Source organism: Streptomyces sp. NPDC102467 (assembly GCF_044765445.1).
In the GTDB taxonomy this organism is placed as follows: Bacteria; Actinomycetota; Actinomycetes; order Streptomycetales; family Streptomycetaceae; genus Streptomyces.
On record NZ_JBIWKA010000002.1, the window covers coordinates 497,127 to 554,515 of the forward strand.

General features: G+C 71.0%; 46 protein-coding genes (1 of these 46 only partly in view). 16 read left to right on the top strand and 30 right to left on the bottom strand.

Translation table 11 applies throughout. The annotated features are described in order from the left end of the window. The 3 genes from ACIREE_RS05465 to ACIREE_RS05475 all read right to left on the bottom strand — a co-directional run. On the bottom strand, positions 1-1,171 hold the 5' portion of the coding sequence (locus ACIREE_RS05465) for a cation acetate symporter (protein WP_404146571.1). The gene continues 419 nt to the left of window position 1, outside the view; only the first 1,171 of its 1,590 coding nucleotides appear in the window; its start codon is at positions 1,169-1,171; its stop codon lies off the left edge, out of view. Then, complete coding sequence (locus ACIREE_RS05470; RefSeq protein ID WP_404146849.1) at positions 1,168-1,512, bottom strand: hypothetical protein; 345 nt, start codon at positions 1,510-1,512, stop codon at positions 1,168-1,170. The genes ACIREE_RS05465 and ACIREE_RS05470 overlap by 4 nt, the downstream gene beginning before the upstream one ends. 72 nt (positions 1,513-1,584) lie before the next feature. Next, positions 1,585-2,343 carry a LytR/AlgR family response regulator transcription factor gene (locus tag ACIREE_RS05475; protein ID WP_404146573.1) on the bottom strand — a complete coding sequence of 253 codons (759 nt, stop codon included), beginning with the start codon at positions 2,341-2,343 and terminating at the stop codon, positions 1,585-1,587. 79 nt (positions 2,344-2,422) lie between these two features. Here ACIREE_RS05475 and ACIREE_RS05480 point away from each other — a divergent pair, with 79 nt between their 5' ends. Beyond that, the gene (locus tag ACIREE_RS05480; RefSeq protein WP_404146576.1) at positions 2,423-3,112 is read left to right on the top strand and encodes a zf-HC2 domain-containing protein; all 690 of its coding nucleotides are present in this window, start codon (positions 2,423-2,425) and stop codon (positions 3,110-3,112) included. Between the two features lie 35 nt (positions 3,113-3,147). Here the strand turns inward: ACIREE_RS05480 and ACIREE_RS05485 are convergent, their stop codons facing one another. Together ACIREE_RS05485 and ACIREE_RS05490 are read right to left on the bottom strand one after the other, a co-directional pair. Beyond that, a complete protein-coding gene (locus ACIREE_RS05485) occupies positions 3,148-4,032 on the bottom strand; it encodes an Fpg/Nei family DNA glycosylase (RefSeq protein WP_404146578.1) in 885 nt (294 codons plus the stop codon). 88 nt (positions 4,033-4,120) lie between these two features. Beyond that, the gene (locus ACIREE_RS05490; RefSeq protein ID WP_404146581.1) at positions 4,121-5,023 is read right to left on the bottom strand and encodes a DUF2382 domain-containing protein; all 903 of its coding nucleotides are present in this window, start codon (positions 5,021-5,023) and stop codon (positions 4,121-4,123) included. Positions 5,024-5,295: 272 nt separating this feature from the next. Between ACIREE_RS05490 and ACIREE_RS05495 the strand changes: the two genes are divergently transcribed. Beyond that, on the top strand, positions 5,296-5,508 hold the full coding sequence (locus ACIREE_RS05495) for a hypothetical protein (RefSeq protein ID WP_404146583.1): 213 nt from the start codon (positions 5,296-5,298) through the stop codon (positions 5,506-5,508). A gap of 7 nt (positions 5,509-5,515) precedes the next feature. Here ACIREE_RS05495 and ACIREE_RS05500 read toward each other — a convergent pair whose 3' ends face one another. Beyond that, positions 5,516-7,633, bottom strand: a complete 2,118-nt coding sequence (locus ACIREE_RS05500) for a SpoIIE family protein phosphatase (protein WP_404146586.1) — start codon at positions 7,631-7,633, stop codon at positions 5,516-5,518. 9 nt (positions 7,634-7,642) lie between these two features. Further along, entirely contained in the window at positions 7,643-8,563 is a 921-nt protein-coding gene (locus tag ACIREE_RS05505) for a LysR family transcriptional regulator (protein ID WP_404146589.1), read from the bottom strand. 71 nt (positions 8,564-8,634) lie between these two features. Between ACIREE_RS05505 and ACIREE_RS05510 the strand changes: the two genes are divergently transcribed. After that, positions 8,635-9,243 (top strand): maleylpyruvate isomerase family mycothiol-dependent enzyme, encoded by a 609-nt coding sequence (locus ACIREE_RS05510; protein ID WP_404146591.1) that lies wholly within the window; start codon positions 8,635-8,637, stop codon positions 9,241-9,243. Positions 9,244-9,319: 76 nt separating this feature from the next. Beyond that, the gene (locus ACIREE_RS05515) at positions 9,320-10,726 is read left to right on the top strand and encodes a lipase maturation factor family protein (protein ID WP_404146594.1); all 1,407 of its coding nucleotides are present in this window, start codon (positions 9,320-9,322) and stop codon (positions 10,724-10,726) included. Here ACIREE_RS05515 and ACIREE_RS05520 read toward each other — a convergent pair. The 8 genes from ACIREE_RS05520 to ACIREE_RS05555 all read right to left on the bottom strand — a co-directional run bounded on the left by ACIREE_RS05520 (position 10,687) and on the right by ACIREE_RS05555 (position 18,813). Beyond that, positions 10,687-11,580: an amidohydrolase family protein gene (locus tag ACIREE_RS05520; protein WP_404146596.1), complete on the bottom strand. Its 894-nt coding sequence runs from the start codon at positions 11,578-11,580 to the stop codon at positions 10,687-10,689. The genes ACIREE_RS05515 and ACIREE_RS05520 overlap by 40 nt on opposite strands. After that, positions 11,577-11,891: an L-rhamnose mutarotase gene (locus tag ACIREE_RS05525; RefSeq protein ID WP_404146599.1), complete on the bottom strand. Its 315-nt coding sequence runs from the start codon at positions 11,889-11,891 to the stop codon at positions 11,577-11,579. The genes ACIREE_RS05520 and ACIREE_RS05525 overlap by 4 nt, the downstream gene beginning before the upstream one ends. After that, entirely contained in the window at positions 11,888-12,883 is a 996-nt protein-coding gene (locus ACIREE_RS05530; protein ID WP_404146602.1) for an aldo/keto reductase, read from the bottom strand. The genes ACIREE_RS05525 and ACIREE_RS05530 overlap by 4 nt, the downstream gene beginning before the upstream one ends. Positions 12,884-12,888: 5 nt before the next feature. Further along, complete coding sequence (locus ACIREE_RS05535) at positions 12,889-13,680, bottom strand: SDR family NAD(P)-dependent oxidoreductase (protein WP_404146604.1); 792 nt, start codon at positions 13,678-13,680, stop codon at positions 12,889-12,891. Next, positions 13,677-15,032, bottom strand: a complete 1,356-nt coding sequence (locus ACIREE_RS05540; RefSeq protein WP_404146607.1) for an L-fuconate dehydratase — start codon at positions 15,030-15,032, stop codon at positions 13,677-13,679. Before ACIREE_RS05540 ends, ACIREE_RS05535 begins: the two co-directional genes overlap by 4 nt. A 36-nt stretch (positions 15,033-15,068) precedes the next feature. Then, complete coding sequence (locus tag ACIREE_RS05545; RefSeq protein WP_404146610.1) at positions 15,069-16,106, bottom strand: ABC transporter permease; 1,038 nt, start codon at positions 16,104-16,106, stop codon at positions 15,069-15,071. A 98-nt stretch (positions 16,107-16,204) separates the two neighbouring features. After that, entirely contained in the window at positions 16,205-17,734 is a 1,530-nt protein-coding gene (locus tag ACIREE_RS05550) for a sugar ABC transporter ATP-binding protein (RefSeq protein WP_404146613.1), read from the bottom strand. Then, positions 17,731-18,813 carry a sugar ABC transporter substrate-binding protein gene (locus tag ACIREE_RS05555; RefSeq protein WP_404146615.1) on the bottom strand — a complete coding sequence of 361 codons (1,083 nt, stop codon included), beginning with the start codon at positions 18,811-18,813 and terminating at the stop codon, positions 17,731-17,733. The genes ACIREE_RS05550 and ACIREE_RS05555 overlap by 4 nt, the downstream gene beginning before the upstream one ends. A 254-nt stretch (positions 18,814-19,067) precedes the next feature. Between ACIREE_RS05555 and ACIREE_RS05560 the strand changes: the two genes are divergently transcribed. Next, complete coding sequence (locus ACIREE_RS05560; protein WP_404146618.1) at positions 19,068-19,769, top strand: FadR/GntR family transcriptional regulator; 702 nt, start codon at positions 19,068-19,070, stop codon at positions 19,767-19,769. A gap of 358 nt (positions 19,770-20,127) precedes the next feature. Here ACIREE_RS05560 and ACIREE_RS05565 read toward each other — a convergent pair whose 3' ends face one another. After that, positions 20,128-20,832, bottom strand: coding sequence for a TetR/AcrR family transcriptional regulator (locus ACIREE_RS05565; RefSeq protein ID WP_404146620.1), 705 nt, complete (start codon positions 20,830-20,832; stop codon positions 20,128-20,130). A gap of 125 nt (positions 20,833-20,957) precedes the next feature. Here ACIREE_RS05565 and ACIREE_RS05570 point away from each other — a divergent pair, with 125 nt between their 5' ends. Continuing rightward, positions 20,958-22,439: an APC family permease gene (locus ACIREE_RS05570; RefSeq protein ID WP_404146623.1), complete on the top strand. Its 1,482-nt coding sequence runs from the start codon at positions 20,958-20,960 to the stop codon at positions 22,437-22,439. A 37-nt stretch (positions 22,440-22,476) separates the two neighbouring features. Next, positions 22,477-24,126 (top strand): amidohydrolase, encoded by a 1,650-nt coding sequence (locus ACIREE_RS05575; protein WP_404146625.1) that lies wholly within the window; start codon positions 22,477-22,479, stop codon positions 24,124-24,126. Positions 24,127-24,201: 75 nt separating this feature from the next. Here ACIREE_RS05575 and ACIREE_RS05580 read toward each other — a convergent pair whose 3' ends face one another. The 5 genes from ACIREE_RS05580 to ACIREE_RS05600 form a co-directional block, all read right to left on the bottom strand. Beyond that, positions 24,202-25,158, bottom strand: a complete 957-nt coding sequence (locus ACIREE_RS05580) for a formylglycine-generating enzyme family protein (RefSeq protein ID WP_404146628.1) — start codon at positions 25,156-25,158, stop codon at positions 24,202-24,204. Positions 25,159-25,273: 115 nt separating this feature from the next. Then, positions 25,274-27,178, bottom strand: coding sequence for a family 20 glycosylhydrolase (locus ACIREE_RS05585; RefSeq protein ID WP_404146631.1), 1,905 nt, complete (start codon positions 27,176-27,178; stop codon positions 25,274-25,276). A gap of 110 nt (positions 27,179-27,288) precedes the next feature. Further along, positions 27,289-29,637, bottom strand: coding sequence for an alpha-L-fucosidase (locus ACIREE_RS05590; protein ID WP_404146634.1), 2,349 nt, complete (start codon positions 29,635-29,637; stop codon positions 27,289-27,291). Positions 29,638-29,875: 238 nt separating this feature from the next. Further along, positions 29,876-30,049 carry a hypothetical protein gene (locus ACIREE_RS05595; protein ID WP_255978286.1) on the bottom strand — a complete coding sequence of 58 codons (174 nt, stop codon included), beginning with the start codon at positions 30,047-30,049 and terminating at the stop codon, positions 29,876-29,878. A 354-nt stretch (positions 30,050-30,403) separates the two neighbouring features. Further along, positions 30,404-31,183, bottom strand: a complete 780-nt coding sequence (locus ACIREE_RS05600) for a DUF4142 domain-containing protein (protein WP_404146637.1) — start codon at positions 31,181-31,183, stop codon at positions 30,404-30,406. Positions 31,184-31,440: 257 nt separating this feature from the next. Here ACIREE_RS05600 and ACIREE_RS05605 point away from each other — a divergent pair, with 257 nt between their 5' ends. Both ACIREE_RS05605 and ACIREE_RS05610 read left to right on the top strand, forming a co-directional pair. After that, positions 31,441-32,013, top strand: a complete 573-nt coding sequence (locus ACIREE_RS05605; RefSeq protein WP_404146640.1) for an HD domain-containing protein — start codon at positions 31,441-31,443, stop codon at positions 32,011-32,013. 98 nt (positions 32,014-32,111) lie between these two features. Next, the gene (locus ACIREE_RS05610) at positions 32,112-32,945 is read left to right on the top strand and encodes an SDR family oxidoreductase (RefSeq protein ID WP_404146643.1); all 834 of its coding nucleotides are present in this window, start codon (positions 32,112-32,114) and stop codon (positions 32,943-32,945) included. Here ACIREE_RS05610 and ACIREE_RS05615 read toward each other — a convergent pair. The 5 genes from ACIREE_RS05615 to ACIREE_RS05635 all read right to left on the bottom strand — a co-directional run bounded on the left by ACIREE_RS05615 (position 32,924) and on the right by ACIREE_RS05635 (position 43,620). Continuing rightward, complete coding sequence (locus ACIREE_RS05615) at positions 32,924-34,429, bottom strand: SDR family NAD(P)-dependent oxidoreductase (protein ID WP_404146646.1); 1,506 nt, start codon at positions 34,427-34,429, stop codon at positions 32,924-32,926. The genes ACIREE_RS05610 and ACIREE_RS05615 overlap by 22 nt on opposite strands. Before the next feature lie 104 nt (positions 34,430-34,533). Then, a complete protein-coding gene (locus ACIREE_RS05620; RefSeq protein WP_404146649.1) occupies positions 34,534-35,913 on the bottom strand; it encodes a wax ester/triacylglycerol synthase family O-acyltransferase in 1,380 nt (459 codons plus the stop codon). A 156-nt stretch (positions 35,914-36,069) separates the two neighbouring features. Further along, positions 36,070-38,406, bottom strand: a complete 2,337-nt coding sequence (locus ACIREE_RS05625) for a GH92 family glycosyl hydrolase (protein ID WP_404146652.1) — start codon at positions 38,404-38,406, stop codon at positions 36,070-36,072. A gap of 107 nt (positions 38,407-38,513) precedes the next feature. Beyond that, positions 38,514-40,919, bottom strand: a complete 2,406-nt coding sequence (locus ACIREE_RS05630; RefSeq protein WP_404146654.1) for an RICIN domain-containing protein — start codon at positions 40,917-40,919, stop codon at positions 38,514-38,516. 88 nt (positions 40,920-41,007) lie between these two features. After that, positions 41,008-43,620 (bottom strand): PA14 domain-containing protein, encoded by a 2,613-nt coding sequence (locus ACIREE_RS05635; RefSeq protein WP_404146657.1) that lies wholly within the window; start codon positions 43,618-43,620, stop codon positions 41,008-41,010. Between the two features lie 194 nt (positions 43,621-43,814). Here ACIREE_RS05635 and ACIREE_RS05640 point away from each other — a divergent pair, with 194 nt between their 5' ends. The 5 genes from ACIREE_RS05640 (at position 43,815) to ACIREE_RS05660 (ending at position 49,620) form a co-directional block, all read left to right on the top strand. Further along, the gene (locus tag ACIREE_RS05640) at positions 43,815-44,828 is read left to right on the top strand and encodes a LacI family DNA-binding transcriptional regulator (protein WP_404146660.1); all 1,014 of its coding nucleotides are present in this window, start codon (positions 43,815-43,817) and stop codon (positions 44,826-44,828) included. A 171-nt stretch (positions 44,829-44,999) separates the two neighbouring features. Further along, complete coding sequence (locus tag ACIREE_RS05645) at positions 45,000-46,106, top strand: ABC transporter substrate-binding protein (protein ID WP_404146663.1); 1,107 nt, start codon at positions 45,000-45,002, stop codon at positions 46,104-46,106. A gap of 1 nt (position 46,107) precedes the next feature. Continuing rightward, positions 46,108-47,646 carry a sugar ABC transporter ATP-binding protein gene (locus ACIREE_RS05650; protein ID WP_404146666.1) on the top strand — a complete coding sequence of 513 codons (1,539 nt, stop codon included), beginning with the start codon at positions 46,108-46,110 and terminating at the stop codon, positions 47,644-47,646. Continuing rightward, a complete protein-coding gene (locus tag ACIREE_RS05655) occupies positions 47,639-48,601 on the top strand; it encodes an ABC transporter permease (protein WP_404146669.1) in 963 nt (320 codons plus the stop codon). Before ACIREE_RS05650 ends, ACIREE_RS05655 begins: the two co-directional genes overlap by 8 nt. Then, entirely contained in the window at positions 48,598-49,620 is a 1,023-nt protein-coding gene (locus ACIREE_RS05660) for an ABC transporter permease (protein WP_404146671.1), read from the top strand. The genes ACIREE_RS05655 and ACIREE_RS05660 overlap by 4 nt, the downstream gene beginning before the upstream one ends. A 51-nt stretch (positions 49,621-49,671) precedes the next feature. On the opposite strand, the gene glgC is transcribed toward ACIREE_RS05660, so the two are convergent. Beyond that, entirely contained in the window at positions 49,672-50,889 is a 1,218-nt protein-coding gene (gene glgC / locus ACIREE_RS05665) for a glucose-1-phosphate adenylyltransferase (protein WP_404146673.1), read from the bottom strand. A gap of 26 nt (positions 50,890-50,915) precedes the next feature. After that, positions 50,916-52,073 (bottom strand): glycogen synthase, encoded by a 1,158-nt coding sequence (glgA, locus tag ACIREE_RS05670; RefSeq protein WP_404146852.1) that lies wholly within the window; start codon positions 52,071-52,073, stop codon positions 50,916-50,918. A gap of 284 nt (positions 52,074-52,357) precedes the next feature. Between glgA and ACIREE_RS05675 the strand changes: the two genes are divergently transcribed. Continuing rightward, a complete protein-coding gene (locus tag ACIREE_RS05675; protein WP_404146676.1) occupies positions 52,358-53,341 on the top strand; it encodes a DMT family transporter in 984 nt (327 codons plus the stop codon). Here ACIREE_RS05675 and ACIREE_RS05680 read toward each other — a convergent pair. Continuing rightward, a complete protein-coding gene (locus tag ACIREE_RS05680) occupies positions 53,331-54,575 on the bottom strand; it encodes a transglycosylase family protein (RefSeq protein ID WP_404146679.1) in 1,245 nt (414 codons plus the stop codon). The two genes, ACIREE_RS05675 and ACIREE_RS05680, sit on opposite strands and share 11 nt — an antisense overlap. A gap of 116 nt (positions 54,576-54,691) precedes the next feature. Further along, complete coding sequence (locus tag ACIREE_RS05685; RefSeq protein ID WP_404146682.1) at positions 54,692-55,663, bottom strand: acetylxylan esterase; 972 nt, start codon at positions 55,661-55,663, stop codon at positions 54,692-54,694. A gap of 122 nt (positions 55,664-55,785) precedes the next feature. Between ACIREE_RS05685 and gndA the strand changes: the two genes are divergently transcribed. Beyond that, entirely contained in the window at positions 55,786-57,225 is a 1,440-nt protein-coding gene (gene gndA / locus ACIREE_RS05690; protein WP_404146685.1) for an NADP-dependent phosphogluconate dehydrogenase, read from the top strand. Positions 57,226-57,389 lie beyond the last annotated feature (164 nt).

The window sequence follows — 57,389 nt, forward strand, 5'->3', positions numbered from 1 at the left end:
CCGCCACCGGGACGCCGTCCACCAGGAGCGCGGCGGCCAGCGGCACCGCCATCGCCAGCGCGACGCCGAGCCGGAAGTGGCGTACCCCGCGCGCCGGAAGGACGTCCTGGCTGACCACCCCGGCCACCGCCATCGTCACTCCGGACGCCGTCGAGAGGAACGCCGCGAACGCGCCGCCCGCCACCAGGGCGCCGAGCAGATCGCCCGCCACGCCGTGCACGACGAGGCCGGGCAGCAGCAGGACCGTGGCGTCGGCGTCGTGGGTGGCGGTGAGCCCGGGGGCGTACAGGCGGCCCAGCCAGCCGTAGAGCGGCGGCAGCAGGTAGAACGTGCCGATCAGGGCCAGGACCACCACCGTGGTGCGGCGGGCCGTGCGGCCGTTCGGGCTCGTGTAGAAGCGGACGACGACGTGCGGCAGGCCCATCGTGCCGAGGAACGTCGCCACGATCAGACCGTACGTGGCGTAGAGCGGGTGGTCGGCGCGGCTGGTGGCCAGGGGCCGGCCGGCTCCGGCGCCCACCGAGGGCAGGTCGCCCGGTGGCATGGAGTCCGCCGGGCCGCTGCCCCGCCACGCCAGCAGCAGGAAGAACGCGGGGACCAGGAGGGCCGTCAGCTTCAGCCAGTACTGGAAGGCCTGCACGAAGGTGATCGAGCGCATGCCGCCCGCCGCCACCGCGAGCACCACCACCGTGGCGACCAGCGCGCCGCCGAACCAGCGCGGCGCCCCGGTGAGGATCTGCAACGTCAGGCCCGCGCCCTGGAGTTGGGGCACCAGATACAGCCAGCCCGCGCCGACGACGAACAGACTGACCACGCGGCGGACCTGGCGGGACTCCAGGCGGCCCTCGGCGAAGTCGGGCAGCGTGTACGCGCCCGAGCGGCGCAGCGGCGCCGCGACGAAGACCAGCAGGACCAGGTAGCCCGCGGTGTAGCCGACCGGGTACCAGAGCATGTCGGGGCCGTGCACCAGGACGAGACCCGCGATGCCGAGGAAGGACGCGGCCGAGAGGTACTCGCCACTGATCGCCGCCGCGTTGAGGCGGGGCCCGACCGTGCGCGAAGCGACGTAGAAGTCGGAGGTCGTCCGGGAGATGCGCAGGCCGAACCCGCCGATGAGGACGGTGGCGAGGACGACGACGGCCACCGCGGGGATCGCGTACGCCTCGTTCACGGCGCTCCGCTGTCGCGGCCGCGGACCAGGTCGGCGAAGTCGCGCTCGTTGCGCTCGGCGCGCCGCACGTACCACCATGCGACGAGGACGAGGAACGGGTAGCAGCCGACGCCGAGGACGAGCCATTCGACGGTCGTGTTGCGCAGGGCGCCGAAGAACAGCGGCAGGACGGCGACGGGCAGCGCGAGGACCGCGAACGCGGCTGCTGCCGCCCGGAGTTGGCTGCGCATGAGCGAGCGGACGTAGGCGGCTCCGAGCGGCGTCTGTTCGTCGATCTCGCCCTGGGTGCGCAGGCCGGGCAGACCGGGCGCGCCGTGCACGGTGCGCGGCTCGCCGGTCACCACCTGCCGCCGTGGTTCGGACACGGGCGGAGTGTAGGCAGGCGCGCGCCGCCAGTGGAAGGGGGGGGCTGGTCAGCCGCCTGCCCGCCGCATCAGCAGCTCCCGTACGCGGCTGGCGTGCCGACGGCTCACCGCGATCTCGGCGCGGCCGACCCGCACGGTCATCCCTCCCCCGTCCAGCCGGAGTTCGTCGATGCGGTGCAGGGAGACCAGGTGGCTGCGGTGGACGCGGACGAAGCCGAGCGGCTGCCAGCGTTCCTCGAGGGTGGTCAGCGGGATGCGGACCAGGTGGCCGGCGCCGTCCACCGTGTGCAGCCGGGCGTAGTCGCCCTGCGCCTCCGCGTACGTAATGTCGGAGACGGCCACGAGCCGGGTCACGCCGCCGAGTTCGACGGGGATGCGGTCGGCGACGGTGGCCGGCGGCGGGGCGCTGGCCGCGCGTTCGGCGACGCGGCGGACGGCCTCGGCGAGCCGTTCGCGACGGACCGGCTTGAGCAGGTAGTCGACGGCCTTGAGGTCGAAGGCCTGCACGGCGAAGTCCTCGTGGGCGGTGACGAAGACGACCAGGGGCGGGCGGGCGAAGCCGCCGAGCAGGCGTGCCACGTCGAGCCCGGTCAGGCCCGCCATCTGGATGTCGAGGAAGAGCACGTCGATCGCGCCGTCACCGTTGGGGCCGCCGGGGCCGTCCTCCAGGGCGCGGCCGATGCGGCGCAGGGCGTCGGTGGCGTCGGTGGCGCCCTCCGCGCTGCGGACACGCGGGTCCGCGCGCAGCAGATAGAGGAGTTCGGCGAGGGCGGGTTCCTCGTCGTCGACGGCCAGTACACGCAGCATGCGGCGGAGTGTAATCGGCTGGTCGCTTGAGTGAATCGGGCGCCGGGTGCGTACCGGTGGGCGAGAGCGGGAGGAACGCATGAGGTCCCTGGAACGGCATCGCGACGCCGGCGCCTACGCGCTGGGGGTCCTGGACGCGACGGAACGGTCTCGCTTCGAGGACCATCTCCTGAGGTGTCCGGTGTGTGCGGAGCGTTTGAGTGAACTCGGCCCCGCCGCAGGTGTGTTGGGTGTGTACGCGCGGGTGACGCCTCGTCGCGTCGAGCTGTTCGCGCGGCCCGCGCCGACCTTGGTGGAGCGCGCCGTCGACCGCCTCGCGGCGCTGCACCGCGCGGCCCGTCGGCGGCAGTGGGGCACGGCTGTCGCGGCGGTGCTGCTGCTCGGCGCGGCCGGACAGGGCGCCACGCTGCTCGCGGCGGACGGGAGCGCGGGCGGGGACGGGGGCGGCCACCCTGCGGCGCTCACGCTGCGCGGCCGGGACCCGGCGACCGGGGTGGTCGCGACGCTCTCCGCGGACGGCCGGGAGTGGGGTACGCAGGTAGGTCTCGACGTACGTGTGCCGGGTGGGCCGCGGGTGTGCGAACTGGTCGCGGTGGGCCGGGACGGCGGCGAGCAGACGGTGGCGAGCTGGGCGGTGCGGAGCGACCGGACCGAAGTGCAGGGCGGCGCCGCGGACCGGCCCGAGGAGATCCGGCGGTTCGAGGTGCGGGCGACGGGCGGCGAACGGCTGCTGGCCCTGCCGGTGTCCGGACGCGACGACCGGCGGTGAAGCGGTGGCGGCTGTTCCAGGAGCCGCGGTCTCCGCTATTTCAGGAGCCGTGACATCCGCCGGTCCGCGAGCGGCTTACCGCCCGTCTGGCACGTCGGGCAGTACTGCAGGGAGCTGTCGCTGAAGCTGACCTCGCGGATCGTGTCGCCGCACACAGGGCAGGCCTCGCCGGTCCGCCCGTGGACGCGCAGGCCGCTCTTCTTCTCGGACTTCAACCGCCCGGCGGCGACCCCGCGCGAGCGCTCCACGGCGGCCGTGAGCGTGCCGCGCAGCGCCTCGTAGAGCACCTGGACGTCCTCGGGCGTCAGCGACGCCGCCAGCTTGAACGGGGACATCCGGGCGACGTGCAGGATCTCGTCGCTGTAGGCGTTGCCGACACCCGCGATCAGCGACTGGTCGCGCAGCGCGCCCTTGATGCGGCGCCGCTCCCCGCCGAGCAGCTTCGCGAACGCCGCCTCGTCGAAGCCGTCGGCGAGCGGGTCGGGGCCGAGGCGGGCGATGCCGGGTACGTCATGGGGATCCTGGGCCACGTAGACGGCCAGCTTCTTCGTCGTGCCGGCCTCCGTGAGGTCGAAGCCCGCGCCGGTCTCCAGCGCGACGCGCAACGCGAGCGGCCCCTTGCCGGGCTTCGGCGGGCCGTCGGGCAGCCGGTCCTTCCAGTGCAGCCAGCCCGCGCGGGCCAGGTGGGTGACGAGGTGCGGGCCGCCCGTGTCTCCGTCGCCGGCGGTGCCCGTACCGATGTCGAGGAACTTGCCGTGCCGCGCCACGGACGTCACCGTGCGGCCCTCCAGGGCGGTGAGCGGCGGGTCGTACGTCTTCAGGACGCTGATCGCGACCGGCAGGACGCGGATGATGTCGTGCCCCACCAGGTGCTCGGTGAGGAAGTCCTTCAGCGCTTCGACCTCGGGCAGTTCCGGCATACGTCCAGGGTGCCATCACAGCGGCCGCCCCACAGATCGGCGGGCCCGGCTGCGCAGCCGGGCCCGCCGATATCTCCGAGAACAGGCGCTAGTGGCGCGGCCCGTTCTTGCCGTCACCGGGCATCTGCTTCCGGTCGGCCTCGGGGGTGTCGTACTCGATCTTCTCCTTGCGGACCGTGTCGGAGATCTCGTCGGTCTCGGTGACCTTCTCGGTCTCCAGCCGGACCCGCTCGACCGGGACGGTCTCCTTGCGGACCACCGCCCGCTCCGCGTGCAGCGTCACTTCGGCCTCGGCCTCGCCGATGTTGGCGCGCGCGGTCTTGTCGCCCTCACGGATCGGCTCGCGCACCACGCGGACCTCCTCGTGCGAGACGGGGACGGAGGTCGTGACGTTCTCCGTCTCGACCACCTTGCGCAGGTGGGCCTGGCCGACCTCCTGCTCTTCCGTGCCGACGCGCAGCCGCTCCTCGGAGCGGATCATCTCGTCCTTGCGGTCGGTTCCGGCGCCGGAACGCATGGCGGGCTCGCGCGACCCGGCAGCGGCGTGCCGCCCCTGCTGCGCGTCGCCGCCCATGCCCATGCCCGCCGCGGCGGCCGTACCGGTGGCGGCGGTGCCACGCGTACCGGCCGTGCCCTGGCGTCCGGCGTTGCCGCCGGGAGCCGCGGACGGCCCGGACATGCCGTAGTGCGCGTAGAGCTCCTGCTTCTCGGTCTGGTCGAGGTGCTGGTCGGCATCGACGCGGGGCGCGTCCTTGACCGCCTCCTTGGTGTACGCCACCTTCAGCGTGTCGTCCTCGCGGCTGGCTCCGGCCAGCGGCACGAAGCTCTCCTTCATGCCGAAGAGGCCTGTCTTCACCGTCACCCAGTCGGCACGACCCGTCGTGTCGTCGAGGTAGACCCGCTCAACGCTGCCGATCTTCTCTCCGGTGCGGTCATACGCCGTGAGTCCCACGAGGGCATCGGGGGTGTTGAAGGTTTCGCCCTGCGTCATGCGTGATCACTCCCTCCGGAACATGGGGGCGAACGGGGGTCGCCGCTTCGACCATGTGCCACGTACCCATCGCGCCGCCTGACGCGACTCCGTGCAACAAGGGGCTTCACTGCCTGTAGCCACAGCGCCCGGAGTGACCTGCGTTACCCGTGCGGCAGAGCGGGTGTGGCCGTCCTGGAGGCGTTGACGAGGCATGGGCCGTACGGGTGAATGGTTGTGGTCTACTACTCGTCCGCTGCCGGCCCGCCGCCGCGTGGGAGATCCTGATGTACGTGACCGAACCGCCCGGCAGATATCACCTCAGCCTCACCATCGACGGCGAGCACGTCCTCGACGGCTGGTGGGACGACCCCGACACGGCCGACCGGAAGTTCGACGGCATGGAGAAGGAGCACGAGGCGAACGCCGGCGCGCGCCTGCTCCTGACCGAGTGGGACGACGGCCGGGAGTGGCCACTGCGCGCATGGCCGCTCCCGGCCGGGTGAGTCCGGCTCACGCCGCCGTGCGGGCGGGGACGACGAACTCGCACCACACGCACTTGCCGCCGCCGCGCGCCTCCACGCCCCAGACGTCGGCGAGCCGGTCGACGAGGAGCAGGCCGCGCCCCGAGACGCCGGACTCACCGGCCTCCCGGCGGCGCGGCAGTGCGCTGGAGGAGTCCTCCACGTCGACCCTCAGCCGCCGGTCGGGGCCGGTCAGCACCCGCAGCGTGACGATGGCCGGGCCGTCGGTGTGCATCAGGGCGTTGGTGATCATTTCGTCGGCGACGAGTTCGATCTCGTCGGCGCGTTCGCGGGCGCCCCAGGCGCGGACGGCCGCGCGGATCATGTGCCGGGCGGCGCTGAGCGCTTCCGGATCGCCGGGCGGCACGTGCTCGGTGAGGCGGCCACCGCTCTGCGGGGCACCTGCTCGCCGGCGGCGCAGGAGCAGCAGCGCCACATCGTCCTCGCCGCCGCGTTCGTCGACGGACGCGCACAGCCGGTCGGCGAGCCGGTCGAGGTCGGCGGGGCTCGCGCCGATCAGCGCGGTCAGAGCGTGCAGGCCGTCGTCGAGGTCGGTACCCGGCTGCTCGACGAGGCCGTCCGTGCACAGCAACAGGGTCTGTCCCGGGTCGAGTTCGGCGGTGGTCACCGGGTATTCGAGCCGCCCGAACTCGGCGGACAGGCCGAGCGGCAGACCGCCGTCGACGGGCAGTCTGCGGGCGGTGCCGTCGGCCAGGCGGAGCAGCGGGTCGAGGTGTCCGGCGCGCACGATCTGCACGACGCCGGTCGACAGGTCCGCCTCCGCGTACAGACAGGTCGCGAAGCGTTCGGTGTCGAGTTCGTGGAGGAAGACGGAGGCGCGGGCCATGACGGTCGCGGGGGTGTGGCCCTCGGCGGCGTACGCGCGGAGCACGATGCGCAGCTGGCCCATGACGGCGGCGGCGTGCGTGTCGTGCCCCTGGACGTCGCCGATCACCGCGCCGACGCGGCCGCCGGGCAGCGGGATCACGTCGTACCAGTCGCCGCCGATGTCGCGTCCCTGGGACTGATCGGAAGCGGCCCGATACCGTACGGCGATGTCGGCGCCCGGCACGGACGGAATGGTGCGCGGCAGCATCGCCTGCTGCAGGCCCTGGGCGAGGTCCTTCTCCTGCTCGTAGAACATGGCGCGCTGCAGGCTCTGCGCGATGCTGCTGCCGAGGGCCAGGAGCACGTTGCGCTCGGACTGCGTGAAGCCCTTGCGGTCGTGGTAGAGCAGGCCGACGGCGCCGATGGGCCGGGCCTGCGCGATGAGCGGCAGGTAGGCGGCCGAGCGGATGCCGAGGTGCGTGATGTGCGGCCACAGGACCGGGTAGGACGCGGCGAAGTCCTCGGGCGACTCGATGAAACGGGGCTTGAGGGTGCTCACCACCTCCCCCATCGGGTACGGGTCGTCGACGCGGGTGATGTGCGTGCCGGGCACGAAGCTGCCGGCGGGACCTTCGGCGACCAGGTGGATCCGGCCGGCGCGGACCACGCCCATGACGAAGCTGGTCGCGCCGAGATGCTCCACGCCGTGCGTCTCGCGCAGTACGTCGATGACCTCGTTGACGGTGCGGGCGTGTGCCAGGGCGGCGGTGGTGCTCTGTACGACGCTGGTCTCGCGGCGCCGGATCGCCTCGCGGGCCGCGCGCTCGTGCTGCACGGTGGCGTCGTTGAGCTCGTCGGTGGCGTCGCGCACGATGCCGACGATGCGGCGCGGGCGGCCGGTCTCGTCGCGGCGGATGTAGCCGCGGGTGTGGGTCCAGCGCAGCTCTCCCGCACGGGTGCGGATGCGGAAGTACGCGCCGTAGTTCTCCTCGCCGCTCTTGAGCGCCTGGGAGACGATCGCGTCGAGGCGGCTGCCCTCGCCGGGCGGGACGCGCAGAGCGAGGGTCTCGGGGCGGTCGTCGTACTCCTCGGGCAGGACGTCGAAGACGTCGTGGGCGTTGGCGTCCATGTGCATCAGGCCGGAGACGAGGTCCCATTCGAAGCCGCCCATGCGCAGGCCGCGCCCGTACGCCTCCAGAAATCCGCGCGGGGACTCGTCCGGGCTCTCCCCACCGGGGGGATCGCCGGGCTCCTCGCCTCCCCCGCTACCCGCGTCCATAGGGCCACGCTAGGCGCAGCTCCAAGGGGCCGCATGCGGGAGAAGAGTCTCCCGCAGCCGGTCGAGGAGGGCCCGCGCGGCGGGGCTGGACGGGCCGGCGGCGCGCCGGGCGAGGGCCACACGGGCGCGGGCCCCGGGGTCCGTCAGCGGCAGCGCGCGTACACCCATGCCGGCGGCCTGCGCCTCGGAGAGTTCGGGCAGCACGGCCACCCCGAGGCCACGCGCCGCGAACCGGGCGAGCAGCAGCGGGGTCGCCGCCTCGAAGGCGACGCGGGGTGTGAAGCCGGCCTCGGCGCAGCTCCTCTCCAGGACGCCGCGCACCCCGGTGCCGCGGGGCAGGCTGATCAGGCGGCGGTCGGCGAGCGCGGCGAACGGCACGCGGGGGTGCTCGGCGAGCGGGTCGTCGAGGGGCACGACCGCCACGAGCGCGTCGTCGACGACGATCTCCCAGGTGAGACCGGGCGGCGGGGTCGCGTCGGCGACACCGACCGCCGCGATGTCGAGGTCGCCGCGGTGCAGCGCGGTCAGCATCCGTTCGCTGCTGTCCTCGGCGACGGCGATCTCGACGTGCGGGTGGGCGTCGTGGAAGGCGGCGAGCAGCCCGGCGATGTCGAAGGCCTCGGCGGCGGCGCCGGTGACCAGGCCCAGCGTGACGTGGCCGCGCAGCAGTCCGGAGTATTCCTCGACGGTGGCGCGCAGGTCGGCTGTCGCCGCCAGGGCGGCCCGCGCGTACGGCAGGACGGCGGCGCCGACGGCGGTCGGGGTGACGGTGCGGCCGGTGCGGTCAAGGAGCGGCTCGCCCAGTTCGCGCTCCAGCTGCTTGATCTGGGCGCTGACCCCGGGCTGGGCGAGGTGGAGGCGCGCCGCGGCGCGCGTGAAGTTGGCCTCTTCCACGACGGCGACGAAGTACTGGAGTTGCCGGAGTTCCATAACCATTGATTCTAGGAGCGACCACTTTCCGCTCTTGGACTTATCGCCGGGTCCGCTTCAGGGTGGGGAGCATGCCGACGACGACACGGACCGAAGCGGTGCGGCTCAGGGCGGTCATCTCCGCCGAGCGGCGTGAACTGGCGGATATGCTCGGGGAGTTGAGCGAGGCGCAGTGGGACGCGCCGAGTCTCTGCTCGGGCTGGCGGGTGCGGGAGGTCGCCGCTCATATGTCGATGGGGTTCCGGCTGTCGCTGCCCAGGACGCTGGCCGAACTGGGGCGCTCGGGCGGGCGGCTGCACCGGATGACGGACCGGGTGGCGCGGCGGGACGCGGCCGCGCTGACGCCCGCTGAACTGGTCGCCGCGCTGCGGGACAACGCCGGGCATCCGTGGACGCCGCCGGTCGGCGGGCTCACGGCGGCACTCGGCCATGACGTGGTGCACGGTCTCGACATCACCACCGCGCTCGGCCTCGACCGGCGGGTACCGGCCGAGCGGCTGCGGCTCGTCCTCAATGGTGTCGACGCGCGCTCCCTGAAGTTCTTCGGGGCCGGGCTCGACGGGGTGCCCCTGCGTGCCACGGATCTCGACTGGTCGCTCGGGGCGGGCACGGCCGAGCCGCTGGAGGCGCCGGCGCAGGAGCTCGTGCTGCGGGCCTTCGGCAGACGGTTGCCCGGCTGAGCTCCGCCGGTCCGGGATCGGGGCGCGCCGCGGCCGACTCATGACCTTGCCGGGCGCGCTGCCCCACACTGAGGGCGTGAACTGGTTCGGCAGCGGTGATTACTGGCTGAGTCGCCTGGTGTTCCAGCGCGGTCTGGCGGCGGTGTACCTCGCCGCGTTCGTCGGGGCCGCCCTGCAGTTCCGGGCCCTGATCGGGGAGCGCGGCATGCTGCCGGTGCCGCGGTTCCTGGCGCGGGTGCCGTGGCGGCGGGCGCCGACGCTGTTCCGGCTGCGCTATTCGGACCGGTTCTTCGCGGTGTGTGCGTGGGCCGGGGCCGTGCTCGCCGTGGCGCTGCTCGCGGGCGCCGACGGGCTGCTGCCGCTGTGGGGCGCGATGCTGCTGTGGCTGGCGCCGTGGGTGCTGTACCTGTCGATCGTGAACGTCGGCCAGACCTGGTACGGCTTCGGCTGGGAGTCCCTGCTCCTGGAGGTCGGCTTCCTCGCGGTGTTCCTCGGCAACGACGAGGTGGCGCCCCCGGTCCTCGTCCTGTTCCTGCTGCGGTGGGTGCTGTTCCGCCTGGAGTTCGGCGCGGGACTGATCAAACTCCGCGGCGACGCGTGCTGGCGGAACCTGACCTGCCTGTACTTCCATCATGAGACGCAGCCGATGCCAGGACCGCTGAGCTGGTTCTTCCACCATCTGCCGCGGCCGCTGCACCGGATGGAGGCGGCGGCGAACCACGTGACCCAACTCATGCTGCCTTTCCTCCTGTTCACCCCCCAGCCGGTCACCACGGCAGCGGCCGCACTGATGATCGTCACCCAGCTGTGGCTGATCCTGTCGGGCAACTTCGCGTGGCTGAACTGGCTGGCTGTCGTGGTCGCCGTCGCCGCCCTCGACCTGAGACCGCTGCACGCGCACCGCGATCTGCCCGCGGCCCCGCTCTGGTACGAGATCGTCGTCCTGGCACTGACAGCACTGGTGGCGGGCCTGAGTTGGCGGCCCACGCGGAATCTGCTGTCCCGACGGCAGTCCATGAACCGGTCGTACGACTCGCTGCACCTCGTCAACACGTACGGGGCGTTCGGCACGGTCGGCCGGATCCGGCAGGAGATCGTCATCGAGGGCACGACCGACACGGCGCCGGGGCCCGAATCCGATTGGCAGGCCTACGAGTTCAAGGGCAAGCCGGGCGATCCGCGCCGACTGCCGCGCCAGTTCGCGCCCTACCACCTGCGGCTCGACTGGATGATGTGGTTCGCCGCGCTGTCACCCGCGTATGCCCGCCCATGGTTCGACGGGCTCGTCGAGCGGCTCCTGGAGGGCGACAGGGACACGCTGCGGCTGCTGCGTCACTGCCCCTTCCCGGACGCGCCGCCCGCCCACATCCGGGCCCGTGTGTACCGCTACCGGTATACGACGTGGCGCGAGCTGCGGGCGACGGGGGCGTGGTGGGAGCGGACCTATGTGCGGGAGTTTCTGGCACCGACCCGGCTGAGGTAGACGCGTCGGGCTGTCCGGGCGAACACATCCTCGTCCAGCCCTCCCACCAACTCCACTGCTGCTTCCAGCACTTGGGCGTACGTCGCCACGAGCGTGCACACCGGCCAGTCCGAGCCGAACATCACGCGGCCCGGACCGAACGCGTCCAGGACCGTGTCCGCGTAGGGCCGCAGCGCCCCGACGGTCCAGGTCGCCCGGTCGGCCTCGGTGACCAGACCGGAGAGCTTGCAGAAGGTGTTGGGCAGGTCCGCGAGCGCACGGACGTGCGAGCGCCAGGGTTCCAGCTCGCCGGAAGCGATCGGCGGCTTGCCCAAGTGGTCGAGGACAAAGGTGAGTTCGGGGTGCGCGGCGGCCGCCTTGACACAGCCGGGCAGCTGGTGCGGGAGCACGACCAGGTCGTAGACGAGTCCGGCCTCGGCGAGCGTCGTCAGGCCCCGGCTCACGTCCGGGCGGAGCAGCCATTCGGGGTCGGGCTCGCCCTGGACCTGGTGCCGGATGCCCACCAGGTGCCGACCGCAGGGGAGTTGACGCAGCACGGCGAGGGTTTCGGCCACGTCGGGGCGGGTCAGATCGGTCCAGCCGACGACGGCCGCGACAAGTTCGCTGCGCTCGGCCAGGGCGAGGAACTCGGGGGTCTCCCCGGCGACGGTGACGGTCTGCACGAGGACGGTGGCCGCCACGCCCGCCGCCCGCGCGTCGGGGGCGAGGTCGTCGAGGGTGAAGTCCCTGCGGATCGGCGCCAGTTCGGGTCCGGTGATCCAGTCCTGGTCGCGGACGGAGAGGTCCCAGACGTGGTGGTGGGCGTCGATGATTCCCGTGCGCGCCATCGCGGCTCCCGTGCGCGGGGCCGTCATGGCAGCTCCCACACCACGGGCAGGCCCGCTCCGGCGCCGTCGGCCGAGTAGTCGTGCGCGACGTCGAGGAGTTCGTCCATCCGGGCCTGCCAGGCGATGTTCACCGGGAGCTTCTCCAGCTCCGCGAGCATCCGGGAGTAGTCCTCGCACTCCAGGACGTGGAACAGGTCCGTGCCGCTGCGCCAGATCGTCCACCGGGTGGCTCCGGCCGCGCGGATGGCGGCCACCAGTTCGGCGGGGACCTCGCGGTGCACCGTCTCGTACTCCTCGACGCGGTCGGCGCGGACTGTGGTGTGCAGGGCGACTCTCACGCGCTCTCTTTCTGTTCGGGGGTGGGCACGTCGGCGGCGAGCAGGTTCCGTTCGCGGGCCTCGGCCCAGAAGTCGGCGGGCACGGGTGCCGCGAACTGCTCGGCGGTGTCGATGACTTCGGCCACCGACCGGGTGCCGACGAGGACGCCGGTGACGGCCGGGTGTCCGAAGGGGAAGGCGAGCGCGGCGGCGCGCAGCGTGGTGCCGTGCCGCTCGGCCAGCTTCTTGAACTTCAGGGCTCGGGAGACGACCTCGGCCGAGGCGAGGGCGTAGTCGAAGGTGCCGCCCTGTTTCGGGTCGGCGAGCAGCCCCGAGTTGAAGACGCCGCCGATGACGACGGAGACGTCCCGCGCTGCCGCCTCGGGCAGCAGGTGGGGCAGGGCCCGCTGGTCGAGCAGGCTGTAGCGCCCGGCGCACAGGACCACGTCGACATCGGTGTCGCGGACGAACCTGGTCAGCATCCGCGCCTGATTCATGCCCGCGCCGATGGCGTCCACGAGCCCTTCGCCGCGCAGCCGCTCCAGCTCCGGATAGGCCTCGCCGAAAGCCTGCTCGGCGTGGTCGTCCGGGTCGTGGAGGTAGACGATGTCGATCTTGTCGACACCGAGCCGGCCGAGGCTGTCCTCGATGGAGCGCCGCACCCCGGCCGCGCTGAAGTCCCAGACGCGGCGGTGCGACGCGGGCACCGCGAAGCCGTGGGCCAGGTCGTCTCCCCGGCCGTCGTACGGCTCCAGGATCCGGCCCGCCTTCGTCGACAGGGTGTACGAGGTCGAGGGGCGGCCGCGCAGATACTCGCCGAGGCGCCGCTCGGACAGGCCGATGCCGTAGTGCGGTGCGGTGTCGAAGTACCGGATCCCGGCGTCCCAGGCGGCGTCGACGGCGGCGTACGCCTCGTCGTCTCGGACCGGCGTGAACAGGTTGCCGATGCCCGCGGCGCCGAAGCCGAGCTCGGTGACCGGGACGTGCCCCCGGCCCAGGGTGCGGGTCCGCATCGGCGTCACTGTCCCGCGGGCCGCAGGCGCAGGCCCTGCATGCCGCCGTCGACCGCGAGGGAGGTGCCGGTGGTCGCGCCGGACAGCGGGCTCGCCAAGTAGGCGACGGCGCCCGCGACTTCGTCGGCCGAGACGAGGCGTCCTGTGGGCTGGCGGGCTTCGAGGGCGGCGCGTTCGGCGGCCGGGTCGTCGGCCTTGTCGAGGAGCCGGCCGACCCACGGGGTGTCCGCGGTGCCGGGGTTGACGCAGTTGACGCGGATGCCCTCGCGGAGATGGTCGGCGGCCATGGCGAGCGTGAGCGAGTACACGGCGCCCTTCGACGCGGAGTACAGGGCGCGCTGCGGCAAACCGGCGGTGGCGGCGATGGAGCAGGTGTTGACGATCGCCGCGTGGCCGGAGTCCCGGAGCGCGGGCAGGGCGGCGCGGGCCACGCGCACCATGCCGATGACGTTGACGTCGAGGACGCGGTGCCATTCGGCGTCGTCGTTGTCGGCGATGGTGCCCTGGGCGCCGATGCCCGCGTTGTTGACCACGATGTCGAGTCCGCCGAGGTCGGCGACGGCGGCGGCCACCGCGGCCCGCACGGTTTCGTCGTCGGTGACATCGGCCGCGTACCCCCGCAGCGGCTTCTCCACGGCGGTGATGTCACGGTCGAGGACGGCGACGTCGGCGCCGCGCGCGACGAGCAGGTCGGCGGTGGCGCGGCCGATGCCGGAGGCGCCACCGGTGACGAGGGCCCTGAGCCCGGCGAAGTCCTGGAGGGCGGAGAGGTCCTGGAGGCTGGCGCTGTCGGTCATGCTGCGGCTCCGTTCGTGTGGGGCGATTCGTGCCCAGCCAGATCCTTCACCCAGAACTCCCCGTCGGGGTAGGTGAATTCGGCGATGGATTCCGGCCGCATGGTGGCGGAGAAGCCCGGTGCGGCCGGGGCCGTGTAGTGGCCCTCGTGCATGACGACCGGGTCGAGGAAATGGTCGTGCAGATGGTCCACGTACTCGATGACGCGGTCGGCGGTGGTGCCGGTCAGCGCGACGTAGTCGAACATGGACAGGTGCTGGACGAGCTCGCACAGGCCGACACCGCCCGCGTGCGGGCAGACGGGGACGCCGAACTTGGCGGCGAGCAGCAGGATCGCGAGGTTCTCGTTGACGCCGCCGACGCGGGCCGCGTCGATCTGCAGGATGTCGATGGACCCGGCCTGCAGGAGCTGCTTGAAGACGATGCGGTTCTGGACGTGTTCGCCGGTGGCGACCTTGACGGGGCCGACCGCCTTGCGGATCGCGGCGTGGCCGAGGATGTCGTCGGGGCTGGTGGGTTCCTCGACCCAGTACGGGTCGAACTCGGCGAGGGCGCGCGTCCATTGGACGGCCTCGTCGACGTTCCAGCGCTGGTTGGCGTCGATGGCCATCCGGATGCCGGGGCCGATGACCTCACGGGCGGTGCGGCAGCGGCGGATGTCGTCGGCCAGGTCCGCGCCGACCTTCAGTTTGATCTGGGTGAAGCCGTCGGCGACGGCCTGCCGGGCGAGCCGGGTGAGCTTCTCGTCGGAGTAGCCGAGCCAGCCGGGTGAGGTGGTGTAGCCCGGGTAGCCGCGCTCCTTGAGGAGGGCGGTGCGCTCCGCGGCGCCCTCGCGCCCCGCGCGCAGCAGCTCCAGCGCCTCTTCCGGCGTGAGCGCGTCCGCGATGTACCGGAAGTCGATCTGCCGTACGAGCCACTCGGGTTCCGCGTCGGCGAGCAGCTGCCACAGCGGCTTGCCGGCCCGCTTGGCGGCAAGGTCCCACGCCGCGTTGACGACGGCGCCGATCGCCATGTGCATCACGCCCTTCTCGGGCCCCAGCCACCGGAGTTGGCTGTCGCCGACCAGGTCGCGGTTGAGGCTGCCCGGGTCGGCGCACAACTCGTCGAGGGACCGGCCGACGACGTGATGGCGCAGCGACCGGATCGCGGCGACCTGTACGTCGTTGCCGCGGCCGATGGTGAACGTGAAGCCGTGCCCCTCGTGTCCGTCGGCGGCGTCCGTGCGCAGGACGACGTACGCGGCCGAGTAGTCGGGGTCGGGATTCATGGCGTCGGAGCCGTCCAGTTCCCGGGAGGTCGGGAACCGGATGTCGTAGGTGTCGACCGCGGTGACACGCGGGGTGGTTGCGGGCACGTGTGGTTGCCTTTCGGGCCGTGTGTGGGGCTGCGGTCAGTCCTGGGCGCGGCCGGTGGTGACGCGGGCGATCATGAGGGCGAGGAGGATGATTCCGCCGTAGATGGCCTGGATCCAGAAGGACGGCACCTGGGCGAGGGTGAGCAGGTTCTGTACGACACCGAGCAGCAGCACACCGGTCAGCGCGCCGAACATGGTGCCCTTGCCGCCGTCGAGGCTGATGCCGCCGATGACCGCCGCGGCGAACACCGTGAAGATCATGTTGTTGCCCTGGTTGGCGCTGATCGCGCCGACGTAACCCGTCTGCATGATGCCGCCGACCGAGGCGAGGACGCCCGCCACGATGAACACGCCGAGCATGACGCGCTCGACGCGGATGCCGGCGGCGCGGGCGGCGTCGGCGTTGCCGCCGATCGCGTAGAGGGCGCGTCCCACGCGGTGGTACTTGAGGATCAGCCCGGCCACGCCGAACGCGACGGCGGCGAGCCACACCGACATCGGGATGCGCAGGAACGTGGTCGTGGCGAGGGAGAAGAACGAGTCGGGCATGCCGAACAGGGTCTTGCCCTTGGTGGCGCCGACGAGCAGCCCACGCAGCACGATCAGCATCGCCAGCGTGACGATGAAGGCGTTGAGTTTGAACTTCACGACGAGGATGCCGTTGAAGGCGCCGATGAGGCCGCCGACCACGAGGATCGCGAGCATCGCGAGCACGGCCGGGAACTCCGTGCCCCACCCCGACTGGGCCACCGGCAGCACCAGCAGGGCGCCCACGGCCGGGGCGATGCCGACGACCGATTCGAGGGACAGGTCGAACTTGCCGGTGATCAGCACGAGGGACTCGGCCAGGACGACCATCGCGAGGGCGGCGGACGCGCCGAGGATGGAGATCAGGTTGCGTTCGGTGAGGAAGGAGTCGTTGACGATCGCGCCGAGCACGAGGAGCAGCAACAGGGCTGGTACGAGGGCGAGTTCGCGGGCGCGGCGCAAGAGCACCGTTTTCGCGGTGCCGGGCCCTGCGGGGTGCGCGGGTGTCTTGGTGGCCGGGGCCGACGGGGCCTGGGTGTCAGCCATGGTGGGTTCCTTCTTGTCCGGCCCCTTCGGGCGATGGGTTTTCCAGCCCCTCCGGCGCTTGAGGAGCGGGGTCCGGGGCGGAGCCCCGTGGGGTGAGGTCAGTCACGGGCCACCCCCTCTATGGAGGCGATGAGGTCATGGTCCGACCAGCCCGCGACGTGCTCCGCGACCACCCGCCCGTGGAACAGCACAAGCACCCGGTCACAGCGGCGCAGGTCGTCGAGTTCGTCGGAGACGACGAGGACCGCGGTGCCGTCGTCGCGGGCGCTGTCGACGCGGCGCAGCAGCGACTCCTTGGATTTCACGTCGACACCGGCCGTGGGGTTGATGAGGACGAGGAGGTGCGGATCCGAGGCGAGGGCGCGGGCCATCACGACCTTCTGCGCGTTGCCTCCGGAGAGGTCGGAGACCGGCTGCTCGGGGCCCTCGGCTTGGATGTCGAGGCGGTCGATGAGGTCGCGGGCGAAGGACCGCTTCCGGTCCGTGCCGACGAAACCGTAGCGGCCCAGGCGGCCCAGTACGGTCATCGTGGCGTTGTCGCCGATGGACATGCCGGTGACGAGGCCCTGGTCGTGCCGGTCGCGCGGGACGCAGCCCACGCCGGCGGCGAGCGCGGCCGACACGTCCCCGAACGGGAGTTGCCTGCCGTCCAGTTGGGCCGCGCCGGAGGTCGGCGTGTGGAGCCCGGCCAGTGACTCGGCCAGCGCGATCTTGCCGCTGCCGCTCGACCCGGCGAGGCCGACGACCTCACCGCGGCGCACGGTCAGATCGACGTCGCGATACGTGTCCGAGGTCAGGCCCTGTACGGCCAGGACCACCGGGGCGTCCACCCCGTCCTGTTCGACGACCGCCTCGGCCGCGGCGGCCGCCTGCTCGGCGATCACCTCGCCGGCCATCGCCTCGACCAGTGCGGGGCGGGGCAGTTCGGCGACCGGCGCCGTGGTGATCCAGCGGGCGTCGCGCAGCACGGTGACCGTCTGGCAGACCTCGTACACCTCCTGGAGGTGGTGCGAGATGAAGAGGAACGTGACGCCGGACTCCTGCAAGGCGCGCATGCGGGCGAAGAGCCGCTCGATCTCCCGGTTGTCGAGCTGCGCCGTCGGCTCGTCGAGAACGATGAACCGGGCGCCGCCGCTCAACGCCCGCGCGATCTCCACCATTTGGCGGTCCTCGACCTTGAGGTCGGAGGTGCGCCCGGCGGGATCGACGTGGATGTCCCAGGTGTCGAGGAGCCGGGCCGCTTCGGCGTGCAGCTTCTTCCAGCTGAAGAACCCGCGGCGGGCTCCGGGCTGCCGGTTGATGAACAGGTTCTCGGCGACCGTCAACTCCGGTACGACCGTGGGCTTTTGGTAGACGCACGCCACCTTGGAGCGCCAGGCCTCCCGGTCGCCGAGCGGTGGCGCGGGCTCGCCGTCGAAGAGCAGCGTGCCCGCGTCCGGCGCCTGCAGCCCGGTGAGGACGGTGACGAGGGTGGACTTGCCCGCGCCGTTGCGGCCGACCAGCGCGTGGGACTCGCCCGCGCGCACGGTCAGCCGGCCGTCGGCGAGGGCGACCGTGGGCCCGTACCGCTTGGCGATGCCGTCGGCTTCCACCAGCGGCGGCGTCAACTGGCTTGTGGGTGACGTCATTTGACCGTGTTTCCCCAGAGCTTGGGGTCCTCGACGTTGTCCTTGGTGACCAGCGGCGCGGGCAGCTGGTCCTCGAGGATGCCGCTGGGCAGCTTGACGATCTCCGAGTCGTGGTCGGTCGGGCCCGGCTTGAACGTCTTCCCCTGCATCGCCGCCTTGATGTAGTACATGCCGTACTTGGCGTACGCGTCGGCGGGCTGGGAGACGGTCGCGTCGATCTGGCCCTTGCGGATGGCGTCGAACTCCTGCGGGATGCCGTCGTTGGAGACGATCGCGATGTGGCCCGCGTCGCCCGCCTTCTTCAGCATCCCCTTGGACTTGAGGGTCTGCAGGGTCGGCGCGAGGTAGACGCCGCCCGCCTGCATGTAGATGCCCTTGAGGTCGGGGTTGGCGTTGAGCAGGGTGTCCAGTTTGGAGGCGGCGGTGTCCGACTCCCACTTCGCCGGGATCTCCAGGACCTTCAGCTTCGGGTACTTGGACTTCACACAGTCGCGGAACGCCTTGGAGCGCTCGCGTCCGTTGACCGAGGCGAGGTCGCCCATGATCTGCACGACCTTGCCGGTCTTGACCTGCTTGCCGAGGTATTCGCAGGCCTTCTCGCCGTACGCGACGTTGTTGGCGCGCACCACCATGGCGACCTTGCCCTTCTCGGGCGCGACATCCACCGCGACCACGGGGACGCCCTTGCGCTCGGCCTGGTCGAGCCCGGCGGCGATGGCGGCGCTGTCCAGCGGCGCCACGACGAGGCCCTTCACGCCCTGGTTGAGCTGGTTGTTGATGTCGGTGATCTGCTGCGAGGGGTCGCTGTTGGAGTTGACCGTCTTCATCGCGTCGACCCCCTCGGACTTCGCCATCTTCGGCACGTAGTCGTTGTACGACTGCCAGAACGGCGAGGTCAGCAACGGCAGGATCACGCCGACCTTGCCCTTCCCGTCGCCGCCTCCTCCGCCGGCGGACCCGGCGGTGTCGTCCTTGGTGCTGCCGCACGCGGTGAGGGCGAGGGCGGCGCAGCCCAGGAGGGCCGCCATGCGCAGCGCTCCCGCTCTCGAACTCGTCGGGCGCTTCGTGGTGCCATTCATCGGACCGCTCCTCGGCTCCGGACGTCATGGGCTCGCGGTCGGGTCCCGCCGTCCTGGAACCTGGCCGCGCCGAGATATTTATCAGACCACTTCGCTCCGCCAACACCCTTGTACCCAAGTTTTCTCGGGTTTTACGGCTCTGAGACCACGGAAAGGTCCGACCACCTGGGTAGTGGTCGGACCACTTCGCTGATTAGACTGCGCCGCATCACCGCACCGCGTCACGGAGCGGTACCCGCACTCGGGAGGACGTCATGGTGGAGCAGACCGCCCCCCAGAAGGGCACCGTCACGGCGCGGGCGATCGAGCAGATCAAGGCGATGATCGGCGGCGGCAGCCTGGAGCCGGGCCAACGCCTGCCCACGGAGCGGGACCTGGCGGTCCAGCTGGGCATCTCCCGCAGTTCGATGCGGGAGGCCATCCGCGCCCTGACCGTGCTCGGGGTCCTGGAGGCGCGGCACGGCTCCGGTATCTACGTCACCCAGCTGGAGGCCGGGGACCTCCTCGAAACCTTCGGGGTCGTCGCGGACCTGTCGCGCGGGCCGCGCCTGGTGGAACTCCTCGAAGTCCGCCGCATCCTGGAGTCGACGGCGACAGCGTTGGCCGCCGCGCGCATCACCCGGCCCCAACTCGCCGAGGTCGAAGAGCACTTGGCGGCGATGGAGGCCACCGACGACCCGGAGGAGATCCTCTCGCACGACCTGGCGTTCCACCGGGCGATCGTGGCCGCCGCGGGCAACGACACGATGGCGGCGATCCTGGAGGGGTTGTCGTCGCGGACGTTCCGGGCGCGGGTGTGGCGCGGGTACCAGGAGGAGGGGGCGTTCGAGCGGACCCGTCGCGAGCACTCCCGTATTCACCGGGCGCTGGTGGCCCATGACCCGGAGGCGGCGCGGGCCGCTGCCGCGGCGCATGTCGGTGAGGTCGAGGAATGGCTCCGGTCCCAACTGGACTGACCCGTTGTTCTGCGCCTGCGGCCCGGTGGGGACTTCTCGCGCAGTTCCCCGCGCCCCTGGTTGTTCTGCGCCTGCGGGCCGGTGAGGACTTCGCGCAGTTCCCCGCACCCCTGGTTGTTCTGCGCCTGCGGGCCGGTGAGGACTTCGCGCAGTTCCCCGCACCCCTGGTTGTTCTGCGCCTGCGGGCCGGTGAGGACTTCTCGCGCAGTTCCCCGCACCCCTGGAGCATGCGGCTCCGCCGCAGCCCCCATGGGGCGCACGCGCGTGCGCCCTCTGAGATGGCGCACGCAGTGCGCATCTCAGGGGCGCGGGGAACTGCGCGAGCAACCCCCACCGGCGCGCGCCCGGCAACGAGACCTCAAACGCCCTCCCCTGACGCCGCCGCAACCAACGCCGCCAGCAACAACTCCAGCGCCACCTCGAAAGAACTCCCACCCATCAGCGGCAACTGCCCCCGCGCAGCGGCAAGGTGCGGATGCGTCCGAGGAGACAGCTCCGCGTACTCCCCCACCCAGGCCCGGTCATCGGCAACCCTGCGCTCAACCGGCAGAGCCAAGTGCGCCGCATCCAGCGCGGCATGCCCCAGCACGGTGTCGATGAAAGCCGCGTAGTAACGGACCGCCGACGCGTCGTCGAACCCGGCACGCCGCAACAGCCCGATCCCCGTGTCCACGGCCCGGAACTCGTTGAGCCGCCGGGTCACCCGGTACGCGGCCATCGCGGCCACCCTCGGATGCTTCCGGTAGCACCCATGCACCCGCAAGGCCATCTCGCGCAGCCCCTCCTCCCACGGCATTCCGTCGGGTTCGAAGCCGGCCTGCGCCTCGCCGATGATCCGGTCGGCGAGCGCGAGCAGCAGGTCGTCGGTGTTGTGGAAGTACCGGTACAGGGCGCTCGGATCACAGCCGAGCGCCGCGCCGAGCCGCCGTACGCTCAACGCGTCGGGCCCGTGCTGTCCGACCAGGCGCAGCGCGCAGTCGACGATCACCTCTTCGGACAGCACCACACCCGACCTGGTCGGCTTGCGGCGCCGCCGCTCCGCCGGAATGCGCCCCTCGGTCATCTCGCCCGCCCTTCCCTGAAACCCGTACGCCCTTATGTCAACACCATTGACGCAACGCTGACAAGGCCGGTTTGATCGCAGCCTCCTCGCCACACCTTCCGTCTCCCGGTCCCAGGAGCCTGCCCATGAGAAGCGAACCTCCAGGTCTGCGCCGTTCCCTCGGTGTCGTCGACGGTGTCGCCATCGCCGCGTCCAGCACCGCCGCCACCACGAGCATCGGGATCGGCATGGGCGCCCTCGCGGCGACGGTCGGCCTTCAGGCGCCGGCCGTGCTGCTCGTCGCCTTCCTGCCGATCCTCGGCATCGCGACCGCCTACGCGCGGCTCAACCGCGACGAGCCGAACATGGGCAGCGGCTATGTGTGGGTCGCGTCCTCGCTCGGCCCCTGGCTCGGTTTCCTCACCGGCTGGGTCACGCTCGTCGGCACCGTCATCTTCATGGCGTACACCAGCGCGGTGACCGGTTCGGTCTTCCTGCAGTTCGCCAACAAGGCCCATCTGCATACGCTGTTGGGCCTCGACCTCGATCCGAACTCGACGGCGCTGAGCACGGTCGTCGGCCTGCTGGTCCTCGCCGTCGTCACCGTCACCGCGGTCACCGGAGTCCGCAAGGCGACCCGGCTGCAGGCGTGGCTGCTGGTCTTCGAGTACGCGGTCCTGCTCGGCTTCTGCGGCTGGTGCCTGGTGACCGGCTCGCACGGTTTCCAGTGGTCGTGGCTGAACCCGTTCGCCGTGCACGACGGTACGGCGTTCGCCCAGGGACTGGTCCTCGCGGTGTTCTTCTTCTGGGGCTGGGACGCCGCGTTCAGCGTCACCGAGGAGACGAAGGACGTACGGGACGTGGGCCGCGGCGGCTTCATCGCCCTCTTCACGATGCTCGCCCTGTTCCTCTACGGGTCCGTGGCCTTCCAGCGCGAGATGTCACTGCCCGAACTGATCGAGCAGGGCCCGGGGGCGCTCACGTATCTCGGGGCGAAGCTGGCCGACGAGCCGGTCGCGAGCCTCCCGCTGCTCGCGCTGCTCTTCTCGGCGGTGGCGTCGCTGCAGTCCAGTGTCATCCCGACGGCGCGCGGCCTGTACGCGATGGGCCGGGACCGCACGATGGGCCGTGTGTGGACGCGGATCAGCCCGCGCTACGGTTCCCCCGCCCTCGGCACGGTGCTCGTCATGGCCGTCGCGGCGCTGGTCGCGCTCCTCGCTCTCGCCATCCCGAAGCTGAACGAGATGATCCTCGCGGCCGTGAACTCGATCGGCCTGACCGTGGCCCTGTACTACGGCCTCACCGCGCTCGCCTGCGCCGTCCGGTTCCGCTCGGCCCTGCGCACCTCACCCGCGCAGGCGCTGCGCGCGGTGGTCGCGCCCGGCCTGAGCGCGCTGGCCCTGCTCGGCGTCGGTGTCTACCTCGGCCGGGACTACGCCACGATGAGCGACCACTTCGAACTCAGCCCGGACAACGGCTGGTTCATGCTGTCCGTACCCGCGGCCACCGTCGCCTCCGGGCTCGCGATGGCGGCCGTCGCCAAGTACCGCCGCCGCTCCCCCTACTTCACGACCCGGCGCGGCACCGACGCCGACGCTCTCCCGCCGACCGCGCTCGACGTCCCGTAGACCTTCAACGGATGTACGAACACGAGGAGTTGCCCACATGCCCGACACCGCCCCCGCCGACCTGGTCCTCACCAACGGCCCCGTCCACACCGGCTCGCCCGCCCGGTCCCGCGCCACCTCGGTCGCCGTCCGCGGCGAACGTGTCGTCGCCGTCGGACACGACGAGGTGCGCGAACTGATCGGCCCGCGGACCGAAGTCGTCGACCTGGGGGGCAAGTTGCTGATCCCGGGGTTCCAGGACGCGCACGCCCATCCGGTCGGCGGCGGCCTGGAGCTCGGCCAGTGCGATCTGAGCGGGGCGACGACGCTCGCCGCCTACCGCGAGCTGATCGCGGCGTACGCACGACGGAATCCGGAACTGGAGTGGATCACCGGCGGCGGCTGGTCGATGGAGGCGTTCCCCGGCGGCCTGCCCACCGCCGCCGAGCTCGACGCGCTCGTACCGGACCGGCCGGTGTATCTCGTCAACCGCGATCACCACGGGGCCTGGGTCAACTCCCCTGCCCTGCACCGCGCAGGGGTCGACGCCCGCACCCTCGACCCGTCCGACGGCCGCATCGAGCGGGACGCGGCGGGTGCGCCCACCGGCATGCTCCAGGAGGGCGCCGCGAACCTGGTCGGCAGGCTGCTGCCGCCGACGACCAGGGAGGAGCGGATCACCGGGCTGCTGCGCGCCCAGGAGCTGCTGCACTCGCTCGGCATCACCGCCTGGCAGGACGCGCTGCTCGGCTCGCACGCCAATCTCACCGACCCCACCGACGCGTATCTCGCGTGCGCGGACGACGGGCGGCTCACCGCGCGCGTGGTGGGCGCCCTGTGGTGGGACCGGGCGCGCGGCACCGAGCAGCTCGACGATCTCCTCGCGCGGCGGGCGGCGGGCACGCGCGGCAGGCTGCGGTCGACGACGGTGAAGATCATGCAGGACGGGGTCGCCGAGAACGGTACCGCGGCGCTGCTCGGCCCCTATCTCGACGGATGCGGCTGCCGGACCGACAACAGCGGGATCAGTTTCGTGGACCCGCAGGACCTCAAGAAGTACGTGACCGCGCTGGACGCGCACGGATTCCAGGTGCACTTCCACGCGCTCGGCGACCGGGCCGTGCGCGAGGCCCTCGACGCGGTGCAGGCGGCACGGCAGGCCAACGGCTGGACCGACACCCGGCCGCACCTCGCGCATCTCCAAGTCGTGCACCCGGACGACATCGGCCGGTTCCGGGAGCTCGGCGCGAGCGCGAACATCCAGCCGCTGTGGGCCGCGCACGAGCCGCAGATGGACGAGCTGACGATCCCCTTCCTCGGCGAGGAGCGGACGGGGCACCAGTACCCGTTCGGGGCGCTGCTGCGGTCGGGGGCGACCCTCGCCGCCGGCAGCGACTGGCCGGTGAGCAGCCCCGATCCGTTGCAGGGCATTCATGTGGCGGTGAACCGGGTGGCCCCGGACGCGCCCGCCGGGACGCCGGTGTTCCTGCCCGGGCAGCGGATCGGGCTGCTCGACGCGCTCACGGCGTACACGGCGGGCAGCGCGTATGTGAACGGTCTCGACGCGGAGACCGGCGTGATCGCCGCGGGGTGTCTGGCGGATCTTGTCGTGCTGGACCGGGATCCGTTCGCGGGGGTGCCCGAGGAGATCGGGGCGACGCGGGTGGTGCAGACGTTTGTGGGCGGGCAGCGGGTGTACGGGGCCTGACGGGACCCCCGGCGGCATGGACGCGCGGCTCACGGGGCTCCGCCCCGGACCCCGCTCCTCAATCGCCGGAGGGGCTTAAAGTGCGCACCGGAAACCGCAGTTGCCGCTGCTGGAGTCCGGGGTGTTGGAGGTGCGGGCCGCTACCCGGTAGCGGTTGCAGTACGAGTCGTGGCACATGTACGAGCCGCCCCGCATGACGCGGTTCTCGCCTTCGGCCGGGCCCTGCGGGTCGGTGGACGGCGTGGCCGCGTGCGTCGCCGTGAAGCGGTCGGCGACCCACTCCCACACGTTCCCGACGACGTTGTGGAGGCCGTAGGCGTTGGGCCGGTACGCGTCGACGGGGGCGGTGCCGACGTGGCCGTCCGCACCCGTGTTCACCCTGGGGAACTCGCCCTGCCAGATGTTGCAGCGCCAGTGACCGCGCGGGGTCAGCTCGTCGCCCCACGGGTAGCGGGCCCGGTCGAGGCCACCGCGGGCCGCGTACTCCCACTCGGCCTCGGTCGGCAGCCGCTTGCCCGCCCAGGCGGCGTAGGCGCTCGCGTCGTCCCAGCTGACGTGGACGGCGGGGTGCCGGGCGCGGTCCCCGATGCCGGAGCCGGGGCCCTCGGGCGCCCGCCAGGTCGCGCCCTCGACGCCGCGCCACCACGGGGTGCCCGCCGGGGCCTGCGTAGCCCGTGCCCGCTCGGGGGTGAGGAAGCCGGCGAAAACGTACGACCAGCCGAACCGCTCGGCGGCCGACACATACCCCGTTTCTTTCACAAAAGTAGCGAACTGGGCGTTGGTGACGGCGTGTTCGTCGATCCGGAACGCGGAGACGGTGACCTCGCGGACCGGTCCCTCGCCGTCTCCGGGGTTGGCCTGCTCGTCCTCGTTGCCCATCAGGAACGTGCCGCCGGGCAGCGTGATCATGCCCTTGCCCACCGGCCGACGGCGACGCGGCTCGGTCGGCAGGGCCATCGGCACCGGCTCGGACGGGGCGGCTCCGCGCGGCGCGGCGCAGCACGCGGGCGCGGTCGGCTCCTGCGCGGTCATGTGGGTCTCCTCCCCGAGCGAGCCGGCCGGTCCGGTCCGGTCCGGCCGATCTTCGCACGGGGTGACGGGCGGGGTCGCGGCCGACCCCGCCCGGGTTCTCACGGGTCCCTTCGGCTCAGGCGTGGGTCAGGGTCCAGGTGGTGGGGGCCTGCTGGTCCGGCGGGTACTGCACGAGCCGGCCGTCGGAGGTCGCGTCCAGCGTCATGCGGGTGATCGCGTTGGTGATCCGGTGGCCGCCCTTGCTCGCGGACGGCGTGAGCTGCCAGCGCTGGAGGGTGTTCTTCGCGTCGCACGTCTCCCAGGTGACTGCGGAGCCCGGCTCCAGCGGCACATTGAGGGTGAGCTTCCCGCCGCGCGTCTCCAGACAGGCGCCGGCCGCGTTCGTGAGCGTGGCGTAGCCGTCGGCGGTGCGGGTGAGGCGCACCTGGGCCGGGGCGGTGCGGTGGCCGTGGTCGGCGAGCGTGTACGTGCCGTCGGCGAGCGGTACCCGGGTCAGGTCCCGTACCCCGGGGGCGTGGCCCACGGCGTCGGCGCGGGCGGTGAACGCGGCGTAATCGGCGTCGGGATGCGGCGTGCCCCAGGTGGCCTGGGCGATGTGGTTGAGGGGCATGAAGGCGGCCGTGGCGACCTCGTTCTCGGTCTCGCCGCGCCCGTTGTCGGGCCACAGGCTGATCTTGGCGCCGGTGACGCCGTCACGGGAGGCGAGCTGCTCGCCCTCGAAGCTGCGCGGGTCCCACTGCTCGTCGTACAGCTTCGCGGTGTCGCTGTGGAAGCCGCCGCGGATGACGTAGAGCGAGTAGGCGGCGTTCATCACCGGGTAGCCCTGCGCGATGAGTTGGCTGGGCTTCACGTTCACGTTCAGCCAGTGCTCGACGGTGGTGCCGGGTCTGACGGGCACGGTGTTGGCGCCGGTCAGGCCGTCGTTCCAGATGCGCAGGTGCTTGCCCTTGCTCGCGGCGTACTCCTCGACGCGGTTCACGAAGTCGATGAAGGCGTCCTGCGGGGTGGCGTCGGCGCCGTACTTGGCGCGTGCGTAGGCCAGGACCTGCGGGTACTTCGCGAAGTCGGAGCCCAGCATGTACTCGTCGGCGCCCATGTGCCACCACTTGCCGGGGAACACCTCGCCGTACTCGTCGATGAGGCTCTTGTAGTAGGCGAAGGCCTCGGGCTTGGTGATGTCCAGGCGCGACGGCTGGGCGTTGCCGTCGGTGTCGACGAGCTGGAGGTCCGGCCTGTCCTGGATCCAGGGGTCCATGTGACCGGGTGAGTTGATCTCCGGCACGATCGTGACGTGGTACTTCTCGCCCAGGCCGACGAGGCGCCGGATCTCGCTCTTGGTGTAGTAGCCCCAGGAGTTGGCCTCGGGGTGGGCGTCGCTCTTCACCTTGATCTCGAGCAGCAGCTGGTTGAGCTTGTGGTACGCCATGTCGCGGACCAGGTTCTCCAGCCAGTCGGTGGAGATGTGCACATAGCAGGCGCAGACGCCGACGCCGCGCTCCTTGTACTGCGGCACGTCCACGGTCCGGCCGGCGGGTATCTCGCCGCTCCGGGCGAGGAGTTGGAGGAGGGTACGGGTGCCGTAGAAGGCGCCGGTCCCGGCGGCGCCGGTGATCTCCAGGCTCTTCCCGGCGCGCAACTCGTATCCTTCGGCGCCCAGTTGTTTCTTCTCGTGAGCGTCTACGTCGACAACGATGTCGCCTGCGCGGGACGGGCCGCCCGTGACGGGCACCGCCCCCTTGCCGGCGGCGCGCAGGTCGTCGGCGAGGGTGTGGGCGACGCGCCGGGACGTGGCATCGTGCGCGACGAGCCGGGTGCGGCTGCCGAAGGCGTAACTACCCTCTTGCGGCTGCCAGTTGGTCAGGGCGGGGACGGTGCGGGGCGGCGCTGTGGGCGCCGGGTCCGCGTGCGCGGCGGAGACCGGGGCGGCGGTCAGCAGCAGGGCGAGGGCGGCGCCGACGATACGCAGTCCACGCCGCCCGCACCGCCCGGCAGGCGATTTCGTAAGGAACTCGGTCAACATGACATCCGATGATTCATGAACGGACGGCGACAGTCCATGGATGAACCCGGCGGATGCTTGGACTTCCGCCGGGACAGATCCGATGACACCAGCGTACTGACCGTGGGGCTCTATCGGCCGCGCCACTCCACCTTGAAGACCCATACGTGCTCGCCCGCCCGGCGCGCCGCGGCAGGTACGTCGATGACGAACGCACCCTTGCGGACCGCCCAAGTGAGCGGCCGGTCGTGGCCGAGCAGCGTGACCTTGTCGCCGGGGCGCACCGGCACCGGGGCCTCGACGGTGAGCCTGGCGCCGGGTTCCGCGAGCGAGTGGATGTAGAACGCCTGGTCCGGCCGGACCGTGAACCGCAGGTCCTCGCCGAGCTGTGCCATCCGCGACCAGTACGTGGTGTCGTAGATCGCCTCGCCGTTGGTCCTCAGCCAGTGGCCGGTCTCGCGCAACCGGGTCTGCATGATCTCGGGGATCGTGCCGTCGGCGCGCGGTCCGATGTCGAGCAGGAAGTTGCCGTTCTTCGAGACGATGTCGACGAGGCTGCGCACGACCTCCTGGGTGCTCATGTACTTGTCGTCGGGGGTCTGGGCGTTGTAGCCGTAGCTGAACGGGTCGAGGCCGCGGCTGGACTCCCACGTGGCGACGACCGTGTTGTCGTACGTCGTGTACTCGGGCGTCGTGAAGTCGTGGAAGCCGATCCCGGCGCGGTTGTTGACGGCGACCTCAAGAGGCCTGGGCCGGTTCTTGGCGTGGTTGAAGTATTCGGCGAGGACGTGCAGGGAGTCGTTCGCGCCGCCGATGTCGCACCACATGAGCTGGGTGTCGTACTCATGGATGAGCTCCAGCATCTGCTGGGCCTGGAAGTCCTTCACGTAGTCCTTGCCGGCGGTGTAGCCGGTGTACGGGACGGGCTCCAGCGTGTACGGGTTGCGCGGGGCGTGGCCCATCCACGGGTTGTCCGGGTTGAACCACTCGGGCATCGAGAAGTACAGGCCCCGGTGGAGTTCGGGCGCGTACCGCTTGGAGGCGTCGAAGAGCGCCTTGATCAGGTCCCTCTTGGGGCCCATCTTGACGGCGTTGCGGTCGGACAGTTTCGTGTCCCACAGCGCGAAGCCCTCGTGGTGCTTGGACGTGAGGACGTGGTACTGCGCGCCCGCGTCACGGAACAGCTCCACCCACGCGCGCGGGTCGAACTTCTCCGCCGTGAAGCGCGGAATGAAGTCGTCGTAGGCGAAGTCCTCGCCGTAGACCTCCTTGTGGTGCGCGTAGGTCGGGTTGTTCGGGTCCTGCATCTGGTCCCAGTACCACTCGGCGTACTGCTGGCCGACGGGCGCCCACGCGGGCACGGAGTAGACACCCCAGTGGATGAAGATGCCGAACTTGGCGGAGTGGAACCAGTACGGCGCCTGATGTCCGGAGAGCGACGCCTCGGTCGGCTGATAGTCCGGCACGCCGAGCGTCAGCTTGCGCCCGGCGGTCGCGGCCCGCTTCCCGCGCCCCGTGGCGAGCACCTTGCCGTCCTGTGCGGTGCCGGGCGCGACGCCGCCCCGGTTGCGGATGCCGACGCGGACCCGGGCCTGTTCGCCGGGTGCCAGCCACTTCACGCGCGCGGGCTCCACGGTGCGCGCGCCCGGCACGTCGACGCTGACGGTCAGGTCGTCGGAGGCGAGGACGGCGACGGTGCCCGCGTTGATGACGGTGGCCTCGACGCTCTGCGCGCCCGATCCTTCCAGGAGCGAGAAGGTGGAGTGCGCGTCGCGCAGCGCCAGCGCCCGCCCCTCGGCGGCCGGTTGCAGGGACAGCGCGAAGACGTGCAGGGCGGTCTTGTTCTCCTCCGCCGGTTCGAGCGTCGGCAGCGTGATCGCGACGGCCTCCCGTTGCGCATCGAGCGCGATCTCGCTGACGCCGATGCCGACGGCGTGCTCGTCCTTGGTGCCGTCGGGTTTGTAGCGGTACGGGGCGGCGACGGTGCCGCCGCCGGCGTACCAGTCGGGCGCGCTCAGGCCCGCGCTCCGCGTGGATCCGTCGGCGTAGTGGACGGTGGCCTGCCCGGACGCGTTGCCGTAGCTGCCCGCGGCGAGGAACAGGGCGGACAGGTAGCGGCCCGCGGGGAGATCGATGCGCTGGCCGCGGGCGACGACGTTGTTCTTCGCGCCCGCGGCGGCGGACGGGAACGTGTAGACGACGCCGTCGACTTCGAGTCGCCCCTCGGGCAGTTCCTCGCCGGGGAAGGTGTAGCCGCTGCCGTCGAAGCTGCCGCCCCGGGCCGCGGCGGTGTCGAGGCCGTCGTTGTCGAAGTGGTCGTCGAGCGGCACCGGGACCGGCGCGGGGACCGTGCCCCAGTCACCCCTTGCGGAGTTCGGCGACGCGGCGGCGGCCGGGCCCGTCGCCGACCACGGCAGCGCGGTCGCGGCGGCCACGACGGCGGCGGCTCCGAGGACCTGACGTCTTGGGTACGCACTCATGCACAGCACTCCCTGAAGGGCAGCTCGGCTTGCATTCATCGGAGGTCTGATGATGGTGGCGCGCGCGAAAGCCGTCAATGGGCCGTGCATGTACGGGAGTTGGGAAAGTGATCCGATGACCGATCGGGCTGACGCCGGGAGTCCCACCCGGGGCGACGATCGCGGCCCGGACACACGTATGCCCGCACCCCTCACCATGGAGGGATGCGGGCGAACGGTCGAAGTCGGAGCCTGAGGCTCAGTCGACGCTGGGCAGGATGTGCGGTTCGGCGAGATCGTCCTCGTACCCGGCGAGGCGGATCGGGGCCGACCGGGCCCAGACGTCGAGGCTGCCGAGCTTCTCCGGCCTCCGGCCGGCCCGCTCCGTACGTTCCTTCGGGCGCTGTTCGCGATTCGTCTTCTCTGGTGTCACCGCGCACTCCTTGTGTGTCGGGTAACCCGCTCCGGCGTGACCGGCCCCAGCGTCGCACGGGGCACCGGACGCCCGATCGGGCTTGAGTAGAGGGCCAGTTCGGGCGCGGTGGCGCCGGTTGTCGCTGGTGGGATCGGCCGTGGTGTGCGGCCTCTCCCCGGACGGCACCATGGGTACGGGTGGGACCCACTTGCGGTAACCGTCCGGCTACAGAGTAACCAAATGAGCGCGGGCCCGCTCGATGGGGCTGAAACCCGTACGCCTGTCGGTGGTCGCCAGGTGTTCATTCAGCCACGCGGACCCGGCGGGACGCGACCCGATTTCCGGCCTCCGGGCGCACTCCGCCAGGTCCCCTCACGAGGTCGGCGCGGGCCGGTCCGTGTTGATGGTGCGGCCCGGGTCTTCGGTCGGATCCGCCGAGGGGCGCGACGTGGCGTCCGGCGAACCCGTGGGCTGAGCAGGGGCGGGCGCGGGCGGGAGCTGACCGTTCGGCGGGGGCGGGCCCGACGGGCTGACGCTCGCGCTGCCCGCCGCCTCGTCGGCGATGCCGTCGAAGTCCACGTCACCGGTGTTCTCCAGCATGGTGATGTGGTCGAGGACCGTCTGATTGGCGTCGGTGGCCAGCTCTCGTACAAGTGAGTTACGGGTGGTGTGCCGGACCTGGGCGATGAGGGCGAACACCTTGCCGTGCGAGTCGCGCAGCAGATTGGCGAACTTGTTCTCGTAGTCCTTGCCGCTCGCCGCGGACATCTCGTTCAACCAGCCCTGCTGCTGCGGATTCGGCTGGTTCGGGAGCTCCACCCCGAGCTTCGCGGCCACCGAGCGCACCCGCTGGTCGAGGTCGGTGTGCCCGACGACGAGGTGGTCCCCCGCGTTCCTGATCGCCTGGGTCGGGGCGCGCTCCATGGCCTGCTGTCCTGCCGGTATCTCCCAGAGCCCGGCGAGCCTGACCTTGACGAGGAAGTCCCGGTCCGTCGCCGACAGCGGGCCCCACTGGGTGGCCACGGTGCCCGCGTTCAGGTTGGCCTGGCCGGTTCCCGACCGGTCGGCGTACGACCAGATCGGGAACGCGAGTGCTCCGAGGGTGGCGACCAGGGCGGCGAGGATGAGAGTGGTGCCGTTGACGCGACGCAAGCGGTCCTCCCGGTGACCTACGTCAACTCGCCTGTGCGACGAGCTACTTGGTGGTACGGGAAGATACGGGCGTGGCGCCCGTCGTGTTCAGTTCCTCGCGCGGATCGCGCCGCTCGGTCACGGTGTGTACGCGCCGCTGCCGTCCGCTACGGGGGATCGAGCGTTAACGTCCCGTTGACCGGCCCGTCAGTTACCGGCCCGGTCCCCATGGTCTCCTTCCGGACAGGCAGCGCAGGAGCTTTCGGGAGGAGTCGACCATGGAACGCGTCGAGCTGCGCACCGTCGAGGAGCTGATGGCGGCGCTGGGCGCCTGCCGGGGTGCGTGGGACACCCCCGACCGCAGTGGTGATCCCGTCGATCTGCACGATCACGCGCTGCAGACCGCGGCGCTGCTGCGGCGCGGCCGTCCCAGCGACAAGGAGTTGCAGGTCGCGGGCCTGGTGCACGACCTCGGACATCTGCTGTGTCCGGGGGACGACGCCGGGCACGCGGAGCGGGCCGCGGACGCGGTGCGCGGGCTGCTCGGTGAACGGGTGGCGTGCCTTGTGCGGCTGCACGTTCCGGCCAAGCGCTATCTCACCGCGGTCGAGCCCGGCCGGGGCCTGTCGGCGCAGAGCGCGCTGACCCTCGCCGTACAGGGCGGCCCGATGACGCCGCAGGAGGTCGCCGCGTTCGAGGCCGATCCCCTGGCCGAGGACGCCGTGGCACTGCGCCAGGCGGACGACGCGGGCAAGGTGGTGGGCCTGGAGGCCGGGGTGCTGGAGGACTGGCGCCCGGTGCTCGAACTGGTGGCGGCGGGCAGCCGCCCCACCACCGTGTACAGCCACTGACAGCGACCCTCGCCTGCACGACGGGCCCACCAACCATCCACGAACAGGGCACGGTTGACGCATCGTCAGGCCCTACCGGCTCATGAGACCGTACGCGCATGACTTCGCCCCCCTGTGCTCCGCGCGCCCTCGACGGCAGAGCGGCCGTCGTGACCGGCGCCTCGCGCGGTATCGGCCGGGCGATCGCCGAGGAACTGGCTCGCGCCGGGGCCGCGTTGTGCGTGACGGCACGGGACACCGAGGGCGTCCGGGAGACGGTCGCGGCGCTGCGCGCGCAGGGCGCGGACGCGGTGGGCGTGGCGGGTTCCGTCGCCGACCCGGCGCACCTGTGGGAAGTGACGGAACGGACGATGGCCGCGTACGGACGGGTCGACATCGTCGTGAACAACGCCGCGACGAACCAACCGTACGGGCCCCTCATGGAGGCCGAACCGGACGCATGGCGCGCCGCCTTCACGGTGAACGTCGAGGCGCCGCTGCGCCTGGTGCAGTGCGCGTGGCGGGCGTGGATGGGCGAGCACGGCGGCGCCGTCGTCACCGTCTGCACGGAGGGCGCCGCCCATGTCGGCCCGAACGTGGGGGCGTACGGCACGAGCAAGGCGGCCCTGCTGCATCTGACGGCTCAACTGGCCGGTGAACTGGGCCCGTTGGTGCGGGTCAACTCGGTCTCCCCGGGCCTGGTCCGCACCGAGATGGCGCGCTTCGTGTGGGAGCGGGCCGAGGAGTCCGTGGCGGCCGCGCTGCCCACCGGCCGCATCGGTGAGCCCGAGGACGTCGCGCGGGCGGTGCGCTGGCTGGTGTCGGACGAGGCGTCGTGGATCACCGGCGCGGACCTGCTGGTGGACGGCGGCACACGGGTGCGCGCCGCCTCACCCACAGGCGACGCGCCGGCCGTGCAGAACCGGCTCCGCTACCACTTGCCGGGTTCGTAGTCCTTCAGGAAGACGCCGTACACATCGTCGCCGGACTCGCCGCGCACGACCGGGTCGTAGACGCGGGCGGCGCCGTCGATCAGGTCGAGCGGGGCGTGGAAGCCCTCCTCGGCGAGGCGCAGCTTGTCGTAGTGCGGGCGCTCGTCGGTGATCCAGCCGGTGTCGACCGAGGTCATGAGGATGCCGTCGGTCTGGAACATCTCCTGGGCGCTGGTCCGCGTGACCATGTTCATCGCGGCCTTGGCCGCGTTCGTGTTCGGGTGGCCCGCGCCCTTGTAGCCGCGGCCGAAGACGCCCTCCATCGCCGAGACGTTGACGACGTAGGAACGGCCGCTCGACGCCTTCTTCGCGGCGTCGGCCATCGCCGGGCGCAGGGCGCTGATCAGGATGAACGGCGAGGTGTAGTTGCACAGCTGGGTCTCGAGGAGCTCCACGGGGGAGATCTGCTCGATGGTCTGCACCCAGGTGTTGGAGTCGACGACGTCGGGGACGAGGCCGCCCGCGTCGATGGCGGTGCCGTCCAGGTGCCGGGCGACGCTGGCGTTGCCCGCGACGAGCGCGAGGTCCGCGACCTTCTGCGCGTCGAGGCCGCTGGTGCCGATGGGCAGCGCGGCGATGCCGTCGACCGCGCCGGAGTTGAAGGCGCCGATGACGGAGTGGACGGGCAGTTCCCCCGCGGGCAGCGGCGCGCTCTCGCCGTCGACCAGGGCCGCGTAGGCGGAGGGCAGCCGGCGCACGGTCTGCGTCGCGTTGTTGATGAGAATGTCGAGCGGGCCCTGCGCTGCGACCTGCTCGGCGAGCGCGACGGCCTGCGCCGGGTCGCGCAGGTCGATGCCGACGACCTCCAGGCGGTCCATCCACTGCGCCGAGTCCTCCATCGCCTTGAAACGGCGGATGGCGTCCTTGGGGAAACGCGTCGTGATCGTCGTGTGCGCGCCGTCGCGCAGCAGCCGCAGCGCGATGTACATGCCGATCTTGGCGCGGCCGCCGGTGAGCAGGGCGCGCTTGCCGGTGAGGTCGGCGCGGGCGTCGCGCTTGGCCCGGTTCACGCGCGCGCAGTCGGGACAGAGCTGGTGGTAGAAGTAGTCGACTTCCACGTACCGGGCCTTGCAGGTGTAGCAGGAGCGCGGGCGCTGGAGTATCCCCGCGACCCGGCCCTCCTCGGTCCCCGACGAGGGCAGCAAGCCCTCGGTCTCGTCGTCGATGCGCTGCGCGGAGCCCGTCGCGGTCGCCTCGGTGACGGCCTTGTCGTGGGCGGTCTTGGCGGCGCGGCGATCCTGGCGGCGGCGCTGCTTCACGGTCCGGTAGATGCCGGCGGTGGCGCGCCGGACCGCGATCGCGTCGGGGTGGTCCACGTCGATCTTGTCGAGCTCGTCCAGCACGCTGAGGCAGACGGCGAGCCGGTCGGGGTCGATGCCGGGGCCGTGGAGCACCCCGGAAAAGTCAGGGGCCCCCGGGGCCTGGTTGTCGTCTGTCACCGTCATCGCCGCTGCCGTTCCTGAGGTCTCCCGCGTCGCGCGCGAACCGCACGAGCTGTCGAGAGCCGAATTTTACGGAGCGGCGGCCCCAGTCTCCAAACCCGTTCCGATCATGGAGCGCAGGCGGCGCTGAGCGAGCCCAGCTCCTCGGTCACCGCGCGGGCCAGTGCATCGAGGTCGGGAACGGCCTCGGCGTCGGCCACCAGACCGTAGTGGACGTGCCCGCGATACGTGGAGACGGCCACGGCGAGGGACTGTCCCTGGGCGAGCGGGGCGAGCGGGAAGACCTCGGTGAGCGGGCAGCCGCCGAGCCGCAGGCCCAGGCTGGGCAGCGGCACGCTGGTGACCAGCAGATCGAAGAGCAGCCGCGCGTTCTGCCCGACGAGAGAGCCGCTGAGCCGATGCCCGAGGGCCGGTACGTGGTCCGCGAGCAGCGCGACGGCGCCCGCTCCCCGGTTCGGTCCGCGGTCCTTGCGCCGGTCCATGGCGGCCCGCACGACGCGCAGCCGCTCCACGGGGTCGGCCTCGTCGACCGGCAGCCGCACGAGGTAGCCGGAGAGCCGGTTGCCCTGCGGGTGGGCGGTGCGCGGGCGGCGCCGCGAGACGGGGATCAGCGCGCGCGGTGCGACGCCCTCGCTGCTGTCGCCGCGCTCGTCGAGCCAGCGCCGCACGGCACCGGCGACCACCGCGATGAGCACGTCGTTGACGGTGCCGCCGACCGTTTTACGGATCCGGTGCACGTCGTCCAGGTCGAGCACGACGCCCGCGGTACGACGGCCGCCGCTCGGCCGGGAGACCAGTGCGGGCGAGGTCCGCACATCCCAGGTGGCGCGCGCCACGGAGGCGCCGATCGCGACGGCCTGTGTGGTGCTTCTCACCAGGGAGCGCGCGTGGTCGGGGTAGCGCCGCGGGTCGAGGTCGCCGAGGGTGATCTCCCGCAGTCCCGGGAACGGGAACGGGAGCCGGAGGCCGCGGCGCGGCGCGGGCTCCTCCTTCGGCGCCCGCAGGACGGGCAGGTCCATGGGGTCCATGACGGCGACGGCCAGCCGCAGCGCGTGCAGCCCGTCGGCGAGCGCGTGGTGGAACTTGAAGAGCACGGCGAACGACGAGCCGTCCTTCGCGGGCAGCACATGCGCCTCCCACGGCGGCCGGTCCCGGTCCAGTGGCCGCCCCATGAGCGCGCCGGCGGCGGCGTGGAAGTCACCGTCGTCCACGGGTTCCGCGAGCCGCACGTGGTCGAGCGGGTCGAACTCGGCGACGGGCACCCGGGCGGCGCCGCCGACCGGCAGCAGCACCCCGGCTATCCGCATGCGCAGGCCCGGCACCCCGGCGGCGCGCGCGGCCAGCAGCTCGTACGCGTGCCGGGCGGCGCCGGGTTTCTCTGCTTCGAAGACTCCCAACGCGCCCAGGTGCATGGGGTGTTCGGTGGTCTCGATGTTCCAGAACGCAAGGTCGAGTGGTGCGAGCAGGTCCGAGCTCTTGGCTGTCATGGAGTGCTCTCGCGTCGACAACGGGGAAGTCGCAGTCAAGCGCCATCGGTCGATTACGGTCAAGTACGATCACGGCACGCTGAGTTAACAACTGATGAAGACCCGCCCCTCTGGGAGAGGCGGGTCTCAGGCGACTCAGGCGACCTGTCTGTTACGTCACTTCAGCACGGGCGGCGCCGCGTCGGCCCCGGTCCCCCACTGCGACGGCTCGCTGCCCACCTTGTAGGTCAGGTTCCGCAGGCCGCGCAGATCCTCGGTGGTCAGGTACGTCTTGCCGTACGCGGCCCCGTCCGCCCTGGCCGACTGGATGTACCGGACGGAGTCGGACGTGCCCGGCGCCTTCACGGTCAGCTTCCCGTGCGGGTAGTAGCGACGGTCGAGGGTGAGATCGACCCGCTCGAAGACGGGCGTCGACAGACCCCACGTGTCGGTGCCGGGCTGCACCGGGAAGATACCGATGGACGACAGGACGTTCCAGGCGGACATGGTGCCCAGGTCGTCGTTGCCGGTCATGCCCGTCGGGGCGTCGGTGAACAGGGTCAGCGCGGCGTGCACCACGTCGGTGGACTTCCACGGCTGCCCGGTCGACAGGTACGTGTAGGGCGCGATCAGGTCGGGCTCGTTCTGCGGGTTGTACTTGTCCGCGTTGTAGTAGTCGTACGGCCCGTTGACCCACACCTCGCGGGCGGTCTTCGCGGGGTCGGCGACCAGCTGGTCGTAGGCGAAGAACGAGTCGAGGCGCTTGTTCGCCGCGTCCGTGCCGCCGATCAGCGAGACCATGCCGGACAGGTCCTGCGGCACCAGCCACTGGTACTGCCAGGACGTGCCCTCGTGGAACCCTTCGCTCTGCGCGGGATCCGCGGGCCCGGTGAAAGCACCGGAGGCGTCGCGCGCACGGAAGAACCCGGTCGAACTGTCGAAGATCTTCCGGTAGTTCTGGGCCCGCTCGGCGTACCGCTTCGCGTCGGCCTTGTGCCCGAGGTCCTTGGCCATCTGGCCGAGCATGGCGTCGGAGAGGGCGTACTCCAGGGTGGCCGAGGCCCCGTGGTCGTAGTCCGAGTCACCGGGCTTCACGTGCGCCCGGTCCTTGATGTACGGCGCGAACCCGTTGGCGAGGTACTCCTTGTTGGCCTCGCGGCCCACCGGCGCGGAGTCGGCCGGCGGCACACCGTCGGCGTTCTTCTTCAGCGCGCGGTACGCGTCCTCCTCATGCCCCTTCAACAGCCCCTGCTGGTAGGCGTTGGTGAGGAACGGGGTGACGGGGTCACCCGTCATGATGTTGGTCTCGACCGTGCCGTAGCCCCACTTGGGCAGCCAGCCGCTGTCCTTGTCGATCTGGATGACCGACAGCGCCATGTCCCGCGACTCGCTCGGCGCGAGCAGCGAGAGCAGCTGCGCCTGGGTGCGGTAGGTGTCCCAGAGGGACCAGTTCTGGTAGTAGGTGTACCCCTTCGCGCGGTGGGTCTTCTGGTCCCAGCCGGTGTAGCGCCCGTCGACGTCGCTGCCGACGTTCGGCGCGAGGAACGAGCGGTACAGCGAGGAGTAGAAGGTGCGGCGCACGGTGTCGCTGCCGCCCTGCGCGCGCACGTCGCCGAGTCGGTCCTCCCACGCGGCCGTCGCGGCGCGGTGCACCTTGTCGAAGGAACGGCCGCCCTCCGCACGGAGGTTGAGGTCGGCGCCCTTGGCGTCCACGTAGGAGATGGCGGTGGTCGCCTCGACGGTGCGGTCCTTGCTGGTGTCGAACCGCACGTAGGCGCCGTTGCGCTCGGCGTCCGCGGCCGAGGACTTCGAGCCGGCGGTGACCGTGTCGCCCTTCCAGGTGCCGGACGTGGTGAAGGGGCGGTCGAACTTCGTGATCGTGTAGACCGTGTACGGCTTGGTGTCCTGGCAGAAGCCGCTGCCCGTGATCGCGGTGCGCACCGTGCGGTTGTCGAGGATCTCGACCTTGGTGTGCAGCGACTTGTGCAGCGACTGGCCCGCGTTGATCAGGACGTTCGCCTTGTCGGTGGCCGGGAAGGTGTAGCGCTGGACGCCGGTGCGCTTGGTGGCGCTCAGCTCGGCGCCGATGCCCGTCTTCAGGCCGACCTTGTAGTAGCCGGGCGACGCCGTCTCGTCGTCGTGGCTGAACTCGGCGGCGTACTTCGCGTTGTCGGTACTGGTGACGTCGCCGGTCGTGGGCAGCACCGGCAGGTCACCGCCGAGGCCGCAGCCGACACCGGAGATATGGACGGTGGAGAAGCCACGGATGTGGTTCTCGGAGTAGTCGTAGCCGGTGTTGTGGCCGGTGTCCGGTGAGAACTGCACCATGCCGAACGGGACGGCCGCACCGGGGTAGGTGTTGCCCTCGTTCTCGGTGCCGATGAACGGATTGACCAGATCGGTCAGCTTCCCCGACGCGGAGGACGCGGCCTGCGCCATCGGCGTCGCGAGTCCGGTGCCGAGCAGCGCGGCGGCTCCCAGCACGCCCAGCGCCCGGCGGGTGCGTCTTCCCATCGTCAGCCTTCTCGTCGTAGGCCCTGCGGTCGTGCGCCTGGTCATCGTGCGCCTTTCGACAACGTTGTCAGTAAGCGCGCTCATTCTTCGTCCGTCCCACGGGCCCGTCAAGATGTCAGACGCCACAGGTGGTCCTCCGTCCCGTTGTCGGTGAACTGCACCACTTGGGCACTGTTCGCCGTGGACATCCCGTCCACGCCGAGCACCTTGCCGCTGTGCTCGTTGCGCAGCAGGAACCAGCCGTCGCCCCGGTCGACACGGGTCCACAGCAGGTCGGCCCGTCCGTTGTCCTCGTACTGGACGACGCGGGCACTGTCTTCTGTTGAACTACCCGCCACGGCCAGGCACTTACCACTCTGTCCGTTGCGGATACGCAGCTTGCCGTCGCCCGCGTCGAGCAGCTGCCAGGCGTGGTCGCCGGTGCCCGAGTTGTCGAACTGCACGACCCGCGCGTCGTTGTCGGTGGACATGGAGTCGACGGCGAGGACCTTGCCGCTGTGCTTGTTCTCGATGCGCCGGTACGCGGCTTCCGGCGTCCAGGCACGGCCGCCGGGCGCCGCCGTGGGGAAGGACGTGATGCGCAGGCGTGCCGCGCCCATGGGGACCAGCGTGACCGTCTCGACGCCCGCGCGGCTGCGGGCCGGGCCGGCCTGGAGCGGCGCCACGACGTGTTCGTCGTCCGCGACCCACTCGGGCAGACGGCGGGCCCGCGCGTCGAGCGTGACGGGCGTGCCGTCGAGGGTGAACGGGTTGGCGGGCAGCGGCCCGGACCGGCGTCGCAGCGTGGGTGAACTGCCGGGCACCAGACCGTAGTTCCAGGGGGAAGCGGCGTGCACGTCGTACTCGGGGAAGGTGTCGTCGCCGCCGGTGCGCACGTACTTCTCGGCGATCTTCAGGGAGTAGGTGAGCGGCCCGTGGTCGACGCTGACGCTGTCGTGGTTGCCGCTCCAGGTGCGCAGGGTGGTGCGCTGGGGCAGGCGCAGGGTGACGGTGTCGCCGTCCCGCCAGGCGCGGCGGATCTCGGCGAACGACGGACCCGGACTCGCCTGCACAGTACGGCCGTTGACGGCGAGGCGAGGCTTCGCGCACCAGCCGGGGATCCGCAGCCGCAGCGGGAAGTCGACGGACCGGTCCACGTGCACGGTCAGCGTGATGGTCTCGTCGAACGGGTAGTCCGTCTCCTCCCGTACGGTCACGGGCACGGCGTCGGCGCCGACCGTGGTCCGCACCTCGCACGCGGCGTACAGGGCGGCCGCGAGTCCGCCGTCCGGGGTGGCCAGCCACAGTTCCTCGGTGAAGTAGGGCCAGCCCATGCCGTAGTTGTGCGGGCAGCAGCGGTACTGGTCGACGCCCGGCTGGAACGACTGCATGGCGAACCCGTTCTGGAACTGCCCGTCTGTTTTACGGGAATTGTCGAGGTCCACGCTGTTGGCGCTGGTGATGTAGTGGATGCCCTTGCCCTGCGGGTCGAGGGACGCGGGCAGCATGTTGAAGGCCAGGTCCTCGCAGCGGTCGGCCCACAACGGGTCACCGGTGGTACGGGTGAGCAGCTCGTGGCTGGCCATGAACTCGACGATGCCGCAGGTCTCGAAGCCCTGGCGCGGGTCGCCGAACCCGGGCCGGTAGTTCTCGTCGCCCGCGATGCCGCCACCGGGGAACTGTCCGTACTCGGCGAGGACCTGGTCGTACGTGCGGTACGTGGCCCGCACCAGGTCCTCGGCGCCACTGGTCGCCCATTGCGCGTACTGGGCGGGTTCGCGGAAGCCCTGGGCGATGTTCACGTTGTGCGGGGTGGGCAGCGCGCCGGTCCAGTCGGCGCCGTAGTGGTGCATCTTCTCGACGAGGCTCGCGAGGAACGCGTCGCCGGTGCGCTCGTGCAGCCAGCGCGCGGTGTCGATGCCGTCGCCCCAGCGCACGGAGACCCAGCTGCTGTCGAAGGCGCCCTTGCCCTGGGCTTCCATGAAGGTCAGGAAGCGGGTGAGGAAGGGCACGACGCGGTCGTCGTGCGTGTACTCCTCGTATGTGCGCAGGGCCATGAGGAGCGGCAGGAACGGCCAGAAGTCGGGGCCGCCGTTCAGCGAGGTGCGCAGGGCGCGCGGGCCGAAGAAGCCGTCCGCCTCCTGCGTGGCGAGGATCGCGTCGATCCAGCGCTTGCTGGTGGCGAGCGCCTCCGCGTCCCGGGTGGCGATGGCGAGTGGCACGAAACCCCTGAGCCAGTACGGGAGTTCCTCCCATCCGCCGAGCTCGGGGTGGACCCAGCCGCTGGTGTCCATGGTCAGGAAGTGGGACGTGTCCTCGTAGCGGCCGCAGAGCCCCGCCAGCTGGAGCTTGAGCTGTCCGGCGAGCCAGCCCCGGGCGGTGATGCTGCCGACGGGGAGGCGGGTGTAGGCGTCGGCGGCGGCGGCGGTCGCGGCGGGGGCCGCAGTCGCTCTCGCGGTGCCGGCCGTGCCGCCGAGCACCGCGGCGGCGGCCACGGTGCCGGTCTGCAGTACGCCACGTCGTGTCACGGTCATCGACTTGCTCCTTCACGTGGGTGGTTGGAGCTGTGAGAGAAAAGAAGGGGTGGGCCCGGCGTCGGGCCCACCCCTGGGGTCGTGCGGATCAGGCGCAGTTGGCCACGGTCGCCTGCGAGGCGTCCTTGATCAGCGCCTGCTGGGCGTCGTGCACGGTCTTCACGTCCGGCTTGACGACCCTGCGGTCGTAGGTGATCAGGCCGTTCAGCTCACCTTCCACGTCGGTGATCTGCGTGTAGACGGCGCCGTTGCCGCCCTTGCAGGCGAGCTTGTGCACCTCGTCGAGCTTGGTGAGGTAGTCGTCCGTGTACGTCGCCGGGTCGACGTCGACGTAGGACTGCTGGACCGACCACGCGTGGCCTGGCACGGCGAGGCCGAGTCCGCCGTACTCGCCCGCGACCAGGGCCCGCTTGCCGTCGGGGTTCGGTGGCAGTGCCGGGCTCGGATAGCCGTGTTCGTCGAGGATGTCGCCGGTGCCGCCGTCCCGGCCCAGGTTGATCCCGGACATCGAGTTGATCAGGCGGGTCGGGTCCCAGGACTTGGCCTGGTCGGCGAGGCGCGCCTCGTCGTACTGGCCCCAGCCCTCGTTGAGGGTGACCCACATGACGACCGACGGGTGGTTGGAGTGCTGGTCGATCATGATCTTCATCTCGCGCTCGAACTCGGCGCGGGCGGCGGTGGAGGGGTTCACCCCGGCCGTCATCGCCGGCATGTCCTGCCACACCATCAGGCCGAGCTTGTCGGCCCAGTAGAACCAGCGGTCGGGTTCGACCTTGATGTGCTTGCGGACGGAGTTGAAGCCCATCTGCTTGTGCATCTTCAGGTCGTAGGCGAGCGCCTCGTCGCTGGGTGCGGTGTGCAGACCGTCCGGCCAGAAGCCCTGGTCGAGAGTGGCCATCATGAAGGTGGGCTTGCCGTTGAGGACGGTGCGCGGGGTGCCGTTCACCTGCTCGACGGCGATGGAGCGCATCCCGAAGTAGCTGCCGACGCGGTCCTTGCCGACGCTCACCTTGAGGTCGTAGAGGAACGGGTCGTCCGGGGTCCACAGGTGCGGCTTGCTGATCTTCAGGGTGAGCGGCTTGCCGGAGACGCCGGAGACGGTGCCGACCTTGCGCTTGCCCGCGTACGCCGTGGCCTGGACCGGGAGTCCGGCCCGCACGCCCGTGGTCTCGACGGCCACGTTGCTGTCCTTGACGTTCGGCGTCAGCTTCAGGTCGGTGACGCTGTCCTTGGCGACCGGCTCCATCCACACCGTCTGCCAGATGCCCGACGACGGGGTGTACCAGATGCCGCTGGGGTCGAGGCGCTGCTTGCCCATCGGCGGGTTCTCGCCGTTCGCGGCGTCCGTCGGGTCATAGACGCCGACGATCAGTTCCTGGGTGCGGCCCGGCTTCAGCGCGTCGGTGATGTCGGCGCTGAACTTGTCGTAGCCGCCCTTGTGATCGGCGACCTTCTTGCCGTTGACGTAGACCTCGGACTGCCAGTCGACGGCGCCGAAGTTCAGCTGGAGGTGCTGGTCCTTTCCGACCTTCCAGTTCTTGGGAACCGTGAAGGTGCGGCGGTACCACATGCGGTCCTCGTGCCGCTCGATCCCGGAGAGCTGGGACTCGACCGGGTAGGGCACGAGGATCTTCTCGGCGAGCTTCTTGCCGACCGGCACCGGGTCGCCCGACTTGGCGCCGGCGAACTCCCAACTGCCGTTCAGGTTCTGCCAGTCCGAGCGGGTCAGCTGAGGCCGCGGATACTCGCGGTGGGCGTTCTTGGGAGTGACGTCGTCACCCCACTTGGTGCTCAGCTGATACGTGGAGTGGTTCGGGCCGCTGGACCAGAACGACCCCACGGCCGTCCCGTCGCTGCCAGCCAGGCCGCCCTTGCCGTCGTAGTTCACGTCGGCGAGGCCCGGAGCGTCGCCGTCCTTGTTCCCGACGACGGGCTCCGTCAGGTTCACGAGCAGCGCCCGCGGGTCCTTCGGGTCGGCCTTGACGCTCTTGAGCGGCCACTTCGCGCCGCCGATCACGGCGGTCAGGTGGTCGTTGACGTCGCCCGCGACGGCGCCGAGCTTCTGCGCGAAGTCGAGCTTGAGGGTGCGGCCGTCGCCGAGCACGGTGGTGCCGATGGCACCGTCGTACGCCCAGTCGTCGGGGACCCGGAAGGCCGAGGAAGGGATCGCTTCCTTCTTCTCGCCCGGCTCGGTCCAGCGCACGTGCAGGTTGGACCCGCCGTAGTGCTCGAAGTACTCGACCTTGAAGTTGACCGCCTGTCCCGCGGTCAACTGGACTGCCTGGGACGTCTGTTCCTTGTCCCAGTCGTCGACCCAGTGGTCGATCACGAGCTTGTCGTCGACCCAGAGCCGGAAGCCGTTGTCGCCGGTGACGGAAAACGTTGTCAGGCCGGTCTTCTCCGGGACCAGCTTTCCGGTCCAGCGGACGTTCGCGTCGTCGGCGCTGCCGGTCGCCGACTGGAGCCGGGAGTCCAGGCTGCCGAAGTCGATCTGGGGGTCGAAGCCGGTGGCCTTCAACTTGTCGAAGTCGAAGGCTCCCGGGGCGGATTGGGTGTAGTACTCGCCCTTGAGCCCATGCGGCACGACCGGCTCGTCCGCGGCCGTGGCGGTGGGCGCCACGGTGAGTGCGGTGAAGCCGAGTGCCGCGGTGAGCAGCGGGGCCAGATGTCGGCCATGTCGTCTGAGGGTTCTGGTGCGCACGGATCCTCCAGTGCTGGACGCGTCCGGTGGAACACGTCGAGGAAGGGTGGCGGCTCGCCGCTCTAGTCGGTACAACTCGTCTGTACAACGTTGGAAGGAACGGCAGTTGGCATGACAGCACGCATTCCGGCGTGCTGTCCAGGGGCATGACGAGCGCACCCGGTGAGCGGGTGCGCCGAGCCGAAGGAGATTCCGTGCGGGTGAGCCTCAAGGATGTCGCGGAGCGCGCGGGCGTCTCGATCAAGACCGTGTCGAACGTGGTGAACAACTATCAGCACGTCACCCCGCAGATGCGCGCCCGCGTCCAGCTGGCCATCGACGAGCTCGGGTACCGCCCGAACCTGACCGCCCGCAACCTGCGCAAAGGTCGTACGGGGATCATCGCGCTCGCCGTTCCGGAACTCGGCAATCCGTACTTCGCGGAGCTCGCGGGCGCCGTGATCGACGCGGCCGCCGAGCACGATGTCACGGTGCTGCTCGACCACACCCGGGGCGAGCGCGAGCAGGAGGTCCTGGTCAGCCAGGGGTTCAGGGCCCGGGTGATCGACGGTCTCATCCTCAGCCCGCTGGAGCTGGAGGCGGAGGATCTGCGCGGCCGGGACGACGATGTGCCGCTGGTGCTGCTCGGCGAGCGCGAGTACGACCTGCCCTACGACCACATCGCCATCGACAACGTCTCGGCGGCCCGCACCGCCGTGCGCCATCTGCTCGGGCGGGGCCGCACCCGGATCGCCTACCTGGGCGAACGCACCGATTCGGCGAACCAGCCCGCACATCTGCGACTCGCGGGCTGGCGTGCGGAGTTGCTCGAAGCGGGCCTGCCGGCGCCGGACACGCAGGTGGGGGCGACCGGCGGCTGGGACCGGGGGGACGGCGCCGAGGCGATGGCGCGGATGCTGGACTCGGGGGTGCGTCCCGACGCCGTGTTCGCGTACAACGACCTGGTCGCGATCGGTGCGATGCGGGTCCTGCACGAGCGGGGCCTGAGGGTTCCGTGGGACGTGGCGGTGGTCGGCTTCGACGACATCGCGGAGGGGCGGTTCGGTGCGGTCACGCTGACCACGATGTCCCCGGACAAGCAGGCCATCGCCCGGCTCGCGGTGGAGTCCCTGCTGCGCCGCCTGGACCATCCGGAGCATCGCTCCGGACGTGAACTGAGCGCCGCCTACCGGCTGATCGAGCGGGAAAGCACCCTCGGCCGCCGCTGACCGTTCGGCCGTTTTGGACCGGGCGCGTCGGCACGAGTCGCTGCACGAGGTCTTTACAGCGTCCTTCCAACGATGTAAAAACCTCCCCTGTACCGCCGTTCCGACCGGTCGAACACATCCACCCCGTCAGCGCGTTCACGCGCCGGGCCGTGCCGTTTTGGGGAGCACCACATGACGCAGACCGCGCTCCATCGTTACCGCCGTTACTCCTCCAAGGCCCTGCTCGCGGCCGGCCTCGTGGCGAGCCTCGCGCTCGCCACCGGATGCGCCAAGTCCGAGGACGACAACTCCGGCTCCGACAAGGGAAGTTCCAGCTCGGAGGAGGCGAACGCCGGGCAGGAGGTGGCCTCCTCCGGTAGCGGCAAGACGTGTGACGTCTCCGCGTACGGCGGCAAGAAGCTCGACCTGAAGGGCGCCACCGTCGGCTTCTCGCAGTCCGAGAAGGAGGCCAACCCGTTCCGTATCGCGGAGACGGCGTCCCTCAAGGCAGAGGCGCAGAAGCGCGGGATCAAGCTGCTCACCGCCAACGCCCAGTCGCAGTTCTCCAAGCAGATCAGCGACGTCCAGGACCTCATCGCCAAGGGCGCCGACCTGCTGGTCATCGCACCGCTCAACTCCGACGGCTGGGAGCCCGTGCTGCGCGCGGCGAGCGCCAAGCACATCCCGATCGTCACCGTCGACCGCAAGATCAACGCGACGGCCTGCAAGGACTACGTGTCGTTCATCGGCTCGGACTTCGTCGAGCAGGGCAAGCGCGCCGCGGACCAGATGATCGAGACGACCGGCGGCAAGGGCACGATCGGCATCCTGCTCGGCGCCGCGGGCAACAACGTGACCACCGAGCGCACCAAGGGCTTCGAGGACCGGCTCAAGGAGAAGGCGCCGGGCCTGAAGGTCGTCTTCAAGCAGACCGGCGAGTTCGCCCGCGAGAAGGGCCAGCAGGTCACCGAGCAGCTCATCCAGTCCAAGCCCGACATCACCGGTATCTACGCCGAGAACGACGAGATGGGTCTCGGCGCCGTCAACGCGCTCAAGAGCGCGGGCAAGAAGGCCGGCGCCGTCAAGATCGTCACGGTCGACGGCACCCGCAACGCGGTGCAGGGCATCGTCGACGGCTGGATCTCCGGCGTCATCGAGTCCAACCCGCGCTTCGGCCCGCTCGCCTTCCAGACCCTGGACTCCTTCACCAAGGGCGACAAGGTCGGCCAGGACATCGTCATCAAGGACAGCGCGTACACCGAGGACAACGCCAAGACGGATCTGAACAAGGCCTTCTGACATGTTGTCGGCAAAGAATCTCAGTAAGACGTTCCCCGGCGTGCGTGCCCTCGACGGTGTCGATTTCACCGCGCGCGCCGGGGAGGTGCACGCGCTCATCGGGGAGAACGGGGCGGGCAAGTCCACGCTCATCAAGGTCCTCACCGGCGTGTACCAGCCCGACCCCGCCACCGAGAACGAAGGCGGCACGCTCAACTACGACGGTCAACAGGTCAGCTTCGCCACGCCACTTGAGGCGCAGCACGCGGGTATCTCCACCATCTACCAGGAGGTCAACCTCGTCCCCCTGATGAGCGTGGCCCGCAATCTGTTCATGGGCCGCGAGCCGCGGGGCCGCCTCGGTCTGATCGACTTCCGGCGGATGCACCGGGAGGCGGACGCGGCCCTGCGCGAGCTGGGCGTGCGCGTGGACGTGCAGCGCCCCTTGCGCGAACTCGGCATCGGCGCCCAGCAGATGGTGGCGCTGGCCCGCGCGGTCTCGGTCGACGCGAAGGTCGTCATCATGGACGAGCCGACGTCGTCGCTCGAACCGCGCGAGGTGCAGACGCTCTTCGGAGTGATCCGCATGCTGCGCGAGCGCGGCATCGCCGTGGTCTACGTCAGCCATCGCCTCGACGAGCTGTACGAGGTCTGCGACGCGGTCACCGTGCTGCGTGACGGCAAGGTCGTGCACACCGGCGAACTGGCCGACCTGGACCGGCTGCGTCTGGTCTCGCTCATGCTGGGCCGCGACATCGGCGACGTACAGGACGAGGGCCTCACCAAGTTCTCCGGCGAGCACGACGCGGGGGCCGAACCGATCTTGCAGGCACAGGAGTTGACGGTCCGCCACCAGTTGCACGGCGTGTCGATCGACGTGCGGCCCGGGGAGGTCGTCGGCCTCGGCGGGCTCCTCGGGTCGGGGCGCAGCGAGACCGCGAAGGCGATCGCGGGCGCGCTGGCCACGGACAGCGGCCGGGTCACGGTGGCGGGCTCCGCGGTGCGTACGGGCTCGACGCCCGCCGCGATCCGCGCCGGCATCAGTCTGCTGCCGGAGGACCGCAAGGCGGAGGGGATCGTGCCGGGTCTGTCGGTGCGCGAGAACATCGCGCTCGCCGCGCTGCCCGGCCTGTCCCGCTTCGGTCTGGTCGACGAGGCGCGTATCGACAAGATCGTCGACACGTTCGTCAAGCGGCTGCGCATCAAGTCCGCGGGACCGCACCAGAAGGTGGGCGAGCTGTCGGGCGGCAACCAGCAGAAGGTGCTGCTCGCGCGCTGGCTCGCGATGAACCCGAAGGTACTGCTGCTCGACGAGCCGACCCGCGGCATCGACGTCGGGGCCAAGGCCGAAGTCCAGAAGCTCATCGACGAGTTGGCGGACGACGGGCTCGGCGTACTGCTGATCTCCTCGGACATGGAGGAGCTGATCGAGGGCTCGGACCGGGTCGTCGTCCTCAAGGACGGCGCCGTGGTCGCGGAGCTCACCGGTGACGCGGTCACGGAGGACCGACTGATGCGTGCCATCGCCGCAACACCCGCTGGAGGGCCGTCCGTTGACTGACCTCTCCCTGGGCAGGGCCGGCGTCGACCGCGACCGGCTGCTGCGCCTGTTGCAGGAGTACGGCGTCTATCTCGGCGTCGCCGTCCTGCTCGTGGCGAACATCGCCTTCACGCCGCACTTCCTGTCGGCCGAGAACTTCCGCACGCAGGCCGTGCAGGTCGCGCCCGTCCTCATCGTGGCGCTCGGCATGGCTCTGGCCATCGGCACCGAGGGCGTCGATCTGTCGGTCGGCTCGGTGATGGCGCTCGCCACGTCGCTGATCTCCCTCTACCTCGGATACGGGGTGTGGATCGCGCTGGTCGCGGCCCTCGTCGGCGGGGCCCTGGTCGGCGTCGCGAACGGTGCGCTGATCGCGTTCATCGGCGTCCAGCCCATCGTCGCCACCCTGGCGTTGATGGTCGCGGGCCGCGGTCTCGCACTCGTCCTGCTGCCTCAGCTCAAGGACGTCCGCGACCCGGGCCTGCGCTCGCTCGGCACCGGGGACGTCCTGGGCATCCCGTATCTGGTGCTGATCGCGGCGGCCCTCGCGCTGCTCGTGGCGTTCGTGGTGCGGCGCACCACGTTCGGCCGTCAGCTCCTCGCGATCGGCGACAGCCGCCCGGCGGCGAAGCTCGCGGGGCTGCCCGTGCGGCGCGTCCTGATCCTCGTCTACGTGGTGTCCGGTGTGCTGGCCGCGACGGCCGGTGTCCTCGCGACCGCCCGCCTGACCGCGAGCGACCCGACCTCGCTCGGCAATCTGATGGAACTCTCCGCGATCACCGCGGTCGTGGTCGGCGGCACCCCGCTCACCGGCGGCCGGGTGCGGATCGGCGGCACCGTGGCCGGCGCGGTCCTCATCCAGCTCCTGACGGCCACGCTCATCAAGCACGACCTGCCGCCGTCGTGGACGCAGATCGCCCAGGCCGTGGTGATCATCCTCGCCGTCTACGCGGCCAGGGAACGGGGGAAGCGATGACGATGACCGATGTCGAAGCGGCACAGCCGGCCAAGGACGCCCAGGAGGAACCGCTCGGCGCGACGCGCGCGGAGCGGCTGAGCGCACTGGCCCAACAGCACGGCGCGCTGGTCACGTTGGTGATCGCGGTGATCGTCGCCTCGCTCTCCTTCGACACGTTCCTGACGGGCGACAACCTGGAGAACATGGCGCTGTCGTCCGCGTTCCTCGCGGTCGTGGCGCTCGGCATGACGTTCGTGATCGTGACGGGCGGCATCGACCTGTCGGTCGGTTCGCTGTTCGCGCTCGGCGGTGTGCTGGCGGCCTGGGGCTCCCAGTACGGGACGGTGGTGGCGCTGCTGCTGCCGCTGGCGGTGTGCGGTCTCATCGGCCTTGTCAACGGGCTGCTGATCGCCCGCTCGCGCCTCGCCCCCTTCATCGTGACGCTGGCGGCGATGCTCGGCGCGCGGGGCATCCTCCTCGCGGTGACCGACGAGGGCTCGAAGACGTACCTCGTCGACAAGTCGACCTTCTTCGCGTCGCTCGGCCAGGACAAGTGGTTCGGCATCGGTGTCCCGGTCTGGATCACGCTGGCGCTGTTCGTGCTCGGCGCGCTCGTGCTGCGCCGCACCCGGTTCGGACAGTACGTGTACGCGGTCGGCGGCAACGAGGACGCGGCGGCCCTGATGGGCGCGCCGGTGGCCCGCACGAAGATCGGCGTCTACACGTTGTCCGGTCTCTGCGCGGGCCTGGCCGGTGCGCTGAACGCGGCCTGGCTGGTGTCGGGCGTGACGATCCTCGGCTCCGGCATGGAGCTGGAGGCGATCTCGGCGGTCGTCATCGGCGGCACCCTGCTGTCGGGCGGTTTCGGGTTCATCAGCGGTTCGCTGGTGGGCGTGCTCCTCCTCAAGGTGATCCAGAACGTGATCAACCAGATCGGCTCGCTGGACTCCGCGTATCAGCAGGTGGTCAGCGGGGCGTTCCTGGCCGTCGTGGTGATCGCGCAGACGTGGCTGGGGCGGCGGCGCCGGGTGCTGTGATCCTGGCGCGGGCCCGCGCCCACGGTGCGCGTACGACCGTGGGCGCGTGGCTCAGTGCACCGCTTGGCCCTTGCCGAGGGCTATCACGCCGCCCTTCGACACCGTGTAGAGCTCCGCGTCCCGGACCGGGTTGACGCCGATCGTCGCTCCGGCCGGCACCTCCACGTTCTTGTCGAGGACGGCGCCGCGCACCACCGCTCCCCTGCCGACCCGCACGTTGTCGTGCAGGACCGAGCTCTGGACGACCGCCCCGTCCTCGATCGTCACGCCCGGGGAGAGGACGGAACCGGTGACCTGGCCGCGGATGACACAGCCGGGGCTGACGATCGACTCGCTCGCGATGCCGGCCGCGCAGAACTTGGCCGGTGGCAGCTGCCCGGAGTGCGTGTAGATGGGCCAGCGCCGGTTGTCCAGGTTGAACATCGGCTCGTCCGAGATGAGATCCATGTGGGCCTCGTAGTACGTGTCGAGGGTGCCGACGTCGCGCCAGTAGCCGTGGTCCCGGACGGTCTCGCCCGGGACGTGGTTCGCGTCGAAGTCGTAGACCTGGGCGACACCGCGCTCGGTGAGCATCGGCAGGATCGAACCGCCCATGTCGTGCACCGAGTCGTCGTCCTCCGCGTCCTGCAGCAGCGCGTCGACGAGGGTCTTGGTGGTGAAGAGGTAGTTGCCCATCGAGGCGAACACCTGGTTCGGCGTGCCGGGCAGCGGCGGCGGGTCCGAGGGCTTCTCCAGGAACGCCTCGATGCGGGTGCTGTCGTGGGCCGGCGTGATGACGCCGAAGGACGGTGCCTGCGCGCGCGGCACCCGGATGCCCGCGACGGTGACGCCCGCGCCGGACTCGATGTGCTGCGCGAGCATCTGCCGCGGGTCCATCCGGTACACGTGGTCGGCGCCGAACACCGCGATGAAGTCGGGCTGTTCGTCGTGGACGAGGTTGAGGGACTGCAGGATCGCGTCGGCGCTGCCCGAGTACCAGCGCGGGCCGAGCCGCTGCTGGGCCGGGACGGGCGTCACGTAGTTGCCGAGCAGGCTCGACATCCGCCACGTCGTGGTGACGTGCCGGTCCAGCGAGTGCGACTTGTACTGCGTCAGCACGCAGATGCGCAGGATGTCGCCGTTCACCAGGTTCGACAGGGCGAAGTCGACGAGGCGGTACGTGCCGCCGAACGTCACCGCGGGCTTCGCCCGGTCCGCGGTCAGCGGCAGCAGCCGCTTCCCCTCTCCTCCCGCCAGTACGATCCCGAGCACCGAAGGCCCACCACGCATGCCCGCCCCCTTCATGTCCCCGCGCTCTAGGCGCCGTTGAGGATCTCCTCGTACAGGTCGACCGTGCGCCGGGCCACCGCGGCCCAGCCGAACTCCGCGGCTGCCCGCTCCCGTCCGGCCTCCCCCATGCGGCGCGCCGCGCCGGGGTCGCCGACCACCTCGTTCAGGGCGCGCGCGAGGCCCGCCTCGAACGCCGCCGGGTCCGCCTCCGCGTACGGGACGAGTACCCCGCTCTCGCCGTCCGTCACCACCTCGGGGATGCCGCCGACCCGGGACGCGACGACCGCGGTACCGCAGGCCATCGCCTCCAGGTTGACGATGCCGAGCGGCTCGTACACCGACGGGCACACGAACACCGTGGCGTGCGTGAGGAGTTGGACGACCTCGGCGCGCGGCAGCATGGACGGGATCCAGCACACCCCGTCGCGGGTCTCCTTCAACTCCGTGACCAGCTCCCGGAATTCACGGCCGATCTCCGGCGTGTCCGGCGCCCCGGCGCAGAGCACCAGCTGCACGTCCTTCGCGAGCTCGCGGGCCGCGCGCAGCAGATGGGGCACACCCTTCTGGCGGGTGATGCGGCCGACGAAGACGACGTACGGGCGCTGCGGATCGATGCCGAAGCGGGTGAGCACCTCGGTGCCGGGGTCGGCCCGGTAGAGCTCCACGTCGATGCCGTTGTGCACGACGCGGACGCGCTTGGGGTTCAGGGCCGGATAGCAGGCGAGGATGTCGTCGCGCATCGCTCGCGACACCGCGATCACGCCGTGCGCCGCCTCGATCGCCGTGCGTTCCGCCCAGGACGACAGCGCGTAACCGCCACCCAGCTGCTCGGCCTTCCAGGGGCGCAGCGGCTCCAGGGAGTGCGCGGTCATCACGTGCGGGACGCCGAGCTGGAGGGCCGCCAGGTGGCCCGCCAGGTTGGTGTACCAGGTGTGGGAGTGGACGAGGTCGCGGCCGTCGAGGGCGGCGGCCATGGACAGGTCCACGGAGAGGGTGCGCAGCGCGTCGTTCGCCCCGTCTAGCGCCGGCCAGGCGCGGTGGCGGCGCACTCCGTCGGCCGTCCCCTCGCCCCACGTGTGGACGTCGAGGTCGACGAGCGGGCGCAACTCCCTTGCCAGGAACTCGACATGCACTCCGGCACCGCCGTAGACGTCCGGCGGGTACTCCCTGCTGAGCAGTCCCACACGCACGCGCGGCCCCCGTTCGCTCGTCCCCACTTGCCCAGGTCGGTCGTGCTCGCACCGCACCTCATGCTTACCCATCGACGCCCCTCGCGGAAGAGTGCGTACCGTAAGTGCCCCTATCCGGCCCGCTACCACCCGTCCAGGGGATGACTCACGATGCGGCGTACTCCATCGGTAGTAGGACCCAATGCCTGCTCAGGTCGGACGACAGGAGCGCGTGCGCGAGAGATCGTAGAGAGTATGAAAACCGACCGTGCGCCGCACCGCACCGCAGGGGGCGCCAGATGAGTGCCCTCGCGCTGGCCGTGCTGCTCTCCCTGGTCTCTGCGGTCGCCTACGCAGGCGGGGCGATCGTGCAGGAGCGGGTGGCACAGACGTCGCCGGAGTCGGCGTACGCGCCGTTGCGCAGGCCTGCCTGGTGGGGTGCCGGGTGTCTGAACGGTCTGGGCGCGCTGCTGCATGTCATCGCTCTGGCGTACGGTCCGCTGAGCCTGGTCCAGCCGCTGGGCGCCCTGACGATCGTGCTGGCGCTGCCGATGGCGGCGCTGCTGGTGCGGCGCCGGGCCGGGGCCGCCGCCTGGCGCGGGGCGATCATGGCGACGGTCGGGCTCGCGGGTCTGCTGGCGCTGACCGGCTCGGCCTCCGAGGACTCCCTGGACGGGACCGAGCGCCTGCTGGTCGGGGTGATCACGGCCGGCGGCGTGCTGGTGCTCATGATGTCGGCCCGCGCCGCTCACCGGCATCCCGTGGTGCGCGCGGTGCTGCTCGCGATAGCGGCGGGCAGCGCGTTCGGCATGGCCTCGGTGTTCACGAAGTCGGTGGCCGTCGACTGGTCGGGCGAGCCGCTCGAGCAGCTCAGCACTCTGCTGGCGATCGCGGCCCTGGCGACGACGGGCATGCTCCTGTCGCAGGCCTCCTACCGGGGCGCGGGCCTGGCGGCCCCGCTGGCCACCGCGACCGTGGTGAACCCGGTGGTGGCCGCGGCGGTCGGCCTCACCCTGTTCGGCGAGAGTTTCCGGCACGGCACGATCGGCACGGTCCTGGCGCTCGGCTGCGGCGTGGTGGCCGCGGGCGGCCTGATACTGCTGACGACCGAGCGCATCGGCCGGGACCGCGACGCGCAGGTGATCGCCCAGCACTCACCCCCCGTGCCGGACAGCCCGGCCGGGCTCGACACCATGCCGAGCCGGACCGCACCGAACCGGACCATGCCGAACCAGCAGAAGCCGCCCTCCGACGACTCCGCGGTAGGGAACGTCAGATCCTGACGCCGTGGGCCCGCAGATACGCGAGCGGGTCGATGTCGCTGCCGAAGCCGGGCCCCGTCCGCACCTCGAAGTGCAGATGCGGGCCCGTGCTGTTGCCGGTGGACCCCGAGCGGGCGATGCGCTGGCCCTCCACCACACGCTGCCCGCTCTTCACGGACAGTGCCGACAGGTGCCCGTACTGGCTGTAGTGGCCGTCAGCGTGGCGGATCACCACTTCGTAGCCGTACGAGCCTCCCCAGCCCGCCGAGACGATCTTCCCCGCGGCGACGGCCTTGACGGTGGTGCCGGTGGGCACGGCGAAGTCCACCCCGGTGTGGTAGCCCTTCGACCAGGAGGAACCGGCGGCGTGGTACGGCGTGCCGAGACCGGCGTGCACGGGGGCCACGAAGTGGTGCGAGGCGGTCTGGGTGGCCGTGGCCTTCTTGGTCTCGACCTTCTTGGTCTCGACCTTCTTGGACTGGGCCGTTTTCGGCTGGGCCTGCTGCGGGTGCGTCTTCTTGGGCTCGGCCTTCCTGGGCTGAGCCTTCTGAGACTGCTGGGTCTTCTGAGGCTTCTGGGGCTTCTTGGGTTCGGCCGTCTTGGTGGACGCGCCGGGCATCGAGAGCCGCTGGCCCGGAATGATCAGGTCCGGGTCGGTGCCGATGGCCTTGCGGTTGGCCGAGTACAGCCGCTCCCAGCCGCCGGGCACCTTGCGGGTCTCCGCGATGCCGGAGAGCGTGTCGCCGCCGACCACGGTGTACATCTCGGCGCGGCCCGCGGTCGACTGCGGGGTCACCTCGGGCTTCACGTCCTTGACCGTGCGGACAGCGGTTCGCTCGCTGGTGCGCTCGGGCGTGCTCCGGGGCGCCTGCTCCGACGTACGGGACAGGCTCGCGCGCTGCGAACACACCGGCCAGGCGCCGGGGCCCTGCCCCTTCAGGACCTTCTCGGCGACCGCGATCTGCTGATCCTTGGTGGCCAGGTCGGCGCGCGAGGCGTACGCCGTGCCGCCGTACGCGGCCCAGGTGGAGCGGGTGAACTGCAGGCCTCCGTAGAAGCCATTGCCCGTGTTGACGCTCCAGTTGCTGCTGGACTCGCACGCGGCGACCTTGTTCCACGTGTGCACGTCCGCGGCCTGCGCGGTGCCCGCGCCGATCAGCGGGATCGCCATGCCGGCGCCGCCGACGGTCACGGTAAGCGATGCCCGGTTGACCCGGCTCGGCTGGTACCGGCGGTGCCGGCCGCGTAACGCCATGGGAGCTCCCTCTCGAAACCTGAGAACCGAAAACCTGTACAGGCATACGTAGGAGCCGCAAATTAGCCGCTCCTCCCCAGTCGTGACAAGGGCTCCGGGAGCCACCCTGGCTGCTTTCAGCCCCTCAAGTGGCCGGGAATCCACCGCAGTTGGACCGCTTGCTGGAAGGGGCCGCCGCCCTCGTGGTCATTGAAGGCGTACACCTCCATGGAACGCTCCGTGCCTGCCCAGTGGTTGTGCGCCGCGAACACCGTGGACGGCGGGCAGGTCAGATCCTCCAGCGCCGCGGAGAACAGACCGGGCGCGGTCGCGCGGGCCGCGAAATTCATGCCGTCGAAGTACGAGAGCGTCCGGAAGACGCGCTCGTCCTCGCCGATGTGCGCCTTGAGGTAAAGAGCGATCTCCCGATAGGGGTGACGCTCCGTGAGCGTGGCCGCGCGGCCGAAGTGACACAGGAACGGCACGTCGGACGCGGCCGCCTTGAGGTCGGGTACGAGGCCGGCCACGGCGATCGTGATGCCGCCGCCCTGGCTGCCGCCGGCCACGGCGACGCGCGAGGCGTCGATCAGCGGGTGCGAGCGGGCCGCGTCGACGGCGCGCACGGCGTCCGTGTAGACGCGGCGGTAGTAGTAGTCGTGCGGGTCCTGGATACCCCGCGTCATGAATCCGGGGACCGCCGGCCCACTGCCGACGGGGTCCGGGGTCTCCCCGACGCTGCCGCCGCTGCCCTGGCCCCGGGTGTCCATCACGAAGTGCGCGAATCCGGCGGCGGCCCATCTGAGGTGAGTGTGCGGCAGGCCCCGGCCGCCGCCGTAGCCGATGTACTCGACGACGGCCGGTATCGGCTCCGTGGTGCCCGCGGGAAGGATCAGCCAGCCCTTCACGGGATGCCCGCCGAAGCCCGCATACGTAACGTCGAACACGTCGACCGCCGTGAGCGGTGTGTCGACCGGCTGGAAACGTGCGTCGAGGTCGTGGTCCCTGGCTTCGGCCAGGGTCTTCTCCCAGAAGGCGTCGAAATCGTCGAGGGCCGTCAAAGCGGGCTTGTAGGCACGCAGTTCGTCGAGCGGCAGGTCGAAATGAGGCACGCACGGCTCCAGCATCGTAGAGAGTTCACGAGAGGATCGGTGGGGGGTGGAGCCTCACGCTACGCCCCACCGCACGACAACTGGACAAGATCTTTCATTTTCCCAATCCAGGAGCGACAGGCATGAGCACTACAGCCCAGATCGGTGTCACCGGGCTCGCTGTCATGGGGCGCAACCTCGCCCGCAACTTCGCACGGAACGGATACACGGTCGCTCTCCACAACCGCACCGCGTCCCGTACGCACCAGCTGGTGGAGGAGTTCGGCGAAGAGGGCATCTTCGTGCCGACCGAGTCAGCCGAGGACTTCGTGGCCGCGCTCGAACGGCCGCGGCGCCTCGTGGTCATGGTGAAGGCGGGCGAGCCGACGGACGCGGTGATCAAGGAGTTCGCGCCGCTCCTGGAGCCCGGCGACATGATCGTCGACGGTGGCAACGCGCACTTCGCCGACACCCGCCGCCGCGAGAAGGAGCTGCGCGAGCAGGGCATCCACTTCGTCGGCACCGGTGTCTCCGGCGGCGAGGAAGGCGCACTGCACGGGCCGAGCATCATGCCCGGCGGCAGCGTCGAGTCGTACAAGTCGCTCGGCCCGATGCTGGAGAAGATCTCCGCGAAGGCGAAGGACGGCGCCCCGTGCGTGACGCACGTCGGGCCGGACGGCGCGGGCCACTTCGTGAAGATGGTGCACAACGGCATCGAGTACGCCGACATGCAACTCATCGGCGAGGCCTACCAGTTGCTGCGCGAGGTCGCCGGATACTCGCCCGCGCAGATCGCGGACATCTTCCGTACGTGGAACACGGGGCGCCTCGACTCGTACCTGATCGAGATCACGGCGGAGGTCCTCTCGCACGTGGACGCCGCCACCGGTAAGCCGTTCGTGGACGTCGTCGAGGACCAGGCCGAGCAGAAGGGCACCGGCCGCTGGACGGTGCAGATCGCGCTCGATCTGGGCGTGCCGGTGTCCGGCATCGCCGAAGCGGTGTTCGCGCGCTCGCTGTCCGGGCACGCCGAACTGCGCGCCGCGTCGAAGGAGTTGGCGGGCCCGACGGCCACGCCGCTGAGCGAGTCGGAAGCCTCGGCCTTCGCCGACAAGGTCGAGCAGGCCCTCTACGCCTCGAAGATCGTGTCGTACACGCAGGGCTTCCACGAGATCGCCGCGGGCAGCGAGGAGTACGACTGGAACATCGACTCCGGGGCGGTGGCCCGCATCTGGCGCGGCGGCTGCATCATCCGGGCGGCGTTCCTGGACCGGATCACCGCGGCGTACGAGGCCGAGCCCGGCCTGGTCTCGCTCCTGTCCGACAAGAGCTTCGCGGACGAGATCGCGACGGCGCAGGACGACTGGCGTGCCGTCCTGGTCGCCGCGACCACGCAGGGCGTGCCCACGCCGGGCTTCGCCGCCGCGCTGGCGTACTACGACGCGCTGCGCGCCGAGCGCCTGCCGGCCGCGCTCACGCAGGGCCAGCGGGACTACTTCGGCGCGCACACGTACCGCAGGGTCGACCGGGAGGGCTCGTTCCACACGCTGTGGGGCGGTGACCGCTCCGAGGTCGACGCCTAGGATCTCGCCGACTGCCTCACACGGGTGACGGCTCGGGCTCCGGCGGCCCCGGGTCGGGCTCCGGCAGCGGGCCCGGCGGCGCCGGAGACGGCGGAGGCTGGGGCACCGGGCCCGGTCCTGGCTTCGGGAACGGGTCCGGAGCCGGTACCGGGGCCGGCTCCGGG

What these genes read in the sequence shown, in the direction of transcription:
- ACIREE_RS05630 (WP_404146654.1), bottom strand. Translation starts at nt 40,919, where the DNA reads ATGACCGTGACACGACGTGGCGTACTGCAGACCGGCACCGTGGCCGCC.
- ACIREE_RS05605 (WP_404146640.1), top strand. Translation starts at nt 31,441, where the DNA reads ATGGAACGCGTCGAGCTGCGCACCGTCGAGGAGCTGATGGCGGCGCTG.
- ACIREE_RS05485 (WP_404146578.1), bottom strand. Translation starts at nt 4,032, where the DNA reads ATGCCGGAACTGCCCGAGGTCGAAGCGCTGAAGGACTTCCTCACCGAG.
- ACIREE_RS05550 (WP_404146613.1), bottom strand. Translation starts at nt 17,734, where the DNA reads ATGACGTCACCCACAAGCCAGTTGACGCCGCCGCTGGTGGAAGCCGAC.
- ACIREE_RS05660 (WP_404146671.1), top strand. Translation starts at nt 48,598, where the DNA reads ATGACGATGACCGATGTCGAAGCGGCACAGCCGGCCAAGGACGCCCAG.
- ACIREE_RS05560 (WP_404146618.1), top strand. Translation starts at nt 19,068, where the DNA reads ATGGTGGAGCAGACCGCCCCCCAGAAGGGCACCGTCACGGCGCGGGCG.
- ACIREE_RS05590 (WP_404146634.1), bottom strand. Translation starts at nt 29,637, where the DNA reads ATGAGTGCGTACCCAAGACGTCAGGTCCTCGGAGCCGCCGCCGTCGTG.
- ACIREE_RS05575 (WP_404146625.1), top strand. Translation starts at nt 22,477, where the DNA reads ATGCCCGACACCGCCCCCGCCGACCTGGTCCTCACCAACGGCCCCGTC.
- gndA (WP_404146685.1), top strand. Translation starts at nt 55,786, where the DNA reads ATGAGCACTACAGCCCAGATCGGTGTCACCGGGCTCGCTGTCATGGGG.
- ACIREE_RS05530 (WP_404146602.1), bottom strand. Translation starts at nt 12,883, where the DNA reads ATGCGGACCCGCACCCTGGGCCGGGGGCACGTCCCGGTCACCGAGCTC.
- ACIREE_RS05535 (WP_404146604.1), bottom strand. Translation starts at nt 13,680, where the DNA reads ATGACCGACAGCGCCAGCCTCCAGGACCTCTCCGCCCTCCAGGACTTC.
- ACIREE_RS05610 (WP_404146643.1), top strand. Translation starts at nt 32,112, where the DNA reads ATGACTTCGCCCCCCTGTGCTCCGCGCGCCCTCGACGGCAGAGCGGCC.
- ACIREE_RS05625 (WP_404146652.1), bottom strand. Translation starts at nt 38,406, where the DNA reads ATGGGAAGACGCACCCGCCGGGCGCTGGGCGTGCTGGGAGCCGCCGCG.
- ACIREE_RS05500 (WP_404146586.1), bottom strand. Translation starts at nt 7,633, where the DNA reads ATGGACGCGGGTAGCGGGGGAGGCGAGGAGCCCGGCGATCCCCCCGGT.
- ACIREE_RS05555 (WP_404146615.1), bottom strand. Translation starts at nt 18,813, where the DNA reads ATGAATGGCACCACGAAGCGCCCGACGAGTTCGAGAGCGGGAGCGCTG.
- glgC (WP_404146673.1), bottom strand. Translation starts at nt 50,889, where the DNA reads ATGCGTGGTGGGCCTTCGGTGCTCGGGATCGTACTGGCGGGAGGAGAG.
- ACIREE_RS05580 (WP_404146628.1), bottom strand. Translation starts at nt 25,158, where the DNA reads ATGACCGCGCAGGAGCCGACCGCGCCCGCGTGCTGCGCCGCGCCGCGC.
- ACIREE_RS05675 (WP_404146676.1), top strand. Translation starts at nt 52,358, where the DNA reads ATGAGTGCCCTCGCGCTGGCCGTGCTGCTCTCCCTGGTCTCTGCGGTC.
- ACIREE_RS05645 (WP_404146663.1), top strand. Translation starts at nt 45,000, where the DNA reads ATGACGCAGACCGCGCTCCATCGTTACCGCCGTTACTCCTCCAAGGCC.
- ACIREE_RS05680 (WP_404146679.1), bottom strand. Translation starts at nt 54,575, where the DNA reads ATGGCGTTACGCGGCCGGCACCGCCGGTACCAGCCGAGCCGGGTCAAC.
- ACIREE_RS05620 (WP_404146649.1), bottom strand. Translation starts at nt 35,913, where the DNA reads ATGACAGCCAAGAGCTCGGACCTGCTCGCACCACTCGACCTTGCGTTC.
- ACIREE_RS05565 (WP_404146620.1), bottom strand. Translation starts at nt 20,832, where the DNA reads ATGACCGAGGGGCGCATTCCGGCGGAGCGGCGGCGCCGCAAGCCGACC.
- ACIREE_RS05505 (WP_404146589.1), bottom strand. Translation starts at nt 8,563, where the DNA reads ATGGAACTCCGGCAACTCCAGTACTTCGTCGCCGTCGTGGAAGAGGCC.
- ACIREE_RS05475 (WP_404146573.1), bottom strand. Translation starts at nt 2,343, where the DNA reads ATGCTGCGTGTACTGGCCGTCGACGACGAGGAACCCGCCCTCGCCGAA.
- ACIREE_RS05510 (WP_404146591.1), top strand. Translation starts at nt 8,635, where the DNA reads ATGCCGACGACGACACGGACCGAAGCGGTGCGGCTCAGGGCGGTCATC.
- ACIREE_RS05585 (WP_404146631.1), bottom strand. Translation starts at nt 27,178, where the DNA reads ATGTTGACCGAGTTCCTTACGAAATCGCCTGCCGGGCGGTGCGGGCGG.
- ACIREE_RS05520 (WP_404146596.1), bottom strand. Translation starts at nt 11,580, where the DNA reads ATGACGGCCCCGCGCACGGGAGCCGCGATGGCGCGCACGGGAATCATC.
- ACIREE_RS05490 (WP_404146581.1), bottom strand. Translation starts at nt 5,023, where the DNA reads ATGACGCAGGGCGAAACCTTCAACACCCCCGATGCCCTCGTGGGACTC.
- ACIREE_RS05480 (WP_404146576.1), top strand. Translation starts at nt 2,423, where the DNA reads ATGAGGTCCCTGGAACGGCATCGCGACGCCGGCGCCTACGCGCTGGGG.
- ACIREE_RS05545 (WP_404146610.1), bottom strand. Translation starts at nt 16,106, where the DNA reads ATGGCTGACACCCAGGCCCCGTCGGCCCCGGCCACCAAGACACCCGCG.
- ACIREE_RS05650 (WP_404146666.1), top strand. Translation starts at nt 46,108, where the DNA reads ATGTTGTCGGCAAAGAATCTCAGTAAGACGTTCCCCGGCGTGCGTGCC.
- ACIREE_RS05570 (WP_404146623.1), top strand. Translation starts at nt 20,958, where the DNA reads ATGAGAAGCGAACCTCCAGGTCTGCGCCGTTCCCTCGGTGTCGTCGAC.
- ACIREE_RS05615 (WP_404146646.1), bottom strand. Translation starts at nt 34,429, where the DNA reads ATGACGGTGACAGACGACAACCAGGCCCCGGGGGCCCCTGACTTTTCC.